This is a genomic window from Micrococcus sp. 63XJN7_6_ISO-PGPR-S23-444 (assembly GCF_058072765.1).
The window spans coordinates 338594-396001 of sequence record NZ_CM176516.1 but is presented as its reverse complement, the minus strand read 5'-3'; the positions used below and the strand labels follow the sequence as shown (position 1 = coordinate 396001).

Annotated in this window: 45 protein-coding genes, 4 tRNA genes and 3 rRNA genes (2 of these 52 only partly in view); 17 read left to right on the top strand and 35 right to left on the bottom strand. The window is 72.2% G+C overall.

Annotated features, from left to right (window positions below):
- From sucD to pcrA, 3 genes are all read right to left on the bottom strand, one after another.
- Positions 1-589, bottom strand: partial view of a succinate--CoA ligase subunit alpha gene (gene sucD, locus AC3RJ9_RS01820; RefSeq protein WP_061867723.1) — the 5' portion only. Its footprint begins 332 nt before the window's first position; the window shows 589 of its 921 coding nt (coding positions 1-589); it begins with the start codon at positions 587-589; its stop codon lies off the left edge, out of view.
- Between the two features lie 27 nt (positions 590-616).
- A complete protein-coding gene (gene sucC / locus AC3RJ9_RS01815; RefSeq protein WP_041103060.1) occupies positions 617-1786 on the bottom strand; it encodes an ADP-forming succinate--CoA ligase subunit beta in 1170 nt (389 codons plus the stop codon).
- Between the two features lie 184 nt (positions 1787-1970).
- A complete protein-coding gene (gene pcrA, locus AC3RJ9_RS01810) occupies positions 1971-4532 on the bottom strand; it encodes a DNA helicase PcrA (protein ID WP_061873223.1) in 2562 nt (853 codons plus the stop codon).
- Between the two features lie 214 nt (positions 4533-4746).
- Here pcrA and AC3RJ9_RS01805 point away from each other — a divergent pair, with 214 nt between their 5' ends.
- Complete coding sequence (locus AC3RJ9_RS01805; RefSeq protein WP_044659023.1) at positions 4747-5394, top strand: hypothetical protein; 648 nt, start codon at positions 4747-4749, stop codon at positions 5392-5394.
- A 43-nt stretch (positions 5395-5437) separates the two neighbouring features.
- Positions 5438-5511: transfer RNA gene (locus AC3RJ9_RS01800), tRNA-Arg, on the top strand.
- A 26-nt stretch (positions 5512-5537) separates the two neighbouring features.
- Here AC3RJ9_RS01800 and AC3RJ9_RS01795 read toward each other — a convergent pair.
- The 3 genes from AC3RJ9_RS01795 to AC3RJ9_RS01785 all read right to left on the bottom strand — a co-directional run bounded on the left by AC3RJ9_RS01795 (position 5538) and on the right by AC3RJ9_RS01785 (position 8859).
- The gene (locus AC3RJ9_RS01795) at positions 5538-7406 is read right to left on the bottom strand and encodes an ABC transporter ATP-binding protein (RefSeq protein WP_186319878.1); all 1869 of its coding nucleotides are present in this window, start codon (positions 7404-7406) and stop codon (positions 5538-5540) included.
- 76 nt (positions 7407-7482) lie between these two features.
- Positions 7483-7977: an HNH endonuclease gene (locus tag AC3RJ9_RS01790; protein ID WP_020628346.1), complete on the bottom strand. Its 495-nt coding sequence runs from the start codon at positions 7975-7977 to the stop codon at positions 7483-7485.
- Between the two features lie 159 nt (positions 7978-8136).
- Positions 8137-8859 (bottom strand): metal-dependent transcriptional regulator, encoded by a 723-nt coding sequence (locus AC3RJ9_RS01785; protein ID WP_020628347.1) that lies wholly within the window; start codon positions 8857-8859, stop codon positions 8137-8139.
- Positions 8860-8987: 128 nt separating this feature from the next.
- Here AC3RJ9_RS01785 and serC point away from each other — a divergent pair, with 128 nt between their 5' ends.
- Positions 8988-10115, top strand: a complete 1128-nt coding sequence (gene serC, locus AC3RJ9_RS01780; protein WP_020628348.1) for a phosphoserine transaminase — start codon at positions 8988-8990, stop codon at positions 10113-10115.
- Positions 10116-10206: 91 nt separating this feature from the next.
- On the opposite strand, the gene AC3RJ9_RS01775 is transcribed toward serC, so the two are convergent.
- Positions 10207-10692 carry a DUF3027 domain-containing protein gene (locus AC3RJ9_RS01775; RefSeq protein ID WP_101967277.1) on the bottom strand — a complete coding sequence of 162 codons (486 nt, stop codon included), beginning with the start codon at positions 10690-10692 and terminating at the stop codon, positions 10207-10209.
- Positions 10693-10695: 3 nt separating this feature from the next.
- On the bottom strand, positions 10696-11079 hold the full coding sequence (locus AC3RJ9_RS01770) for a cold-shock protein (RefSeq protein WP_010079414.1): 384 nt from the start codon (positions 11077-11079) through the stop codon (positions 10696-10698).
- 211 nt (positions 11080-11290) lie between these two features.
- Here AC3RJ9_RS01770 and AC3RJ9_RS01765 point away from each other — a divergent pair, with 211 nt between their 5' ends.
- From AC3RJ9_RS01765 to AC3RJ9_RS01745, 5 genes are all read left to right on the top strand, one after another.
- Complete coding sequence (locus AC3RJ9_RS01765) at positions 11291-11554, top strand: hypothetical protein (protein ID WP_010079416.1); 264 nt, start codon at positions 11291-11293, stop codon at positions 11552-11554.
- 78 nt (positions 11555-11632) lie between these two features.
- A complete protein-coding gene (locus tag AC3RJ9_RS01760) occupies positions 11633-12343 on the top strand; it encodes a response regulator transcription factor (RefSeq protein ID WP_489727675.1) in 711 nt (236 codons plus the stop codon).
- 1 nt (position 12344) lies between these two features.
- Positions 12345-14150, top strand: a complete 1806-nt coding sequence (locus tag AC3RJ9_RS01755) for a sensor histidine kinase (RefSeq protein ID WP_010079418.1) — start codon at positions 12345-12347, stop codon at positions 14148-14150.
- A 55-nt stretch (positions 14151-14205) separates the two neighbouring features.
- Positions 14206-14496: a WXG100 family type VII secretion target gene (locus AC3RJ9_RS01750; protein ID WP_010079419.1), complete on the top strand. Its 291-nt coding sequence runs from the start codon at positions 14206-14208 to the stop codon at positions 14494-14496.
- A gap of 67 nt (positions 14497-14563) precedes the next feature.
- Positions 14564-15496, top strand: coding sequence for a DUF4031 domain-containing protein (locus AC3RJ9_RS01745; RefSeq protein ID WP_010079420.1), 933 nt, complete (start codon positions 14564-14566; stop codon positions 15494-15496).
- Positions 15497-15606: 110 nt separating this feature from the next.
- On the opposite strand, the gene groL is transcribed toward AC3RJ9_RS01745, so the two are convergent.
- The 3 genes from groL to AC3RJ9_RS01730 form a co-directional block, all read right to left on the bottom strand.
- Positions 15607-17238: a chaperonin GroEL gene (gene groL / locus AC3RJ9_RS01740; protein ID WP_036315916.1), complete on the bottom strand. Its 1632-nt coding sequence runs from the start codon at positions 17236-17238 to the stop codon at positions 15607-15609.
- Between the two features lie 320 nt (positions 17239-17558).
- Positions 17559-18557, bottom strand: coding sequence for a LytR C-terminal domain-containing protein (locus AC3RJ9_RS01735; RefSeq protein ID WP_101967274.1), 999 nt, complete (start codon positions 18555-18557; stop codon positions 17559-17561).
- Positions 18558-18560: 3 nt separating this feature from the next.
- Positions 18561-18905 carry a DUF3263 domain-containing protein gene (locus tag AC3RJ9_RS01730; protein WP_152743975.1) on the bottom strand — a complete coding sequence of 115 codons (345 nt, stop codon included), beginning with the start codon at positions 18903-18905 and terminating at the stop codon, positions 18561-18563.
- A 36-nt stretch (positions 18906-18941) separates the two neighbouring features.
- Here AC3RJ9_RS01730 and AC3RJ9_RS01725 point away from each other — a divergent pair, with 36 nt between their 5' ends.
- On the top strand, positions 18942-19619 hold the full coding sequence (locus AC3RJ9_RS01725; RefSeq protein ID WP_101967273.1) for a uracil-DNA glycosylase: 678 nt from the start codon (positions 18942-18944) through the stop codon (positions 19617-19619).
- A gap of 13 nt (positions 19620-19632) precedes the next feature.
- Here AC3RJ9_RS01725 and AC3RJ9_RS01720 read toward each other — a convergent pair whose 3' ends face one another.
- From AC3RJ9_RS01720 to AC3RJ9_RS01700, 5 genes are all read right to left on the bottom strand, one after another.
- Positions 19633-21549, bottom strand: coding sequence for a threonine/serine exporter family protein (locus AC3RJ9_RS01720; RefSeq protein WP_206496027.1), 1917 nt, complete (start codon positions 21547-21549; stop codon positions 19633-19635).
- 168 nt (positions 21550-21717) lie between these two features.
- Positions 21718-21791: transfer RNA gene (locus AC3RJ9_RS01715), tRNA-Val, on the bottom strand.
- A 201-nt stretch (positions 21792-21992) separates the two neighbouring features.
- Positions 21993-23444, bottom strand: coding sequence for a S8 family peptidase (locus AC3RJ9_RS01710; protein ID WP_233569911.1), 1452 nt, complete (start codon positions 23442-23444; stop codon positions 21993-21995).
- 276 nt (positions 23445-23720) lie between these two features.
- Positions 23721-23797 (bottom strand) — tRNA-Thr (locus tag AC3RJ9_RS01705).
- A gap of 119 nt (positions 23798-23916) precedes the next feature.
- Complete coding sequence (locus AC3RJ9_RS01700; RefSeq protein ID WP_036315925.1) at positions 23917-24789, bottom strand: DsbA family protein; 873 nt, start codon at positions 24787-24789, stop codon at positions 23917-23919.
- 107 nt (positions 24790-24896) lie between these two features.
- Here AC3RJ9_RS01700 and AC3RJ9_RS01695 point away from each other — a divergent pair, with 107 nt between their 5' ends.
- Positions 24897-26198 carry a DUF4032 domain-containing protein gene (locus AC3RJ9_RS01695; protein WP_036315928.1) on the top strand — a complete coding sequence of 434 codons (1302 nt, stop codon included), beginning with the start codon at positions 24897-24899 and terminating at the stop codon, positions 26196-26198.
- Positions 26199-26211: 13 nt separating this feature from the next.
- Here the strand turns inward: AC3RJ9_RS01695 and treZ are convergent, their stop codons facing one another.
- The 4 genes from treZ to AC3RJ9_RS01675 form a co-directional block, all read right to left on the bottom strand.
- Positions 26212-28203 (bottom strand): malto-oligosyltrehalose trehalohydrolase, encoded by a 1992-nt coding sequence (gene treZ, locus AC3RJ9_RS01690; protein ID WP_101967271.1) that lies wholly within the window; start codon positions 28201-28203, stop codon positions 26212-26214.
- Entirely contained in the window at positions 28200-30680 is a 2481-nt protein-coding gene (gene treY, locus AC3RJ9_RS01685) for a malto-oligosyltrehalose synthase (RefSeq protein WP_489727674.1), read from the bottom strand. The genes treZ and treY overlap by 4 nt, the downstream gene beginning before the upstream one ends.
- Before the next feature lie 61 nt (positions 30681-30741).
- Positions 30742-31200: a hypothetical protein gene (locus tag AC3RJ9_RS01680; RefSeq protein ID WP_020625726.1), complete on the bottom strand. Its 459-nt coding sequence runs from the start codon at positions 31198-31200 to the stop codon at positions 30742-30744.
- Positions 31201-31258: 58 nt separating this feature from the next.
- The gene (locus AC3RJ9_RS01675) at positions 31259-32302 is read right to left on the bottom strand and encodes an aldo/keto reductase (protein WP_123244019.1); all 1044 of its coding nucleotides are present in this window, start codon (positions 32300-32302) and stop codon (positions 31259-31261) included.
- A gap of 65 nt (positions 32303-32367) precedes the next feature.
- Between AC3RJ9_RS01675 and AC3RJ9_RS01670 the strand changes: the two genes are divergently transcribed.
- The 5 genes from AC3RJ9_RS01670 (at position 32368) to AC3RJ9_RS01650 (ending at position 36620) form a co-directional block, all read left to right on the top strand.
- Positions 32368-33270 (top strand): fumarylacetoacetate hydrolase family protein, encoded by a 903-nt coding sequence (locus tag AC3RJ9_RS01670; RefSeq protein WP_123244020.1) that lies wholly within the window; start codon positions 32368-32370, stop codon positions 33268-33270.
- Positions 33257-33997: an NAD(P)-binding domain-containing protein gene (locus AC3RJ9_RS01665; RefSeq protein ID WP_123244021.1), complete on the top strand. Its 741-nt coding sequence runs from the start codon at positions 33257-33259 to the stop codon at positions 33995-33997. The genes AC3RJ9_RS01670 and AC3RJ9_RS01665 overlap by 14 nt, the downstream gene beginning before the upstream one ends.
- Positions 33998-34059: 62 nt before the next feature.
- Positions 34060-35610, top strand: a complete 1551-nt coding sequence (locus tag AC3RJ9_RS01660) for a DUF5129 domain-containing protein (protein ID WP_095695337.1) — start codon at positions 34060-34062, stop codon at positions 35608-35610.
- 92 nt (positions 35611-35702) lie between these two features.
- Positions 35703-36200, top strand: a complete 498-nt coding sequence (locus AC3RJ9_RS01655) for a carboxymuconolactone decarboxylase family protein (protein ID WP_095695336.1) — start codon at positions 35703-35705, stop codon at positions 36198-36200.
- Between the two features lie 57 nt (positions 36201-36257).
- Positions 36258-36620, top strand: a complete 363-nt coding sequence (locus AC3RJ9_RS01650) for a GNAT family N-acetyltransferase (protein ID WP_123244023.1) — start codon at positions 36258-36260, stop codon at positions 36618-36620.
- A 65-nt stretch (positions 36621-36685) separates the two neighbouring features.
- On the opposite strand, the gene AC3RJ9_RS01645 is transcribed toward AC3RJ9_RS01650, so the two are convergent.
- A tRNA-Pro gene (locus AC3RJ9_RS01645) sits at positions 36686-36762 on the bottom strand.
- Between the two features lie 131 nt (positions 36763-36893).
- On the opposite strand from AC3RJ9_RS01645, the gene AC3RJ9_RS01640 reads away from it, so the two are divergent.
- Entirely contained in the window at positions 36894-37322 is a 429-nt protein-coding gene (locus tag AC3RJ9_RS01640; protein WP_095695334.1) for a hypothetical protein, read from the top strand.
- 128 nt (positions 37323-37450) lie between these two features.
- Here AC3RJ9_RS01640 and rrf read toward each other — a convergent pair.
- The 12 genes from rrf to AC3RJ9_RS01580 form a co-directional block, all read right to left on the bottom strand.
- Positions 37451-37567: ribosomal RNA gene (gene rrf / locus AC3RJ9_RS01635) — 5S ribosomal RNA — on the bottom strand.
- A 192-nt stretch (positions 37568-37759) separates the two neighbouring features.
- Positions 37760-40851, bottom strand: a 23S ribosomal RNA gene (locus tag AC3RJ9_RS01630).
- 437 nt (positions 40852-41288) lie between these two features.
- Positions 41289-42811 (bottom strand): 16S ribosomal RNA (locus AC3RJ9_RS01625).
- The 16S, 23S and 5S rRNA genes sit together here, the layout of an rRNA operon.
- Before the next feature lie 742 nt (positions 42812-43553).
- Positions 43554-45884 (bottom strand): 1,4-alpha-glucan branching protein GlgB, encoded by a 2331-nt coding sequence (gene glgB, locus AC3RJ9_RS01620; RefSeq protein ID WP_225348290.1) that lies wholly within the window; start codon positions 45882-45884, stop codon positions 43554-43556.
- A 40-nt stretch (positions 45885-45924) separates the two neighbouring features.
- Positions 45925-48024, bottom strand: coding sequence for an alpha-1,4-glucan--maltose-1-phosphate maltosyltransferase (locus AC3RJ9_RS01615; protein WP_489727673.1), 2100 nt, complete (start codon positions 48022-48024; stop codon positions 45925-45927).
- Between the two features lie 101 nt (positions 48025-48125).
- On the bottom strand, positions 48126-48917 hold the full coding sequence (locus tag AC3RJ9_RS01610; protein ID WP_036382449.1) for an ABC transporter ATP-binding protein: 792 nt from the start codon (positions 48915-48917) through the stop codon (positions 48126-48128).
- Positions 48910-49899, bottom strand: a complete 990-nt coding sequence (locus AC3RJ9_RS01605; protein ID WP_036382447.1) for an ABC transporter permease — start codon at positions 49897-49899, stop codon at positions 48910-48912. Before AC3RJ9_RS01605 ends, AC3RJ9_RS01610 begins: the two co-directional genes overlap by 8 nt.
- Positions 49900-50029: 130 nt before the next feature.
- The gene (locus tag AC3RJ9_RS01600; RefSeq protein WP_206496005.1) at positions 50030-51040 is read right to left on the bottom strand and encodes an ABC transporter substrate-binding protein; all 1011 of its coding nucleotides are present in this window, start codon (positions 51038-51040) and stop codon (positions 50030-50032) included.
- 233 nt (positions 51041-51273) lie between these two features.
- Positions 51274-52263: a 23S rRNA (guanosine(2251)-2'-O)-methyltransferase RlmB gene (gene rlmB, locus AC3RJ9_RS01595; protein WP_002856490.1), complete on the bottom strand. Its 990-nt coding sequence runs from the start codon at positions 52261-52263 to the stop codon at positions 51274-51276.
- A 74-nt stretch (positions 52264-52337) separates the two neighbouring features.
- Positions 52338-53795 (bottom strand): cysteine--tRNA ligase, encoded by a 1458-nt coding sequence (gene cysS / locus AC3RJ9_RS01590; RefSeq protein WP_041104726.1) that lies wholly within the window; start codon positions 53793-53795, stop codon positions 52338-52340.
- Between the two features lie 73 nt (positions 53796-53868).
- A complete protein-coding gene (gene ispF, locus AC3RJ9_RS01585; RefSeq protein ID WP_225348288.1) occupies positions 53869-55167 on the bottom strand; it encodes a 2-C-methyl-D-erythritol 2,4-cyclodiphosphate synthase in 1299 nt (432 codons plus the stop codon).
- Between the two features lie 124 nt (positions 55168-55291).
- Positions 55292-55774 (bottom strand): CarD family transcriptional regulator, encoded by a 483-nt coding sequence (locus AC3RJ9_RS01580; protein ID WP_036384689.1) that lies wholly within the window; start codon positions 55772-55774, stop codon positions 55292-55294.
- Between the two features lie 201 nt (positions 55775-55975).
- Between AC3RJ9_RS01580 and AC3RJ9_RS01575 the strand changes: the two genes are divergently transcribed.
- The gene (locus AC3RJ9_RS01575; protein WP_036384688.1) at positions 55976-56527 is read left to right on the top strand and encodes a hypothetical protein; all 552 of its coding nucleotides are present in this window, start codon (positions 55976-55978) and stop codon (positions 56525-56527) included.
- 91 nt (positions 56528-56618) lie between these two features.
- On the opposite strand, the gene AC3RJ9_RS01570 is transcribed toward AC3RJ9_RS01575, so the two are convergent.
- Positions 56619-57299, bottom strand: a complete 681-nt coding sequence (locus tag AC3RJ9_RS01570) for a response regulator transcription factor (protein WP_002858071.1) — start codon at positions 57297-57299, stop codon at positions 56619-56621.
- Positions 57296-57408: the final stretch of a sensor histidine kinase gene (locus AC3RJ9_RS01565; RefSeq protein ID WP_144826599.1), read on the bottom strand. It continues 1117 nt past the right edge of the window; only the last 113 of its 1230 coding nucleotides appear in the window; the start codon falls outside the window, past its right edge; it ends in the stop codon at positions 57296-57298. Before AC3RJ9_RS01565 ends, AC3RJ9_RS01570 begins: the two co-directional genes overlap by 4 nt.

Below are 57408 nucleotides of genomic sequence, written 5' to 3'. Positions count from 1 at the left end.
CCGGGTCGCCGCCGATGCCGATGGCGGTGGAGAAGCCGAAGTCACGCAGCTCGTACATCATCTGGTAGGTCAGCGTGCCGGACTTGGACACGAGGCCGATGGGGCCGGAGCCGGTGATGGTGGCCGGGGTGATGCCGGCCAGGGCCTCGCCCGGGGTGATGATGCCGGGGCAGTTCGGGCCGATGATGCGGGTCTTCGGCTTCCCGTCCTCGCCGGTCTTCGACTGCGACAGGGCGAAGAACTCGGCGGAGTCCTGCACCGGGATGCCCTCCGTGATGACCACGAGCAGCGGGATCTCGGCCTCGATGGCCTCGATCGCGGCGTCCTTGGCGAAGGCCGGCGGCACGAAGGCCACGGACACGTCCGCGCCGGTCTTCTCCATGGCCTCCTTGACGGTGCCGAAGACGGGCAGCTCGACGGCGTTGCCGTCCTTGTCCTCGTGGGACACGGTGGTGCCGGCCTTGCGGGCGTTCACGCCGCCCACGATGTTCGTGCCGGCCTTGAGCATGAGGCGGGTGTGCTTGGTGCCCTCGCCGCCGGTGATGCCCTGGACGATGACCTTGGAGTCCTTGTTCAGGTAGATCGACATAGCTGTTTCCTCAGTCTTTCCGAACGGTCAGTTCGCGGAGTGGGCGAGCTCGGCGGCCTTGTCGGCGCCCTCGTCCATGGTGGCGGCCAGGGTGACGAGCGGGTGGTTCGCCTCCTGCAGGATGCGGCGGCCCTCCTCCACGGCATTGCCGTCCAGGCGCACGACCAGCGGCTTGGTGGCGGTGTCACCCAGGATCTCGAGGGCCTTGACGATGCCGTTCGCGACGGCGTCGCACGCGGTGATGCCGCCGAAGACGTTCACGAACACGGACTTGACCTGCTCGTCGCCCAGGATGACGTCGAGGCCGTTGGCCATGACCTCGGCGTTGGCGCCGCCGCCGATGTCCAGGAAGTTGGCCGGCTTCACGCCGCCGTGCTTCTCGCCGGCGTACGCGACGACGTCGAGGGTGGACATCACGAGGCCGGCGCCGTTGCCGATCACGCCGACCTGGCCGTCCAGCTTCACGTAGTTGAGGCCGTTGGCCTTGGCCTTGGCCTCCAGCGGGTCCTCGGTGCGCTCGTCGACGAGGGCGGCGTGGCCCTCGTGGCGGAACGCCGCGTTGTCGTCGAGGGAGACCTTGCCGTCCAGGGCGAGGATCGTGCCGTCGCCGGTCTTCACCAGCGGGTTCACCTCGACGAGGGTGGCGTCCTCCTTCTCGAAGACCTCCCAGAGCTTCTGGATGACCTCGGCGACGTCGGCGCGCAGCTCCTCGGGGAAGCCCGCCTCGGCGACGATCTTCTGGGCGGTCTCGGCGTCGATGCCGGTCAGCGCGGAGACGGGCACCTTGGCGAGGGCCTCGGGGCGCTCCTCGGCCAGCTGCTCGATCTCCATGCCGCCCTCGACCGAGCACATGGCCAGGTAGGTGCGGTTGGCGCGGTCCAGCAGCACGGAGAAGTAGTACTCCTCGGCGATGTCGGCGCCCTGGGCGATCATGACCCGGTGCACGGTGTGGCCCTTGATGTCCATCCCCAGGATGGCCTTGGCGTGCTCGTAGGCCTCGTCGGCCGTCTTGGCGACCTTCACGCCGCCGGCCTTGCCGCGGCCGCCGACCTTCACCTGCGCCTTGACGACGGTGACGCCGCCGATCTTCTCCGCGGCCGCCTTGGCCTCGTCCGGGGTCTGCGCAACGATGCCGGCCAGCACGGGGACGCCGTGCGCCTCGAACAGATCGCGCGCCTGGTACTCATACAGGTCCACGGTGGTGTGTCCTTCTTGGTCGAAGACAGGGTCTGCCGGCCTCGCCCGCGGGCGCGGCCGACGTCGACGCCCCCTCCGTGGCCGGGCCGGGCACGGGGGCACAGCAGGGCGGCGGACGGCGGCGTTCCACGGCTCACTCTAGTCCACACCCCGGAGAGACCGGGGAGTCGGCGGGCCGGTCCCGTCAGCCCTCGACCTTCGTCAGCGGGGCGTAGCGCAGCAGCAGCCGCTTCTGCGCCCCGGTGGCGTCGAAGGTGACGGTCGCGACGGTCTTGTCCCCCGCGCCCGCGACGGCGTCCACACGCCCCTCGCCGAAGGTCGCGTGGGAGACGCGGTCGCCCGGGCTGAGCGCCACGATCTCCTTCTGCGGCTGCACCCGGCTCGGCGCCTTCCCGCGCACCACACCGGAGGGCACCGTGAGGTCCGCCGGCTCGTCCCCGCGGGTGAGGCGCTGGGGCCGCGCGCCGTCGTCGTCCCGGGACCGCCAGGCCGGTCGCCCGCCGCCGAACCGCCCCGCGTAGCGCGAGGTGCCGGCGCCGGTCAGGCTCAACGACCCGGCCGAGCGCGTGGTGCCCTCCCGCTCCCAGTCGATGAGCGCCTCCGGGATCTCCCCGAGGAACTGGCTGGGCGGGTTGAACTGGTGCTGGCCCCACAGCGAGCGTGCCTCGGCGCGCGTCAGGAACAGGCGACGGCGGGCGCGCGTCAGGCCCACGTAGGCCAGACGGCGCTCCTCCGCGAGCTCCTTCTCGTCCGTCATCGAGCGGGCGTGCGGGAACACCCCGTGCTCCATGCCCGTCAGGAACACCACGGGGAACTCGAGGCCCTTGGCGGTGTGCAGCGTCATGAGCGTGACCTGGCCCTGCTGCTCGGCGAGCGCCTCGCCCTCCACGTCCGGGGCCGTGGGCAGCTGGTCCGCGTCCGCCACGAGCGCCACCTGCTCGAGGAAGTCGGACAGGGTGCCGTCCGGGTGCGTCGTCTCGAAGGAGCGGACGACGGCGACGAGCTCGCCGAGGTTGTCCGCGCGGGACTCGTCCTGCAGGTCCTCGGACTCGCGGAGGGCGGCCAGCATCCCGGACTGCTCGAGGACGGCCTCCAGGACGGTGGCCGGGCCGGCGGACTCGGCGACCTGGCCGAGGTCGTCCATCATCTGCACGAAGCCGCGGACGGCCTTGAGCGAGCGCGCGGCCATGCCGGGGGCGTTCTCGGCGTCGCGCAGGGCCGCGGAGAACGTGGAGCGGTTGCGCTCGGCCCACGCGGCGATGGCGCCCTCGGCCCGGTCCCCGATGCCCCGCTTGGGCTCGTTGAGGATGCGGCGCACGTTGACGTCGTCGTCGGGGTTGACGATCACCCGCAGGTAGGCGAGCGCGTCCTTGATCTCCTTGCGGTCGTAGAAGCGCGTGCCGCCGATGACCCGGTACGGGATGCCGCGCGTCACCAGCCGCTCCTCGAGCGCACGGGACTGCGCGTTGGTCCGGTAGAACACGGCGACGTCGGCCGGGCGGATCCCGTCCTCGTCCTGCAGCCGGTCGATGGTGGTGGCGATCCACTCCGCCTCGGCGGACTCGTTCTCCGCGGCGTAGCCGACGATCGCGGGGCCCTCCCCCTCGGCCGTCCACAGGCGCTTGGGACGGCGGTCCGGGTTGCGCTCGATCACCGCGTTGGCGGCGTCCAGGATGGTCTGCGTGGAGCGGTAGTTCTGCTCGAGCTTGATGGTGACGGCGTCCGTGAAGTCCTGCTCGAACTCGACGATGTTGCGGATGTCCGCGCCGCGGAACGCGTAGATGGACTGGTCCGAGTCGCCGACGACGGTCAGCTCGCCGCCGGGGGTCTCCACGCCCTCGGGGTCGCCCGCCGGGCCGGCGAGGAGCCGGATCAGGCGGTACTGTGCGTGGTTGGTGTCCTGGTACTCGTCCACGAGGACGTGGCGGAACCGGCGGCGGTAGTTGTCCAGCACGCGCGGGAACGCCTCGAACATGTGGACCGTCATGCCGATCAGGTCGTCGAAGTCCAGGGCGTTGGCCTGGCGCAGGCGGGCCGTGTAGTCCCGGTAGACGGCGGCGACGGCGCGGCCCCACGGGTCCCCCTCGGCCACGGTGGCGGCGTAGTCGTCCGCCTCCACGAGCTCGTTCTTCAGGGAGCTGATGCGGTTCAGCAGGGCCTTGGGCGCGAAGCGCTTCGGGTCCAGCTCGTGCTGCTTGGCGACGGTGGTGACCAGGCGCAGGCTGTCCGCCGAGTCGTAGATGGTGAACGTGGACTTCAGCCCGATGTTGGCGGCCTCGTTGCGCAGCAGCCGCACGGCGGAGGAATGGAACGTGGAGATCCACATCCGCTGGGCGGTGGGACCGATCAGACCGGCCACGCGCTCGCGCATCTCCGCGGCGGCCTTGTTCGTGAAGGTGATGGCGAGGATCTCGTGCGGCCGCGCCCGTCCGGTGGCGAGCAGCCACGCGATGCGGTGGGTCAGCACCCGGGTCTTGCCCGAGCCGGCGCCCGCCACGATCAGCAGCGGCGCCCCCGTGTGGGTCACCGCGGCTGCCTGCTGCGGGTTGAGCCCCGCCACGAGCGACTCGGGAGTGTGCGTCGGCGCGGCCGGCCGGACGTCCTCGCCCCAGGCCTCGGGGTCCGCGGCCGCGCGCGTGACGGCCGGGGGCACGAGCCCGGGCAGGGCGGTCTCCGGGTCCGCCGGGCGGCGGGTGCGGTCGAGGTTCAGGGGCGTGCGTCCGAGCGCGGAGAAGAGGTCAGCCATGGCGGACCCAGTCTAGGCGTGGCCCCGGACGCGACAGCGGGCGCCGCCGTCGTCGCCCCCCGCCCCCACCCCACCCGCACTCTCGAACGTGATGTGGGGCCTATCTCGCGTTCGAAAGTCCCCATGACCCCGATTTCACGTTCGAAAGTGAGCTGGGCGGCGCGGGACCGGACCGGCTCGGCCGGTCTGGGAGGATGGACCGCGGAGGTGCCCCGTGTCCCAGAAGTCTCGCAAGTCCCGTCCGCGCCCGTCGCGGCCCGCCGCGCGCCCGGTCGCCGAGTCCCCGCGCTCCCGTCCCACGCTGCGGGACGTCAACGTCCGTGAGGACCTCGCCGCGGCCGCTGAGCGCGAGGGCAGCCCGGCGATCCCGGTGAGCGCGCTGATCGTGACCACCCTGCTCGTGGGCGCGTACCTCCATCTGCTGGTGCTGCAGCAGATGACCCAGCTCAGCGGCGGCCTGGCGATGCCGGACTCCCTGCTGTTCTACGGGCAGGACCACATCCGCGCGCTCTCCGCGGTCATGGACGAGGACGCCCGCGGCCAGCTGAACTGGGTGCACAAGACGGCCGGCGTGATCTTCCCGATCGCCGTGGCACTGACGGTCACCGCGGTCGGCGCATGGCGCCTGCGTCCCGTCGGCGCCAAGTGGGCCGTCTTCGGGCTGGGCGTGCTGTTCGCGGTCGTGGACATCTGCGAGAACATCGCGATCGAGCAGGCGATCGCCGCCGGCGGCCCGGGCACCGGCCTGGCCGCCGCCCTGACGCTGACCCGCTGGGTCCTGCTGGCGCTGCTCGCGCTGGCGGTGGCCGTGATGCTGTGGGCCGGGCGGCGCCGTCGTGGTCGCGCCACGCGGGCGGCCTGAAGGGCTCGGCTAGACTCGCTCACCGGACCGACGCACGGTCCGCGCCCCAGTAGCTCAGTTGGATAGAGCGACCCTCTCCTAAAGGGTAGGCCGTCGGTTCGATTCCGGCCTGGGGCACCTGGGCGGCCGGTCCGGTCGCCGCCTCATTCCGCGTCGGCGAACTGCGTGGTGTAGAGCTCCGCATACCGCCCGCCCGCCGCGAGCAGCGCGGCGTGCGTGCCGCGCTCCACGATCCGCCCGGCCTCGACCACGAGGATCTCGTCCGCGCTGCGCACGGTGGAGAGCCGGTGCGCGATCACGATCGCGGTCCGCCCGGCCAGCGCCTCCCCCAGCGCCTCCTGGATGGCGCGTTCGTTGGTGGAGTCCAGCGCCGCCGTCGCCTCGTCCAGCACCACGACGCGCGGAGCCGCCAGCAGCAGCCGCGCGATCGTCATGCGCTGCCGCTCGCCGCCGGAGAGGCGGTAGCCGCGCTCGCCGACCACGGTGTCCAGCCCGTCCGGCAGCGCCTCGACCACGGGGCGCAGGCGGGCCCGCTCGACGGCGTCCCACAGCTGCTCGTCCGTCGCGTCGGGGCGGGCCAGCGTCAGGTTGGCGCGCACGGTCTCGTGGAAGAGGTGGCCGTCCTGGGTCACCATGCCCACGGCCCGCTGCAGGTCCGCGAACGCGAGGTCCCGCACGTCCACGCCGCCGATCTCGACGGCGCCGGAGGTGACGTCGTGCAGGCGCGTGACGAGCGAGGCTATGGTGGACTTGCCCGCACCCGAAGAGCCCACGAGGGCCACGGTGGCCCCGGCGGGCACGGCCACGTCGATCCCGTGCAGCACCTCCTCGCCGCCGCGCGTGTCCAGCACGGCGACCTCCTCGAGGGAGGCCAGGGACACCTGCTCCGCGGTGGGGTAGGCGAAGCGCACGTCCCGCAGCCGCACGGACAGGGGCCCCTCCGGCAGGGCCGCGGGCCGCGCGGGCTCCGTGATGAGCGGCTCCAGGTCCAGGACCTCGAACACGCGCTCGAAGCTCACGAGCGCGCTCATGATCTCCACGCGGGCGTTCGCCAGCGCGGTCAGGGGGGCGTACAGGCGGGTCAGCAGCAGGGCGAGGGTGACGACGTCGCCGGCGTCGAGGGTGCCCGCGATCGCCTGGAGCCCGCCCACGCCGTACACGGCCGCGAGCGCGAGCGCGGAGACCAGGGTGAGCAGCGTGGTGAAGACGGCCTGGCGCACGGAGATGTCCACGCCGGTGGCGCGCACGCGGTCCGCGCGGCGGGCGAACTCGGCGGACTCGGCGGCGGGGCGGCCGAAGAGCTTGATGAGTGTGGCGCCGGGAGCGGAGAACCGCTCGGTCATCTGGTCGCCCATGGCCGCGTTGTGCCCGGCCCGCTCGCGGGACAGGCCCGCCAGCTTCGAGCCGACCGCCCGGGCCGGCAGCAGGAACAGCGGCAGCATCACGAGGGACAGGACGGTGACCTGCCAGCTGGTGGCCACCATCACGCCCAGGGTCAGCGCGACGGACACCACGTTCGCGACGACGCCGGAGAGCGTCCGCGAGATCGCCGACTGCGCCCCGATCACGTCGTTGTTCAGGCGCGAGACGAGCGCGCCGGTGCGGGTGCGCTGGAAGAACGCCACCGGCATGCGCTGCACGTGGTCGAACACGGCGGTGCGCAGGTCGTAGATGACCTGTTCCCCCAGCCCGGCGGAGAGCCACTTGGTGAACACGGACAGCGCCGCGTCGAGCACCGCCACGAGGGCGATCAGCAGGGCCAGCCGCACCACGAGCCCGCGGTCCGCGCCGCCGGTGATCGCGTTGACGACGTCGCCGGCCAGCACGGGCGAGGCCACGCCGAGCACCGCGCCCACGATGGACGCCGCGACGAACACGATCAGGCGGGTGCGGTACCGGCCCGCGAACGCGATGGTCCGGCGCACCGTGCCGCGGGCGAGGCTCTGCTGGGCGTCGGACTGCCCGCGGGTCATCCGCATCATGGACATCCGTGCCGCCGACTCCATGCTCATGGGCCCCTCCGCTCTCTCGACCGTTGGAGAGTCTAGGAACCGCCGGGCACGGGCGGGCGCGATTCCGCTTCCGGCGTCAGGCCGCCAGGCGCAGGTAGTCCCGCCACGCTTCGGCGGGCCGCTCCAGCTCGCGGATCCGCCACTGGGCCCCGCGCGGGCGCACCGGCTCCACCCGCAGCCGCCAGCCCAGGGCCTCGAGCGAGCGGTCCGCCTTCGCCCCGTTGCAGCGCAGGCAGCAGGCCACGAGGTTCTCCCACGAGTTCTCGCCGCCCCGCGAGCGCGGCCGCACGTGGTCCACGGTGGTGGCGTGGGCGCCGCAGTAGGCGCAGCGGTGTCCGTCCCGGCGCAGCACGCCCTTGCGGGAGACCGGGGCCGCATCCGTGTGGGGCACCCGGATGTACTGGTGCAGCAGGATCACGAGGGGTCGGCCCCACGCGCGGGTGGGGCTGCGCATCGGGTCACCGGCGTCCTCGAGCACGCTCGCCTTGCCGGTGGCCACGAGCAGCAGCGCCCGGCGGTCGGAGACGACCGAGAGGGGTTCGTAGCCGGCGTTGAGGACGAGTGTGCGCATCGGGGGCCTCGGAAGCGTGGGGACACAGGGGCGTCGTGTCCCCACGCTAGACGCGGGTGCATCGGCGCGCCGCGTGTCGCCTGCGGCGGCGGAAGAGGTTCACCGGCCCGTCACCGGGCCATCACGCCCCCGTCACGCACGACGACGGCGCGCCGCGCCTCAGCCGTCGAGACGCTCGACCCACACGTGCGCGGCCGTGGCCTCGGCCAGCTCGAGGGCCCCGCCGTCCGCGGCCGCGCCGTCCTCCGCCTCGCCCTCGACCCGGATGTACCCGGCGTCGCGGGCGGCCTCGGCACGCACCACACGGCCGGGGGTCACGCCGGCGCCGGCCAGCTGGGCCAGCAGCTCGGGGTCGGTCTGCACGCCCTCGGCCAGCCCGCGGACGCGGAACCGGCCGGCGGTGGCGGCCTCCTCGGAGAGCCGGGCGCCCGCCAGGCCCATGTCGCGGCTCCAGTCCTCGGCGGAGGCCTGCTCGGGCCGGGGCGGGATCGGGGTGCCGTAGGGGGTCTCGGTGGGGTTCTCCAGGAGCGTGAGCAGGCGGCGCTCCACCTGGTCGCTCATCACGTGCTCCCAGCGGCAGGCCTCCTCGTGGACGAGCTCCCACTCGAGGCCGATCACGTCCGCGAGCAGGCGCTCGGCCAGGCGGTGCTTGCGCAGCACGGACACGGCCCGCTCGCGGCCCGCCACGGTCAGCTCCAGCCGACGGTCCGCGCCCACGTGCACCAGCCCGTCCCGCTCCATGCGGGCCACGGTCTGGGAGACGGTGGGGCCGGAGTGCTCCAGACGCTCGACGATGCGGGCGCGCAGCGGGGGGATGCCCTCCTCCTCGAGCTCGAGGATCGTGCGCAGGTACATCTCGGTGGTGTCGATCAGATCCGTCATGGCACGTCCTCTTCCCTCGGGCTCTTCGTCCCGGACATCCTAGCGAGGCGTGAGTCACGTGGACGGCCGGTGGTCCCGGGCGCGGGAGAATGGGCGCGACCCGCGACCCCGAAGCGTCAGGAGCACGCATGACCTCCCCCGCCGAGATCACCATCCCCCAGGACCTGCTGCCGGCCGACGGCCGCTTCGGCGCCGGCCCCTCCAAGGTCCGCCCCGAGCAGCTGAGCGCGCTCCAGGACGCAGCCGGGCTGCTCGGCACGTCGCACCGTCAGAAGCCGGTCAAGGACCTGGTGGCGAGCGTCCGGTCGGGCGTCGCCGAGCTGTTCTCGGCGCCGGAGGGCTACGAGGTGATCCTCGGCGTCGGCGGCTCCACCGCGTTCTGGGACGCGGCCGCCTTCAGCCTGGTCCGCGAGCGCGCCCAGCATCTGAGCTTCGGCGAGTTCGGCTCGAAGTTCGCCAAGGCCACCGACCAGGCGCCGTTCCTGGCGCCGTCGGACATCCGCACCTCCGAGCCGGGCACCCGCCCCGAGCCGGAGGCCGTGGCCGGGGTCGACGTGTACGCGTGGCCGCACAACGAGACCTCCACCGGCGTGATGGCGCCCGTCGTCCGCCCCGCGGGCATCGACGAGGACGCGCTGGTCGTCGTCGACGCCACCTCGGCCGCGGGCGGCCTGCCGGTGGACGTGTCCGAGGCGGACGTGTACTACTTCGCGCCGCAGAAGAACTTCGCGTCCGACGGCGGTCTGTGGCTCGCGCTGTTCTCCCCGCGGGCCCTGGCGCGGGTCGCGGAGATCAAGGAGTCCGGCCGCTGGATCCCGGCGTTCCTGGACCTGGCCACGGCCGTGGAGAACTCCCTCAAGGACCAGACCTACAACACGCCCGCGCTGGCCACGCTCGTCATGCTGGACGCGCAGCTGCGCTGGATGAACGGTCAGGGCGGGCTGGACGCGATGACCGCCCGCACCGCCGACTCCTCCTCGCGCGTGTACGCGTGGGCCGAGGCGTCGTCGTTCGCCACGCCCTTTGTGGCCCGGTCCGAGGACCGCTCCGCCGTGGTCTGCACCGTCGACTTCTCCGACGACGTCGACGCGGCGGCGGTCGCCCAGGCCCTGCGCGCGAACGGCGTGGTGGACGTGGAGCCCTATCGCAAGCTCGGCCGGAACCAGCTGCGGATCGCGACCTTCGCCGCGACCGAGCCCGAGGACGTCGCGGCGCTGCTGCGCTGCATCGACCACGTGGTCGAGCGCCTGGCCTGAGCCGTCCCCGGACGGGGACACGGGCCCGCGGGGGACTCCACCGCGGGCCCGTTGCGTGTCCGCCCCGGCGGGTCAGCCGGGGCGCGCCGTCTCAGCCGCGGTCGTCCGGCGCGGTCTCAGGCGCCGGGGCGCCGGGCACACGGCCCTCGGCCACGGCCTTGAGCCGCTCGCGCTCCTCCTCGTTCACGCGCTCGGCGTACGGCACCCACGGGGGCGCCACGAGCGCACCCTCCCCCGCCATGAGGCCGGTCTCGCACACGGTGACCTGCTTGGCGCGTGGGGCCCGGGCGATCGTCACGTACCAGAGCCAGCCCGCGTAGCCGGGCATGCGGCACGCGAAGCGGTGCGTCAGGAGCCGGTCGTCGTCCACGAGCACGTCCACGTGCTCCCCCACCTCGTCCGGGGCGGCCAGCCCGGCCAGCCCCGCGCGGGCGGCGTCCACGGCGGCGGCGAGCAGCTCGTCGCGGCGCGGGGCCCGGCGACGCGCGGGCGGCGCGGCCGTCCTCTCCTCGGCGGGCGCGGGCTCGGCGTCGGGGCTCCGGTGGTCGACGCGCGGGGCGTCGTCGTGGGTGGTCATGGCTCAGGCCTCCAGGTCGTCGGCGACACGGCGCAGCACCTGCGCCATCTTCTGCGCCTGGGCGCGCTGGGGGTAGCGGCCGCGGCGCAGGCCGTTGGAGGCCTGGTCCAGCCACGTGATGAGGTCCTCCATGAGGACGGCCATCTCGGTGGCGCCGGGTCGGTGGTTGCGGACCACCGAGGGCGCGGCGTCGAGCACGCGCAGCGAGAGCGCCTGCTTGCCGCGGCGGCCCTCGGCCACGCCGAACTCCACGCGGGTGCCTCCGCGCAGCTCGGTCACCCCGGCCGGCAGGGCCGAGGCGGGCACGTGGACCTCCTCACCCTCGTCCGTCTGGGCGAACCCGAAGCCCTTGGTCGAGTCGTAGAACTTGATGCGTCCGGTGGGCATGTGCGTCACCTGCTCCTCGTCATGTGGGTCCACCGCGTCGGGCCGGCGCCGCAGGGGCGGCCGTGCTCTCGTCTCGGGTCGGCGGGGTCCGGCACCGGCGTGGCGGTGCGCCGCGGCATCGGTGGGACCAGCCTGGCCGTGCGCCCGGAGGGGACGGCGGAGGACGTGGTCGTCAATGACCTCCCAGGATAGCCCGACTAGAGTGGCAGGCATGCCTCGGACCTCCACCCTCCCCGCCTCCGCGCCCGCCGCCGACCCCGCCGATCACCGGGGCGGTCGTGGCGTCGTCCTGGTGCTGGGCGTGGCCGTGACGGCGGTGTCCGCTCTGGCCCTGGTGGTCCTGCTGGTCGCGTACTTCCTGGCGTGGCCGGCGTCCCCGGCGCTGTTCGCGCTCGCGCTGTTCGGCCTGCCCGTCGGCTTCGGCCTGATGCTGCTGCACGTCGTGCTGGGTGCCGTCCGGCGCTCGCGCCCCTGAGCCGCCGGGCCGACGACGCCCCGCGACATCCAGCGCCCTTTCAGGGTGCTCCCAGGTCGGAGCGGTTGACTGGGTCCCATGCAGCCTCAGAACCCCGAAGCACGCCTCCTGGTGGTGGACGACGAGCCCAACATCCGCGAGCTGCTCTCCACATCCCTGCGCTACGCCGGCTTCGAGGTCACGGCCGCGGCCAACGGCCGGGAGGCCCTGGACGCCGCCGAGGAGTTCCAGCCGGACCTGGCCGTGCTGGACGTGATGCTCCCGGACATGGACGGCTTCACCCTGACCCGCCGCCTGCGCTCCGCCGGCCGTCACTTCCCCGTCGTGTTCCTCACCGCGCGGGACGGCACCGAGGACAAGATCACCGGCCTGACGGTCGGCGGCGACGACTACGTGACCAAGCCGTTCTCCCTCGACGAGGTGGTCGCCCGCATCCGCGCCGTGCTGCGCCGCACTGCCTCCCTCGACGACGACGACGCGGCGGTGCTGCGCGTGGACGATCTCGAGCTCGACGACGACGCGCACGAGGTCCGCCGCGGCGGCGAGGTCGTGGAGCTCTCCCCCACCGAGTTCAAGCTGCTGCGCTACCTCATGATGAACCCGAACCGGGTGCTCTCGAAGGCCCAGATCCTGGACCACGTGTGGGAGTACGACTTCAACGGGGACGCCTCGATCGTCGAGTCCTACATCTCCTACCTGCGCCGCAAGATCGACGTCGGCGGCCACGAGAAGATGATCCACACCAAGCGCGGCGTCGGCTACATGCTCCGCACCGCGGACAAGCGCTGACGTGCGTGCGCGGCTCGACGCCGCGGCGGCCCACGTCCGCCATCCGCGCGCCTGGCTGAGGGGCACGTGGCAGGGGCAGTCCCTGCGCACCAAGCTGGTCGTGATGATCGCGGCGCTCATGCTGGCCCTGGTCGCCGTCACCGCCGTGGCGACCGCGGTGCTGTTCCGCCAGGAGGCGGTGCGCCAGCTGGACGAGGACATGGCCGCCAACCGGGACACCGTCTCGATGTACCTGGCCAACGTCGCCCAGACCGGCGAGTACTACATGCCGCAGCTGCCCATCCTGCGCTTCTACGGCGTCGTGTGGGACAACGAGGGCGCGCGGGTCGTCCAGACCCCGGTGATGCCGGGTGCGGACGAGCCGGCCCTGCCGGACATCACCCCGGCCGAGGCCCTGGAGCGCGGCTCCGCCTCCTTCGAGGTGCCCGGCACACAGCCGGACTCGAGCGGCTGGCGCGTGCAGCTGTACGGGCTCAGCAGCGGCGACGGCACCATGGCCGTGGCCCTTCCCCTGCAGAGCGTGACCTCCTCCGTCGAGCGCGTCACCTCGATCGTCGTGACCATCGGCCTGCTCGCGACGGCGGGCACCGTGATCGTGGCCAACCTGGCGGTCCAGCGCGCGTTCCGCACCCTGAACCGCGTGGAGCGCACCGCCGCCAAGATCGCCGCCGGCGACCTGAGCCAGCGCGTGGAGAGCGCGGCGCCCGACACCGAGGTGGGCCGGCTCTCCCGCTCTCTCAACGCCATGCTCGCGCACATCGAGTCCGCGTTCCGGGACAAGGAGATCTCCGAGGACAAGATGCGCCGCTTCGTGCAGGACGCCTCCCACGAGCTGCGCACGCCCCTGGTCACCATCCGCGGGTTCTCCGAGCTGTACCGGCACGGCGGGCTGCGCGAGGAGGAGGACGTCGCCGCCGCCATGCAGCGCATCGAGTCCGAGGCCACCCGCATGACCCGCCTCGTGGAGGACCTGCTCACCCTGGCCCGTCTCGACGAGCAGCGCCCCCTCGAGCACGCCCCGGTGGACCTGCTCATCCTCGCGATGGACTCCCTGATGGACGCGTCCGTGAACGCCCCGGACCGCAAGGTCACCCTCGTGGGCCCCGACGACGACCGGGCGGCCCCGGCGCCCATCCTCGGCGACGAGAACCGGATGCGCCAGGTGGTCGTGAACCTCATGACCAACGCCCTGCGCTACACCCCCGCCGGCACCCCCATCGAGATCGCGGTCGGCACCGTCGACCACCTCGGCGGCCAGGCGGGGGCGGACGGTGCGGGCCGCAGCTCCGTGATCGAGATCCGTGACCACGGGGCGGGCGTGTCCGAGGAGGACCGTGCCCGCATCTTCGAGCGGTTCTACCGCGCGGACACCTCCCGGCACCGCGAGACGGGCGGCACGGGGCTCGGCCTGGCCATCGTCGCGGCGATCGTGGCCCAGCACGGCGGCTCCGTCCGGCTGCTGGAGACCGAGGGCGGCGGCGCCACCTTCTCCGTCCACCTGCCGTGGGCACCGTTCGAGGACGAGGCGGACGAGGACGTCGAGGACGAGCGCCTGCCCGCACGGGACACCGACGACGACGCGGCCGGTCCGCCCACCGGCCCCCTCGCCCTGGCCGCGCCGTCGGGCGCCGGCGCCAGCGCCGCGGACGCCGCCCGGAGCAGCCGCCTGCTGCGTGCGGCGGAGCGGTTCCGTCGCGCCTCGGCCGAGCGCCGCCGTCGGGCGTCTGCTCCTGCACAGGCGCCTCAGGCCGACCCCCCGTCCCCAGGCGAGGACGACCCGGCGGCGGAGCGGGACGCCCGTCCCTAGCGTGGTGCCCGGCGGCACCCGCCGCCCATCAGCACTCGTCAGAGGGGACAGTCACATGAGCATCGTGCAGATCGACGTCGAGGACCTGCGGGCCAAGAGCGGGGCGGTGGAGGGCTCCATCGGACGCCTCCAGGCGGAGGTGAGCACCATGGAGGCCAACCTGCGCCAGCTGCAGGACACCTGGCGCGGCCAGGCGGCCGCGAACTTCCAGGGCGTGCTCACCGAGTGGCGCGCCACCCAGCAGCGCGTGGAGGAGTCCCTGGCGGGCATCCGCCGCGCGATGGACGCCGCCGCCACCCAGTACCAGGACGCGGAGACCGCCAACGCCGCGATGTTCCGGTTCTGAGCGCCCGGAACGGACCGGGGCGCGGCCGGCCGGCCGCGCCCCGGTCCGTGCTTCCTAGAGTGGAGGCATGACCGTCCTGATCGACCCGCCCGCGTGGCCCGCCCACGGCACCGTGTTCTCCCACCTCGTCTCCGACGCCTCCCTCGAGGAGCTCCACGCGTTCGCGCGGGCAGCAGGGCTCTCGGAGCGGGCCTTCGACCGGGACCACTACGACGTGCCCGCGCACCGACGTGCCGAGCTCGTGGCCCGCGGGGCGGTGCCCGTCACCGGACGGGAGCTGGTGCGTCGGCTCGCCGCCTCGGGGCTGCGCGTGCCCGCCCGGAGCCGCGCCGAGAAGCGGGACGTCGTCCTCGCCCGGCGCTGGGCGCGGCTGTTCGAGGGCACGGCGGCGAGCCCGGATGCGGTGACGACGGCGGGACGCGACCTGCTGGCCCGCTGGGCGGAGCCGCATCGGCACTACCACGACCCGGCCCACCTGCTCGCGGTGCTCGAGTCCGTGGACCTGCTCGAGCGGGCGGGGGCGGAGACCGGGCCGGATCCGCGTGCGGTCCGCCTGGCCGCGTGGTTCCACGACGCCGTCTACGCCGGGGACCCCACCGCGCCCGCCGGCCAGGACGAGGCGGACTCGGCCGCCCTGGCCCGGGACGTGCTCACCGATCCGCGGCTGGCCGTGCCGGCCGACGTCGTCGACGAGGTGGCACGCCTCGTGCTGCTCACCGCCGCCCACGACCCCGCCCCGCACGACGCGGCCGGGGCGGTGCTCTCGGACGCGGACCTCGAGGTCCTCGGCCGCTCCCCCGAGGCCTACGCCCGCTACGTGGCCGCGGTGCGGCGGGACTACGCGCACGTGTGCGACGCGGACTGGGCCCGCGGTCGCGGCGCGGTGCTGGACGCCCTGCTGGACGCCGGGCCGCTGTATCGGACCGCGCCCGGCCGAGCACGGTGGGAGGCCGCCGCCCGCCGCAACCTGGCGGCGGAACGAGCCGCGCTGTCGGCCTGAGCGGGGCGCCCCGGTGCCGGCCCCGGACGCGGCGAGGCCCGCCTCCCCGGACGGGGAGACGGGCCTCGCTGGCTGGGCGCCCGAACGGGCCGGGCCGGCTCAGCGGCTGATCACATCATGCCGCCCATGCCGCCCATCGGGTCCATGCCCTCGGCGCCGGCGGCGGCCTTCTCGGGCTTGTCCGCGACGACGGCCTCGGTGGTCAGGAACAGGCCCGCGATGGACGCGGCGTTCTGCAGGGCCGAGCGGGTCACCTTCACCGGGTCGTTGATGCCGGCGGCCAGCAGGTCCTCGTACTCGCCGGTGGCGGCGTTCAGGCCGTGACCGTCGTCGAGGGTCTTGACCTTGTCCGCCACGACGCCGGGCTCCAGGCCGGCGTTGAAGGCGATCTGCTTCAGCGGGGCCTCGATGGCGACCTTCACGATGTTCGCGCCGGTGGCCTCGTCGCCCTCGAGCTGCAGGCCGCCGAACGCCTTGGCGCCGGCCTGGATCAGGGCCACGCCGCCGCCGGCGACGATGCCCTCCTCCACGGCGGCCTTGGCGTTGCGCACGGCGTCCTCGATGCGGTGCTTACGCTCCTTGAGCTCCACCTCGGTGGCCGCGCCGGCCTTGATGACGGCCACGCCGCCGGCCAGCTTGGCGAGGCGCTCCTGCAGCTTCTCGCGATCGTAGTCCGAGTCGGTGTTCTCGATCTCGGAGCGGATCTGGGCCACGCGGCCGGCGATCTGCTCGGCGTCGCCGCCACCCTCCACGATGGTGGTCTCGTCCTTGGTGACGACCACCTTGCGGGCGGTGCCCAGCAGGTCGAGGGTCGCGTTCTCCAGGGACAGGCCCACCTCGGAGGAGATGACCTGGCCGCCGGTGAGGATGGCGATGTCGGCGAGCATGGCCTTGCGGCGGTCACCGAAGCCCGGGGCCTTCACGGCCACGGACTTGAAGGTGCCGCGGATCTTGTTGACCACGAGGGTGGCCAGGGCCTCGCCCTCGACGTCTTCGGCGATGATCAGCAGCGGCTTGCCCGACTGCATGACCTTCTCGAGGATCGCCACCATGTCCTTCACGGAGGAGATCTTCGAGTTGACGATGAGGATGTAGGGATCCTCGAGGACGGCCTCCTGGCGGTCCGCGTCGGTCACGAAGTAACCGGAGATGTAGCCCTTGTCGAAGCGCATGCCCTCGGTGAGCTCGAGCTCGAGGCCGAAGGTGTTGGACTCCTCGACGGTGATGACGCCCTCCTTGCCGACCTTGTCCAGGGCCTCGGCGATGAGGGAGCCGATCTGCTTGTCCGCGGCGGAGATCGAGGCGGTGGCCGCGATCTGGTCCTTGGTCTCGATCTCGCGGGAGGCGGAGAGCAGCTCGGAGGTGACGGCCTCCACGGCCTTCTCGATGCCGCGCTTCAGGGACAGCGGGTCGGCGCCCGCGGCCACGTTGCGCAGGCCCTCGCGGACCAGCGCCTGGGCCAGCACGGTGGCGGTGGTGGTGCCGTCGCCGGCGACGTCGTCGGTCTTCTTGGCGACCTCCTTGACGAGCTCCGCGCCGATCTTCTCGTACGGGTCCTCGAGCTCGATCTCCTTGGCGATGGAGACGCCGTCGTTGGTGATGGTGGGGGCGCCCCACTTCTTCTCCAGCACCACGTTGCGGCCGCGGGGGCCGAGGGTCACCTTCACGGCGTCGGCCAGGGTGTTCAGGCCCTTCTCCAGGCCGCGGCGGGCCTCTTCGTCGAATGCGATGGTCTTGGCCATGTGCAGGTCCTTTCTGGACGTCGGCTTCCTACTTCTGGTGGCTGACCCGCGCCGATGCCCGCGACGGACGGCCCCTGGGGGCCTCATCGGTGGACAGGTCCTCCTCCACGGCGCCGGACCGACCGGGGTACGGCTGGCAGTCGCGCCTTCGGAGTGCTAACCCCATTATGAGCACTCGCACCGGGAGAGTGCAAAGGGTCCGCGGTGCGGGAGCCCGCTCTTCCGCGGACGGCGGACGGCCCCCGGCAGAACGCCTCGGGAGGCGCCCCGCCGGGGGGCCGGGAAGGGTGCGCGTCCGGCACGGCCGCACGGCGGGCGGGTCAGCCGGTGACGACCACCGCGACGCCGTTCACCTGCAGGTTCGGGGTCTGCATGACCGGGAAGCCGAGCTCCTTGCCGACCGCCTCGGCGGCGGCCTTGTTGGCCGAGCCGTTGTACAGGACGGTGGAGGACTGGATGCCGTAGCCGCTCCAGTTCTTCGCGTCCACCGAGGTGTAGCCGGCGCTCGTGAGCCGCTGCGCGTAGGAGGCGGCGAGGCCCTGGGAGCGGGTCGCGTTGTACACGGTGACGTGGGTGCCGCGCACGGCCGCGGACTGCGCGGCCGCACGAGAGCTCGACGCGGCCGCAGACTGCGCGGCCGCACGGGAGCTCGACGCGGCCGCGGACTGCGAGCGCGAGGCCTCCGCCGCGGCGGCCGAACGGGACGCGGCGGCGCGCGAGGACTCCGCCGCCTGGACGGCCGCCGCCGACCGGGACGCCTCTGCGGACTGCGCGGCGGCCTCGGAACGCGAGGCCTCCGCCGCCTGTGCCTCGGCGGCGGCACGGGACGACTCAGCGGCCTCCGCGGCGGCACGGGACGACTCGGCGGCCCGGGACGACTCGGCGGCTTCTGCGGCGGCCGCCTCCTGCGCCACCCGCGAGGACTCAGCCGCGGCCGCAGCCGCGGAACGGGACGCCTCCGCCGTGTCCTCGGACGGGGTGGCGGACTCGGTCGCGGATGCAGTCGACGCCGACGCGGAGGACGCCGAGGAGGACTCGGACGACGCCGACGTCGACGTCGACGGCGACGGCTCGACCGCCGGGGCCGTCGTCGAGCTCTCGGCGGCGACGGGCTCGGAGCGGTCGCCGGTGAGCCACGGCAGGACGACGCCCACGAACAGGCCGGCGAGCAGGACGAGGCCGGCCACCCAGAGCAGCGGGCTCAGGCGGCGACCCCCGCCCGCGGCGGTCGCGCCGGCAGCGGCGAAGGACTCGCGGTGCGCGCCGCGCTGGTCCGTGTACTCGGGGACCTCGTCGAAGCGGTCGGGCTGGTAGGCCATGGGTCAGTTCTCCTGGCGGGAAGCGGGCGTGGACGGCGCCGGATCCGCGGGTCCCCTCCGGGCCCGGCTGCGGGTGCCGCGCTTGCGCAGCAGCCGCGTGACCAGCAGGGGTCGGTAGGCCAGGGCGGCCTCACGGTCCAGCAATCCGTTCAACACCTGATAATAGGCGGTCGGAGGCAGCCCCAGACGCTCTCGGACGGCGTGGTCCTTGGCCCCGCCGTACCGCCAGGTGGCGGCCTCCAGGTCCAGGACCGCACGCTCCAGGTCCGTCAGCTCGTCCCGTCGCGCCCGCGCGCGGGCACCCTCGTCCGGGGCCGGATCGGGCGAGACGGGCGTGGGGTGGGACATGGCGGCCACTGTACCCACCCGGTCTACTCTCGGGGCATGGAGTTCATCGCGCCCCTGGATCCGGGCTGGGAGGCGGCCCTCGCCCCGCAGGCCGCCGCGTTCGAGCAGGTCGGCGAGGCCCTGCGTGCCCGCCGGGCGGCCGGAGAGCAGGTGCTGCCGGCGCCGGAGCACATCCTGCGGGCGTTCCGTCAGCCGTTCGCGGACGTCCGCGTCCTCGTGCTGGGCCAGGACCCCTACCCGACGCCGGGCCATCCGATCGGCCTGAGCTTCGCGGTGGACCGCCACGTGCGGCCGCTGCCCCGCTCCCTGGCCAACATCCACCGGGAGCTGCACGACGACCTCGGCATCACCCCGCCCGCCCACGGCGACCTCTCCGCGTGGACGGACCAGGGCGTGCTGCTGCTGAACCGCGCCCTCAGCGTGCGGGCCGGCGCACCCGGCAGCCACCGCGGCCTCGGCTGGGAGCAGATCACGGAGGCCGCGGTGCGGGCCCTCTGCGCGCGCGGCACCCCGCTCGTGGGGCTGCTGTGGGGAGCCGACGCGCGGCGCATGGCGCCGCTGCTGGCGGCGGCGGGGGCCGGCGTCGTGGAGTCCCCGCATCCCTCTCCCCTGAGCGCCCACCGCGGGTTCTTCGGCTCCCGGCCCTTCAGCCGGGTGAACCGGCTCCTCGAGGCGGCCGGCGCGGCGCCGGTGGACTGGCGCCTGCCCGACTGAGCCGAGCCGCCGGTCAGCGGCGCTGGTGCATCACGAGTTCGGTGGGCAGCAGCGTGCCCATCCGGTCGGTGATCGGCTTGACCAGGGTGTTGCCGAAGGCGACGCCGGCCGCGATCGCCACGACGATGACCGCGGCGTTGAACAGTCCCTCGACGCCCAGCAGCGTGGCCCCGGTCTCCACGGTGAACCCGTAGACGGACCGGAACATGGTGAGTCCGGGAAGCAGGAACAGCATGGACGGCAGGACGATCACGAGCGCCGGGGCTGCGAGCCGCTGGGCCACCAGGCGGCCGAGGAACCCGACCGCCGCCGCGGCGACCGCGGGCACCAGCCGGTCGCTGACCCCGATCTGCTGCGCCGCCAGGTACGCGCCGAAGCCGGCCCCGGACACGAGACCGCAGGCCAGGATCTGGGGCCACCGCGACTGCTCCACCACCGCGTCCGCCATGCCCGCGGCCATCACGAGGCCCAGCAGCAGCAGCGGCGGATAGCTCAGCGTCCCCGCCTCGGCCAGGTCCAGCTGTTCGAATCCCAGGAGATCCCCGATGCCCACGGCGATCATGATCCCGGCCATCACGCCGGCGAACACGAGCAGCGCGGAGAGGAAGCGGCCCGCGGCGGTCACCGGGAAGCCGTGGATGGCGTCCTGCACCGCGGTGACGAACCTCGCCGTGGGCAGGAGCATCATGATGCCGCCGGCGATCACCAGCGCCGGGTTGACCGGCAGGTCGAGGGCGTGGGCCATCAGCGCGATCACCGTGGCCGTGATCGCCCCGAACATCGTGGAGAAGATCTCCGGGAAGCGCGCCTTGTCCGCCTGGACCTTGAGCCAGAAGACCAGCCAGGTGGAGACCATGCCCAGGGCCGCGCTCGTCCAGGTCCCCCCGATGAACGGCACGAAGCAGGCCACGAACACGCCGGAGAAGAGGACCTCGAAGACGGCGGGGAACGGCTTGGGCTGATGCCGGATCTCCACGAGCCGGCGCTGGGCCTCGGCCCGGTCCACCTCGCCCGCGGCGATCTCCTCGACGAGCCGGTGGACGGCCACGAGCCCCTCGAAGTTCACCGAGGACGAGCGGACCACCCGCTGGAGGGTGAACGGGGTCTCACCGCGTGAGGAGTCGGGCGCGTAGTTCAGGGAGATGGACTGGTTGGTCAGGTCCACCTCGGTCTCGAGGATCCCGTAGGCCTGCGTGGCCACGATGATCGAGGTCTCCACGTCCAGCGAGGCCGCGCCGAAGCTGAACATCGTCTCGCCCAGCTTGAGCGCGAAGTCCAGGGTGGTGCGGGCCTCGAGGGCCTGCGCCTCCGCGCGGCGCTGCTGCAGCGTGGAGCGCATGCGGCGCCCGTACGGCGAGGAGTGCAGGCGGTCGGCCAGCACGAGCGCCTGCGTCGGCAGGTTCTCGACGAAGACCTCGCGGGAGCGCCGGCCGCGCCGACGCCCGCGCTTCTCGGGCGGGCCCACGGGGACCACCGGGTCCGGGACGGTGACGTCCGGCTCGGGGATCACATCCGGGGCGGGCAGGGCGCCGTCGGCCTCCGCGGGCGCCAGGACGGAGGTGGGCACCTGCTCGGACGGCGGCGGCTCGGTCAGGGGCGCGTCCGCGGCCGGCTCCGGCAGCGTCTCCGCCTCCGGCTCGGCCGATTCCTCCGGCTCCGGCGCCGGCGTCGAGACCGGATCGGCGGCGGCGGGGCGGACCACGGGCGGCAGCGGCTCCGTCGGCTCGACGGCGACCGCGGCCGGGTGGGCCGACTCCGCCGGGTCGAGGTCGAGCAGGCCGGGGTCCTCCGGGTCGAGCGTGAGGTCGCCGACAGCGGCGGCGTCCTCGGCGCCGGCCGGGCGCAGCACGGGGATGAGCGTGGGGACGGCCGGGGGCTCCGCGATGCGGGGGTCGAACCGCGCCGGCTCCTGGGTGCCCTCCTGCTCCATGCGGCTCACCCTCTCCTTCCGTGTGCGGGCGCTGGACGCGCCACGGCGGTGGGCCGAGCCCCCCGCCGACGCGTCCATCCAACCACGCCGGCACCTCCCCCGCCGGGGCCGTCGGCACCGCGGCCCGGGGACGCGAAAGGGCCCTCCCGGAGGAGGGCCCTGCTGCGGTGGATCTTACTGGACTCGAACCAGCGACCTCTCGCGTGTGAAGCGAACGCTCTAACCAACTGAGCTAAAGATCCGGGCGTCGCCCCATGGGGGTGACAACTCGAAGAACGATACCTCAGGCGGCGCCGCCTGTCCACCCGGGCGACGGCCGCCCCGCGCACGGCGGAGCGGCCGTCGAGAGCCGACGAGCACGTCAAGGCGTCGGTCAGCGTGGCGCCGGGCTCGACGCCGCCCTGGGCGACCAACGAGGTCCCGGCGCCCGGGGCGGGCTCCGGTCAGGAGCTGCCGCCGAGGGAGGAGACCGCCCTGGTGGCGTCCGCCAGGCCGGCGCCGCAGCCCGCGGAGCAGGACACGGGCATGGACCGGGCCGTGGACGTGAGGGTGGACTCGACCTGGGCCGGGGTGAGGCTCGGCCGCTCGGCCAGCAGCAGGGCGGCCAGGCCCGCGACGTGCGGGGTGGCCATCGAGGTGCCGTTGTAGGCGGCGTGGCCGGCCGTCGTCGGGGTGGTGGCGCCGTTGTTCACGGTCGAGATGATGTTCGCGCCCGGGGCGGTCACGTCCACGGCGGAGCCGTAGTTCGAGAACGAGGCGCGGGCGCCCTGCGAGGTGGAGGCGGCCACCACGATGGTGTTCCGGCAGTTGGCCGGGCGCACGTTGGCGGCGGGCTGGTTCTCGTTGCCCGCCGCCACGACGACGGGCACGCCGCGGGAGACGGCCGCGTTGATCGCGTTCTGGTAGGTGGTGCCGCACGTGCCGGAGCCGCCGAGGGACATGTTGATGACGTCCGCCGGGTTCGGGTTGGCCGGCACGCCCGCCACGGTGCCGCCGGCGGCCCACACGACCGCGTCGGCGATGTCGGACAGCGAACCGCCGCACTTGCCGAGCACGCGGATGGGCTGGATCTTCGCGTTCGGGGCCACGCCGACGACACCCTGGGAGTCGGCCACGGCCGCGACGGTGCCCGCCACGTGGGTGCCGTGCCACGAGGAGTCGGAGGCACCGGCGGTGCCGCACTCGCCAGCGGCGTACCAGTCGCCCTCGTCGCGCGGGTTGGAGTCGCGGCCCCCGCCGTCGCGCGCCGCCCTGCCGTCGGAGATGAAGTCGTAGCCGGGCACGACGTTGCGGTCGAGGTCCGGGTGGGAGGTGATGCCGGTGTCGATGACGGCCACGGTCGCACCGGAGCCCGTCGTGCGGTCCCACGCACCGGGGACCCGCATGCCGTGGGTGCCGGTGAAGCCCCACTGCTGCGAGTAGAGGGCGTCCACGGGACTCAGGCCGGTGGCGGTGAGGATGGCGTCCGGCTCCACGGCCTCGACCGCCCCGGAGGCCTTCAGGTCGGCCATGAACTTCGCGGACTCGGCCTGGTCCAGCTTGCGGTCCGCCTTGATCACGCGGGAGCCGAGCGCGGTCTCACGCAGCTCCTTCACGGAGACGCCGGCCTCCTTCGCGGCCTTGCCCCAGGCGTTGGCTCGGCCCTTCGCGTGGGCGGTGGCGGCGGTCTCCTTGTAGGTGACGATGAAGGAGTCGTAGCCGTCGGCGTTCGGGTCCTCGACCTGCGCCGCCGCCAGGGGCGAGGCGGCGGTCGGGGTGGCTGCCGGTGCGGCGGGGGCGTCGCCGGAGGGGGCCGCGAGCGCGGGGGACGAGGTCAGGGTCCCGCCGGCGAGGACGGCGCCGGCCACGAGGGCGCCGATGCGGCGGCGGGTGCTGCGGAGTGGGGAGGACTGCACGGGATCTCCTCGGAGTTCTGGGCCACCGGACGCGGGTGCCCGAGGGGCTCGGGCCGGGGTGACTGGGATCACGGTAAGGTCACGATTCCGTCACGACGAGGCCCAGGGTCGAAGTCTGGCGGATGGTCGAGGCATCTCTGGCGGATCCGCCAGCCGAGCCCGGCGGATGGCCACGGGCGCGCACAGCGGCGCCCCAGCGTCGGCCCGCGCCGGACACGACGACGGCGCCGCGCCCTCCCGGCGGAGGTGCGCGGCGCCGTCGGGCCCGCGGTGGGGTGGAGCCCCCTGCCGGATTCGAACCGGCGACCTGCTGTTTACAAGGCAGCTGCTCTGGCCAGCTGAGCTAAGGAGGCCTGCGGCCGGCGCCCGGGGCGCCGCGGCCGGCCCTTTCAGCGTACAAGGCCCGGGCGGACGGCGCGGGGCGCCCCCTGCGTGGGGACGCCCCGCGGACCTCGGCGACGGGTCAGCCGGGTCAGCCGGCGATCTTGGCGCCCGCCCAATCGGCGAAGGTCTTGTCCTCGCCGTCGAGGGCCCAGTTCTTCCCGTCCACGAACACGGTGGGGGTGCCGGCCACGCCGGCGACGCGCGCCTGGCGGGTGGTGTGCTCGACCGCGGAGCGGAACGTGCCGTCCTCGACGCAGGAGGCGATGTCCGCGCCGTGCTCCTGCGCGAGCTGCGTGATCGCCGCGTTGTCCAGGCCCTTGCCCTGGTGCTCGTCGTAGGTGGCGAACAGGGCGGCCACGAAGCCGTTGTAGGCCTCGGGCTTCTGGTCCGCCACGCAGTACGCGGCGTTGGCGGCGCGGGCCGAGTAGTTCTGGTTGTTCGGGGCGCTCAGGTAGTCCACCATCCGGTACTCGACCGTGGCCTCGCCCTGTTCGAGCCACTGCTCGATCTGGTCCGCGTTGGAGGTCTCGAAGTCCGCGCAGTGCACGCAGTTGAAGTCCGCGTAGAGCACGATCCGCGTCGGCTCGCCGTCCGCCCGGGCCTCGGTGTCCGGCAGGGTCTCGGGCTGGGAGCTCGCGGACTGCTTCGGCACCTCGATCCTCGAGGGGTCGACCTCGCGTTCTCCCGCGCCCTCCGCCAGGCCCGTGGCCGAGGTCAACTCGATGCCGCCCTGCTCGTTCGTCACGGCAGGGATGGGGCCGGCGGCCGCGGCGTCGTCGCCGTTGCGGTTGAGCACGAACGCGACGACGAGGCCGATCACGAGCACCGCCGCGAGGACCGAGCCCCAGATGACGCCGGTGCGGCGGCGGCGGTCCTTCCTGCGCTGCTCCTCCTGGATCTGGCGGGCACGCGCACGGGCGTCCTTCGCCGAGGTGTGCGAGCCTGACGTGTTCCGGGCCAAGGGTCCTCCTCGTGGGGCAGTCGGTCCGGGTCGAGCACCGGAGCCGGCGGGCAGCGGGCGCGCCGCGCCAGGCGAGCATAGCGGCCCTGTCTGGAAGGATCGTGACCATGGACACCGTCGAGACCCCCTCCCCCGTCGATCGACTGACCATCACGGGGGCCCCCTCGGGGGACGCCTCCGAGGACCCGGCGACGTCGCTGCTCGCCCTGCCCTGGGCGCTCCCCCTCGAGACGTGGCCGCGTGAGGTGCTGGCGGCCCTGCCGCGGGGCATCTCCCGTCACGTGGTGCGCTTCGCCCGCATGGGCGGGGGCATCGTGGCGGTGAAGGAGACCACGGAGGAGCTCGCGTTCCACGAGTACCGGCTGCTGCGCCGGCTCGAGCGGGGCCCCGCGCCGTCGGTGGTGCCGGTGGCCGTGGTCACCGGGCGCACCCACGACGACGGCACGCCGCTGCCCGCCGCCCTCGTCACCCGGCACCTGCGCTTCTCCCTGCCGTACCGCGCCGTGTTCTCGGAGCGCCTCGAGCGCCGCACCCTCGTGCGGCTCATGGACGCGCTGGCGACCCTGCTCGTGGAGCTGCACCTCGAGGGGTTCTTCTGGGGTGACGTCTCCCTGTCCAACGTCCTGTTCCGGCGCGACGCGGGCGGGTTCGCCGCCCACCTGGTGGACGCCGAGACCGGCGAGCTCCGGCAGCGCCTGTCCACCGGGCAGCGCGAGCACGACCTGGACGTGGCCGCCGTGAACGTGGGCGGCGAGCTGCTGGACCTGCAGGCCAGCGGGCTGCTGGACCCGGAGGTGGACCCCGTCACCACGCCGGACCTGCTCGTGGCCTCCTACCGCCGGCTGTGGGACGAGCTGACCGGGCCCCTGCTGTTCCCCCGCGCCGAGCCGTGGCGCCTGGACCGCCGCGTCCGCCGCCTGCAGGAGCTCGGCTTCGAGCTGGCCGAGTACTCGCTGCGCGCCGCCGACGCCCCCGGGATGATGATCGCCCGACCCGTCGAGATCCACGCGGGCTACCACCGCCGTCGGCTGACCCGCCTCACGGGACTCGAAGTCCAGGAGAACCAGGCCCGGCGGCTGCTCGTCGACATCGAGGCCGCCCGCCGGGAGTGGGACCCGTACATGGACATCGAGAGCGCGGCGCACCGCTGGGTGGTGGAGGTGTTCGACCCCGTGGTCCACTCGGTGCCCCTCGAGCTGCGGGCCAAGCTCGAGCCCGCCGAGGTGATGCACCAGCTCCTCGAGCACCGCTGGTACCTCTCCGAGGCCCGCGGCCAGGCCGTGCCCCTGCAGGAGGCGGTGGACTCCTACGTGGACACGGTGCTGCGGACCCGCCGCGACGAGGACGCGGTGGCGCTGCACCCCACGACCACCATGCTGCGCGCCGTCCCACCCGCGGACGCGGACTGACGCCGGCCGCGGCTCAGCGGCGCAGGAGCAGGAAGCCGGGGGCCGGGACCGCCGCCGGCACCGCGCCGGGGCCGAGGGGGCCGTCGTCGCCGTGGCCGGCGAGGAGCTCGGCCCGCGTCAGGTCCGCGGGCACGGGCAGCGGCTCCGCGCCGAGGGCGACGAGCAGGATGACGTCGGCGTCCTCGCCGGCGCGGGTGAGGCGCACGTGGCGCCGGGCCGCGTCCACCTCGGCCCGGACGCGGTCGCGGCGAGGGTCGGTGAGCTGGGGCAGCGTGCGGCGCAGGCCGATCAGGGTGCGGTAGGCGGCGAGCACGCGCGCCCCGCGGCCGTGGCCGTCCGCGCCGCCCGCGGCCTCCGCCCAGTCCAGCACCGCCGCGTCCCGCGTGGCGGAGTCCTGCGGGTCGGGGACGTCGGCCGGGTCCCAGCCGTGGGCAGCGAACTCGCGGCGACGTCCCTGCCGGACGGCGTCCCCGAGCTCGGGCTCGCGGAACGAGGTGAAGAACGGCCACGGCGTCGAGGCCGCGAACTCCTCCCCCATGAAGAGCATCGGCACGTGCGGGCCGGTCAGCAGCAGGGCGGCCTCGGCCGCGAGCGCGCCCTCGGACAGGGCGGCCGCGGTGCGGTCGCCGCCGGCGCGGTTGCCCACCTGGTCATGGTTCTGGATGCTGGCCACCCACGCATGGTTGGGGAGGGCGTCCGGCACGGGGCGCCCGTGGTCGCGGCCGCGGAAGGTGGAGCGGGTGCCGTCGTGGAAGTAGGTGCGCTCCATGACCTTGGCCACCGCCTCCAGCGGGGCGAAGTCCGCGTAGTAGCCGTGGGTCTCCCCCGTCGCGGCCACGTGCAGGGCGTGGTGGACGTCGTCGTTCCAGGCCGCGGCGAGGCCGAGCCCACCGGCCTCGCGGGGCAGCACCAGACGCGGGTCGTTGAGGTCGGACTCGGCCACGAGGGGCACGGGTCGGCCGGCACGGGCCGCGATCCCGTCCGCGAGCGCGGCCATCTCCTCGAGCAGGTGCACGGCGCGGGCGTCCCGCAGGGCGTGCACCGCGTCGAGGCGCAGCCCGTCCACGCGCATCTCCTCGAGCCAGAAGCGGACGTTGTCCAGGACGAGCCGGCGCACCTCGTCCGAGTCGGCGCCGTCCAGGTTCAGGCCGTCGCCCCAGCCGGTGCCGCCCTGACCCAGATACGGCCCGAACACCTGCAGGTAGTTGCCGGAGGGGCCCAGGTGGTTGTGCACGACGTCCTGGACCACGCCGAGGCCGGCGGCGTGGGCGGCGGCCACGAAGCGGCGGTAGGCGGCGGGGCCGCCGTAGGACTCGTCGACGGCGAACCACGCCACCCCGTCGTAGCCCCAGTTCCGAGGGCCGGAGAAGGAGTTCACGGGCAGCAGCTCGACGTGGGTGACCCCGAGGTCCCTCAGGTGCGGCAGGCGGGCGATGGCGGCGTCGAGGGTCCCCTCCGCCGTGAAGGTCCCCACGTGCAGCTCGTAGAGGACGGCGCCGCGCAGGCCGCCGCCCTGGGGCGCGGCCGGATCGGACTCCACCCCGGGCGGCCCGGCCCAGCCCTCGTCCGGCCACGCGAAGACGCGGCCGGCGACGTCGCGGCGGGAGGGCCCGTGGACCGTGTCGGGCTGGCGGCGGGAGCGGGGGTCCGGCACGGGGTCCGCCCCGTCCACGCGGTAGCCGTAGCCGGGGTCGGCCGGCGGCTGGGCGGCGTCGAGGCCAAGGGCGGCCAGCGGGTCCTCCGTGGGCGTCCACCAGCCTCCGGCGGCGGGGGCCATGGCCACGACGGCGGCGACGGGCCAGCGGTCCTCGGCGTCGTGCAGGGCGCCGGGCTCGGTGTCGACGAGGACGAGGTCGACGCTCTCGGCGTGCGGCGCCCAGACGGCGTAGGGGATGGCGCGCGCGGCGTCGACGGCGGCCCGCTCGGCCGCGGCGGGGTCCACGGGGTCGGAGCCGATCGGGTGCAGGCCCGGGGCGGGGGCGTCGGCCGGACGGGGCTCGGTCACGGGGCGGTCCTCTCTCGGCGGTCGGACGGGGCGTGCGCCGGGACGAGCAGCGCGACGGGCAGGGTGCTGAGCAGTTCGTCGAGGCGCACGGCGCCGCGCGCGTCCGGGTGGACGGGGTGGCCGGTGACGGCGTCCTCCCACCGCCCAGCCGGCACGGTCACGACGGTCTGGCCCCAGCCACCCGCGGCCGCGAGGCGGACGGGCCAGCGCGTGGCCACGGCGAGCGCCCCGCCCCGGTCGAACGCGATCGCGTGTTCGGCGGCGGGGCCGGAGACGTCGAGCGGGCGGTGGCCGGTGAACAGCTCGGGCCGGTCGCGGCGGGCGCGCAGCACGCCGGCCACGACGGCCAGCTTGGCGGCGGCGGGGTCGTCGAGGCCGGGCGTGTGGCCGGCGTCGAGGCGGTCCAGCAGGTCGGCCCGGGCCGCGAAGTCCACGGGGCGGCGGTTGTCCGGGTCCACGAGGGTGGGGAAGGGCACCTCCGTGCCCTGGTAGACGTCGGGGACGCCGGGGGCGGCGAGCTGGACGAGCTTGTGGCCGAGCTGGACCACCAGGCCGGGCTCGGCGATGCGGTCCGCGACGGCCTGGAGCACGCCCCGGGCAGGCCCCTCGGGGGAGGTGACGGCGGCGGCGAGTGCGGCGAGCCGGGCCTCGAACTCGGGGTCCTGGTCCGTCCAGGTGGTGGCCAGGGCCGCCTCGCGGGAGGCCTTCTGCAAGAAGCCGAGGATCCGCTCCTCCTCCGGCGTGGTGCCGTCCGTGGGCCAGACCCCCACGATGGACTCCCAGAGCAGCCGCTCCGCGTCGGGGTGGCCGAGCGGGTGGAGGCGCCTCAGCTCCGCGAGCTCGGCGGCCCAGCGGTCGGGCTCCTCGGCGAGCACGGCGATGCGGGCGCGCACGTCCTCGCCGCGCTTGGTGTCGTGGGTGCTCAGGGTGGTCATGGCCGTCGGCCAGGCGGCCTGGCGCGCCTGCTGGGCGGCGTGGAAGTCGGCCAGGGACAGGGCGACGTGGGAGGGGTCTCCGCCGACCTCGTTCAGATTGGCCCACCGGGTGTACCGGTAGAAGGACCGGTCCTCGACGCCCTTGGCCATCACCATGCCGGAGGTCTGCTGGAACCGGCGGGCCACGGGCGAGTCCGGGTCGGTCAGCTCGGGCCGCAGGTCGCCGAGCACGTCGGCGAGGCCCGGCTCCGCCGCGGCCGCGTCCGCCAGCGCGCCCTCGAGCACGGCCAGGCCCACGGGCAGGTAGGTGCGGTACACGGGCAGCCGGGCCAGCACAGCGGCGAACGCGGCGGCCACGTCCTCGTCCGGGTGGGCACCGAGGGCGTGCACGGCGCGGACCTCCCGGACCAGCCGGGCGGTCTCGGCCGCGAGGGGGCCGGTGGCCACGTCGTGCTTGGCCCGCACCACGGCCTCGTCCCACTCCCGACGACGGCGCGCGTCCTCGGCCGCATCGCCGGCGGCCTCGGGGTGCATGAAGACGCGTTCGACCTCGCCGAGCGCGTCGTAGCCGGTGGTCCCGTCCACGGGCCAGTCCGCGGGCAGCGCCTCACCGGGCTCGAGGATCTTCTCCACCACGAGGTAGCCCTCCGGGAGCACGTGGGAGCGCAGGCGCCGCGCGTAGCCAGCCGGGTCCGCCAGGCCGTCCGGGTGGTCCACGCGCAGCCCGTCCACGAGCCCTTCGCGGATCCAGCGGGCGGGTTCGGCATGGACGGCGTCGAAGACCTCGGGCTCCTCCACCCGGACGCCCGCGAGCGTGGTGACGGTGAAGAACCGGCGGTAGTTCAGCTCGGCGTCACCGCGGCGCCAGCCGACCAGCCGGTAGTGCTGGCGGTCGTGCACGGCGCGGGCCAGGCGGGCCTGCTCCGCGGTCGGCTCCTTCGCCGGGTCCGCCGCCGCGAAGACCTCCGCGGCGCGCAGCCCGGTCTCCGCCTCGGCCGCCTCGAGCGATCCGGGGGCGAGGGGGTAGACGTTGTCCCAGTAGCGCAGACGGCCGCCCTCGGCGTCGACGACGAGACGGTCCAGTTCCGCGTCCGCGTCCCCGTCAGGGCCGTCTCCCAGCACGGGGATGAGCAGGGACCCGCCGCCGGCCGCCCAGTCCACGTCGAACCACGCCGCATGCGCCGCCTCGGGACCGTGGGTGAGCACGTCCCACCACGCCGGATTGGCCTGGGGCGTGGCCACGCCCACGTGGTTCGGCACGATGTCCACGAGCACGCCCATGCCCGCCTCGTGCGCGGCGCGCGCGACCATGTCCAGCCCCTCGGCCCCGCCGCGGGCGGCGTCCAGCCGGGTGGGGTCCACGACGTCGTACCCGTGGTCGGAGCCGGGCTCGGCCTCGAGCAGCGGCGAGAGGTAGAGCCAGTCCACGCCCAGGCGCCGCAGATAGGGCACGAGCCCGGCCACGGACTCCAGCGGCAGATCCGGGCTGACCTGGAGCCGGTAGGTGGACGCGGGGGCGGAACGGACGGTCGAGGTGCTCACGCGGCGACGCTAACAGAGGCCCCCGACGCGGCATCAGGCCCGACGGGCCGGGGCGGGAAGGTCAACGCGTCTCGACCGGACGGGCGAAGATGTCCTCCCCGACGACGGGCTCGCCCGAGGACTCCAGCAGGACCATCTCGTCGCGCAGCACGGTGCCGTCGGCCTGGGTCAGATCGGCCACGAAGCCGGGGCCGGACTGGCGGATGCGGTCCACCGCGGTGTAGCCGTACTTCGCCTCGAGGTTGCCGCGGAACGCGTCCAGACCCTGGACGTGCAGGACGGCGCCCGTCGCGCCGAGGGCGACGGCGGCCGCGAGCGCGACAGCCCCGACCCCGCGCTGGGTGCGGGTGTCCTCGAGGAGTCCGATCTCCGGGTTGCGGCCGTGGGTCGCGGCGAAGCGCCGGTGCCGCCGGGCACGCCACAGGCCGACGACCACGAGCGTGCCGCCGACCACGAGGGTCAGTGAGGCCAGCCAGTAGAGGATCCAGGGGGTCACGAGGTCGACGTTCGCAAAGTCCATGTCCCAGTGTGACACAGGCCTCACTCCGGCGGGAGGGCACGCGGCCGGTCGCGCCTCGTCAAGGCAGCGGCCGGCCCCGCGCCGCGGTCCACAGGCGGTGCCACTGCGCGGAGTCCATCGCCTCGGCCGCGGCGGCCGCCTCGGCGCACGCGGCGACGCGCTCCGGGTCCTGGGTGCCGATCACGGGCCGCACGCCCCACGGCAGGCGCAGCAGCCACGCGAGCACCACGGCCTCCCGACTGACGCCCAGCTCCGCTGCGACCTCGCCGACGACGCCGGCCGCGCCGTCGTCGCCGGAGCTGAACCGGCCCTGGCCCAGCGGCCCCCAGGCCTGCAGCTCGATCCCCTCGGCGGCGCACACCGGGCCGAGGCGCCCGGCGTCGGCGTCCGCGGGGGCGTCCGGGTGGTTGGCGAGCACGACCGCCTCCACGAGGGTGCGGTGGTGCAGGCCGAGCTCGACCTGGACGCACGCCAGCCCGGTCCCGTCCGCCGCCTGGCTCTCGAGCTCGCGCTGGAACTCGAGGACGCGGCCCACGCCGAGGTTGGAGACGCCCAGCTTGCCGACCAGGCCCGCCTCTCGCGCGTCGAGGAAGGCGCGCACGGTGTCGGCCACGGGCGTGAGGACGTCGGGCCGGTGGATGATCAGGGTGTCTACGCGCTGCTCGCCGAGGCGGGCCAGCGAGCCCTCCAGCGAGGCGCGCACGTGCTCGGGCGAGGAGTCGTAGCGGGTCAGGCGCCGCCCGGCCGGGTCCGTCTCGTGCAGGACGATCCCGCACTTGGTCTGCACCTTCAGGGCGGAGCGCTCCTCATAGGGCAGCTCGTGCAGCAGCCGGCCGACGGTCTCCTCGGAGCGGCCGGCCCCGTAGATGTCCGCGGTGTCCAGCAGATCGACGCCGGCCTCGATCCCGGCGCGCAGGGCGCGGCGGGCACGCTCCACGGCCGCCTCGGCCTGCGCTGCGCCCGCGGGCCCCTCCGGCCCCGCCCCCGGATCGGCGCCCGGGGGCGGCGGGGGAACGGACCCCCAGGCCATGGTCCCGAGGACGATCGGGGTGGCCGGGGTCGGGTCGGGGTCGAGCGGCGGATGCGTGGGGGCTGTGCTCATGGCCTCACCGTCTCACGTCCGCCCGCCCCGGGTCCGGACCCGCCGCCCTGTGATGGGATGGGTCCATGAAGCTCGCCACGTTCCGCCAGCCCGACTCCGACGCCGCCTACCCCGGCGCCACGTTCGCCGCGGTCATCACCTCCGTGCACCCCGAGGACCCCGAGGTCGCCGTGCGCGCCGTCGCCCTGCCGGACTGTCGCGACGTGGGCGAGTACCTCACCGCCACGCCGCAGGAGCAGCGGGAGATGGTGGAGGGCGCCCTCCGCGCGGCGCAGGCCGACCGGTCCCTCCTGCTGGACACCTCCGGCCTCGTCTACGACACGCTCGTGCCCTTCCCCACCAAGGTGTTCTGCGTGGGCCTGAACTACACGAACCACATCGACGAGACGGGCCTGGAGCGCCCTGAGCATCCGACGCTGTTCGCGAAGTTCCCGCAGTCCCTCACGGGTGCACTGGACCCGATCGAGGTCCCCGAGGAGGACCACCGGGTCGACTACGAGGGCGAGCTGTGCATCGTGGTCGGGGAGCCGGGCCGACGCATCGCCGTCGAGGACGCCCCGGAGCACATCGCGGGCTACGCGGTGGCCAACGACATCTCCATGCGCGGCTTCCAGGGCCGCACCTCCGAGTGGCTGCAGGGCAAGGTGTGGGAGGCCTCGACGCCCGTGGGTCCGTGGCTGGTCACCCCGGACGAGTTCCCGGCGGACGCGCGCGTCCTCACGCACGTCAACGGCGAGCTGCGTCAGGAGGACCGGGTCGCCGACGTCGTCTTCTCCCCCGCCGAGCTGGTCTCCTACGCCTCGCAGCTGATCACCCTGAACCCGGGCGACCTGATCCTGACCGGCACGCCCGCGGGGGTCGCCCTGGCCCGCCGTGACGCCGAGGGCCGCCGCCCGTGGCTGCGTCCGGACGACGTCGTCGAGGTGGAGATCACCGGGCTGGGACGCCAGCGCAATGAACTCGTCTGAGGCGGCGCCGGCGGACGCCCTGCCCCGCGTCGTCGGCATCCTCGGTGCGGGGCGGGCGGGCACCGCGCTGGCACGGGCGATCGCGCGCATCCCCCGCCTCTCCCCGGGCACGGCCGCCCCGCGGGTGATGGTCGCGGGCACGCGGCGCCCCGCGGCGGTCCAGCGCCACCTGACGATCTACGCGCCCGAGGCCGTCGCCGTGTCGGCCGAGGACCTGGCGGCGGAGGCGGAGCTCGTCGTCGTGGCCGTGCCGCGCGAGGCGCTCGACGACGTCGACCCGCTCGCCCTCGCCGGGCCGGCCACGCGCGCCGTGGTGGACCTGACGAACACGTGGGGGGACGAGCCGGTCCCGGCGTGGCTCGACGACGACGGGTCGCCGGGCACAGCCCGGATCGCCGCGCGCTGGGCCGCCGCGGGGCTGCGCGTGCCCATCGTGCGCGCGTTCTCGGAGATCTCGCACCACGACCTGGAGGACGCCGGGCGCGCCACGGCCCCGCGTCGCGCCCTCGCGGTGGGCACCGAGCCGGCCGACACGGCGCCCGAGCCGGCCGCGGTCGCCGCCGCGCGCGACACGGTGGTCGCCCTCGTCACCGCGATGGGCTTCGACGCGGTCCCCTACACGGGCCTCGACCGGGCCGGGGTCCTCGAGCCGGGGGCGGCGGGATTCGGCACCGCGCACGACGCCGGCCGGCTCGCCGCGCTGCTCGCCGACGCGCCCACCGGCTGAGGCGCGCCACCGGCCGCGGTGCCTACGCTGGGCGGGACCGCCGACCCTCCCAGGAGGCCCCCGTGACCCGTCCGACGCACCGCACCGCCCGCCGCACGCTCACCGCGGTCGCCCTGTCCGCCGCCGCCCTCACCGGACCGGCGGCGTCCGCCACCGTCGTCGCCCTGCCGGTCACGGCGGGGGTCACGGGCGCCGCCGCGCCGCAGGCCCACGCCGTGGCCTGGGACCAGGTGGAGCTCGTGGATGACGCGGGCGTGATCGACCTCGCCCAGCTGCGCCGTGACCTGGCGGGGATCGAGTTCCGGGAGCCGACCCGCGTCGCCGTGGTCACCGAGCGCGGCCCGGACCTGTCCGCACTGGACGACGACCGCGCGTCTCAGGCGTTCAACGGGCGGGTGCTCGAGCGGGCTCGCGCGGAGCACCCGGACTGGCTCAGCGCGGACGGCCAGAAATGGGCCGACGGCCTCGTGATCGTGGCGCTCGACCCGGACAACCGGTTGATCGGGGTGTACGTGGGCGAGGACCGGATGCTCAGCACGGACCGGCTGCGGGAGGTGCGCGAGGCCGGACACGAGGCGGCCCGTGCGGCCCGGTGGACGGACACGGTCGTGGAGGTGACGGACGCCGCCGCAGAGCTGATCGGGCGCCCCTGGTGGCAGGCTCCCGAGCTGTGGTTCGGCGCGGGGATCGTCGGTGTGGCGGGCGGTGGCGCCGCGGCCGCGGCACTCGCGAGCCGACGGCGTCGCCGCCGCCGGACGGCCGACCTGCTGGCCGAGGCCCGCACCCACCTGACCCCCGTCACCCTGGAGATGGACACCACCGAGGTGAACGCGTCCACGGTGCCCGAGGACTCGCCCCACGCGGCCGCGCTGATGGAGCGCTTCCGCAACTTCCGGCGCCAGGCGCTCGATGCGTCGGCGGAACTGGACCGCCTCGAGGCCCTGCCGGAGCGCAGCCTGCATCGCACAGAGCACGCCCGGGCCGCGGAGGACGTCCGGGACCGCGCCCGTGAGCTCGACCGCCTCGACGACGCCGTGGCCGCGGCGAACACCTTCCTCAACCGCCACGCGGGGTGGCCGTCGGCGTGGGACCAGCAGACCGCCCCGCTGCGGGCCGACCTGGACGCCGTCGGCACGCTGGCCTCCTCCGTCGGCTCCGCCGGAGCCGTCCGGTCCGCCGTCGCGGCGCTGGAGTCCTTCCGCGCCGAGGCCCAGGACCGGCTCGAGGCGCTGGGTGCGGACCTGCAGGACGACCGCCTGACCCCGGCCGCGGCGTTGGACGAGCTGGACGCGCTGCGGCGTCGCCTGACCGGGCTCGTCTCCGCCCTCGCCGACGCCGAGGTGGCGGCGTTCGGCAAGGACGAGGCCGAGCGTGAGCTGCTGCGCGACGAGCTGCGCTCGCACCGTGGCCCGGCCCGGTCCGCGCGCGGCTCGATCCTGGACTCCGCACTGCCGGCGGATGCCTACTGGACGGTGGTGGCCTTCACCACGGGCCACCAGGCCGGCGAGCGGTCCGTCCAGGACCATCGCCAGGCGCAGTCCAGCTCCTCCGGGACCGGCTACGGATCCTCGGGCGGCTCGTTCTCCGGGGCGGGCTCGTCCGGCCGATTCTGAGCCGATCGGGGCCGGATCTGAGCCGGAAGCTCGTCCGGGCCGGGCACCCGGTCCCTGGCCCACCGTTCCGTTCTGCGAGACATTGAAGGACCATGACCGCCGCTGACACCCCCGAACCCCGCCAGAACCCCCTCGCGTTCTTCCTCGACAAGGCCGTGCCCGAGGCGTGGCACGCGGTCGGGCCGCTGGTCTCGGCCGCGCGCGCCGCCGCCGAGCAGGCCGGGCTGGACCGGCAGCTCGTGGAGCTCGTGAACCTCCGGGTCTCCCAGCTCAACGGCTGCGTGTTCTGCCTGGACCGGCACACCCGCCAGGGCGCCGACGCCGGTCTGAGCGTGCAGCGCATGGGGCTGCTGCCGGCGTGGCGTGAGGCAGGGGCCGTGTACTCGGAGCAGGAGCGCGCCGCGCTCGAGCTCGCCGAGGCGGTCACGGACCTCCCCGAGCAGGAGCAGCTGAACTACGTGCAGGCCTCCACGGCCGCCGTGCTCACGGACGCCCAGTACGCGGCCGTGCAGTGGGTCGCGATCGTGATGAACCTGACGAACCGCATCTCGATCCTGTCCCATCACCCCGTGCGGCGCCGGGACGGCTGACCCCTTCCCCGTCGTCGGCCCGGCGGCGGGGTCCACCCAGGAACGAGAGGATCGACCATGTCCGAGCAGACCCCCAGCCTGGAGCACCCGCAGGTCCGCAAGAACGGGGAGAGGTACGAGATCGTCGTCGATGACGCGGGCACGGTGGCCGGCTTCACGGTGGCGATCGACGACGACGCCGCCGACGGCCCGGCCCAGCGGATCTTCCCGCACACCAAGGTCGACCACCAGTACGAGGGCCGGGGTCTGGCCTCGACCCTCGTGCGCGAGGCGCTGAAGGACACCGTGGCCGCGGGCCGCCGGATCGTCCCCGTGTGCCCGTACGTGAAGGACTGGGTGGACGAACACGACGACGTGGCCGGCGAAGTGGACCCGGCGGGCCCCGAGCATCTGCGGTTCCTGGAGTCCCGCCAGGACTGACGCACCGCACCCGGTGAGCACCCGGAGACGAGAAGAGCCCCCGCCGATCCGGCGGGGGCTCTTGCTGGTCGGGGTGACAGGATTTGAACCTGCGGCCTCGTCGTCCCGAACGACGCGCGCTACCAAGCTGCGCCACACCCCGTTGGAGGTCTCAGACCTGAATCCAACAGAGACCGACTATACCAGCCACACCGGGTGCCGCCAAACCGAGATGCGGGGCAGAATCGCACGCGTGAGACCTCTGCACACCCGACGAGTCCGAGGGAGGGCGACATGAGCTGGTGGCCGTTCCCGCGTTCCTCCGCGGGCCCCTCCCCCGACGACGACGGCGCCCCGGCCGCCGCCGAGCTCGAGGAGGCCGTGGCGGCCCTGCGACAGCTGTTGCGCGCGGAGCGGCACCGACTGCGCCCGGACAGCTGGGCCCTCGCGTGGGAGATGGTCGAGCACGCCGCCGAGTACGCGCCGGCCTGGACTCGCCTGCAGCGCACACGGCCCGTGGAGACCCAGGAGCTCGTGCTCGCCCTCACCGGGCGCTTGGAGCCGCTGCTGCGCGACTTCCTCGCACTCCCCGACTCGGAGAAGCCGGCCCATGCCGACGCCGTGCACGCGCGCCTTCGGGAGCAGGGCACGGAGCACGGCCGGCTGCGCCGCCGACTCACCCGCGCGCTCACGGCACGACTGCGGGCCGGCGAGGAGCTCTGAGCGCCGCGGGCGAATGCACCCGGGAACGCAGAAGGCCCCGTGCAGATCGCACGGGCCCGCCCGATGAATCCTCCCGGGAATGCGGGAAGGCCTCGCACCCAACGGTGCGAGGCCCTCCCTCAAAGAATGTCCGGCGGCGACCTACTCTCCCACAACCTCCCGGCTGCAGTACCATCGGCGCTGTGGGCCTTAGCTTCCGGGTTCGGAATGGAACCGGGCGTTTCCCCCACGCTATGACCGCCGTAACCCTAACCCCACACCACCACCCTCAACACGGGCAACAGCAGGGAAACCTACGGGTCACACAACAGTGACACTATTCAACTCAAAACACCTCAACCACCCACCAACAAGCAGACAGCCGGTTGCAATCAGACAACCGCACAGTGGACGCGAACACCCACCCATCACCTTGAAGCAAGCAATGGGATAAGAGTGTGTGTAAGTCATCGGCCTATTAGTACTGGTCAGCTTCACGAGTCTTCAGTCCTCGCTTCCACATCCAGCCTATCAACCCAGTGTTCTAGCTGGGGGCCTCACACCCTCAAAGGGGCAAGGAAATCTCATCTCGAAGCCGGCTTCCCGCTTAGATGCTTTCAGCGGTTATCCATCCCGAACGTAGCTAATCAGCCATGCACCTGGCGGTACAACTGACATACCAGAGGTTCGTCCGTCCCGGTCCTCTCGTACTAAGGACAGACCTTCTCAAATTTCCAACGCGCGCAGAGGATAGGGACCGAACTGTCTCACGACGTTCTGAACCCAGCTCGCGTACCGCTTTAATGGGCGAACAGCCCAACCCTTGGGACCTACTCCAGCCCCAGGATGCGACGAGCCGACATCGAGGTGCCAAACCATGCCGTCGATATGGACTCTTGGGCAAGATCAGCCTGTTATCCCCGAGGTACCTTTTATCCGTTGAGCGACGGCCGTTCCACAACGAGCCGCCGGATCACTAGTCCCGACTTTCGTCCCTGCTCGAGCTGCCACTCTCACAGTCAAGCTCCCTTGTGCACTTGCACTCGACACCTGATTGCCAACCAGGCTGAGGGAACCTTTGGGCGCCTCCGTTACATTTTGGGAGGCAACCGCCCCAGTTAAACTACCCATCAGGCACTGTCCCTGACCCGGATCACGGGCCGAAGTTAGATATCCAGAGTGACCAGAGTGGTATTTCAACGGCGACTCCACGAACACTGGCGTGCCCGCTTCACAGTCTCCCACCTATCCTACACAAGTCACACCGAATACCAATACCAAACTATAGTAAAGGTCACGGGGTCTTTCCGTCCTTCTGCGCGTAACGAGCATCTTTACTCGTAATGCAATTTCGCCGAGTTCATGGTTGAGACAGCGGGGAAGTCGTTACTCCATTCGTGCAGGTCGGAACTTACCCGACAAGGAATTTCGCTACCTTAGGATGGTTATAGTTACCACCGCCGTTTACTGGGGCTTAAGTTCTCCGCTTCGCCGAAGCTAACGGGTCCCCTTAACCTTCCAGCACCGGGCAGGAGTCAGTCCATATACATCGTCTTACGACTTCGCATGGACCTGTGTTTTTGATAAACAGTCGCTTCCCCCTGGTCTCTGCGGCCCCGATCCCCTCACACCAGCACGTGGTGCTCAAGGTTGGGGCCCCCCTTCTCCCGAAGTTACGGGGGCATTTTGCCGAGTTCCTTAACCATGATTCTCTCGATCGCCTTAGTATTCTCTACCTGACCACCTGTGTCGGTTTAGGGTACGGGCAGTTTGAACCTCGCGCCGATGCTTTTCTAGGCAGCATAGGATCACCGGATCACCCACCATGTGGGCGCCCATCAGGTCTCAGGCATACAGCCGGCGGATTTACCTACCGGCAGCCCTACACCCTTAGACCAGGTCATTTCCATTGCCCGGCCCGGCTACCTTCCTGCGTCACACCTGTTAATGCGCTTGCCTCCCCGGTTCAGGTCCCGCGCTCCCCATCACCGACCCCGTCAAAGACGGGGTTCGGGATGGTTCGGGCGGTTAGTATCACCGGCTCAGCATGGGCGGTTCTTCACTGGTACGGGAATATCAACCCGTTGTCCATCGACTACGCCTGTCGGCCTCGCCTTAGGTCCCGACTTACCCAGGGCAGATTAGCTTGACCCTGGAACCCTTAGTCATCCGGCGGACGGGTTTCTCACCCGTCTTTCGCTACTCATGCCTGCATTCTCACTCGTCCACAATCCACCAGAAGTCACCCGCTGGCTTCACCTCGTGAACGACGCTCCCCTACCCATCCAGCAAAACTGAATGCCACGGTTTCGGCGGTGTACTTGAGCCCCGCTACATTGTCGGCGCGGAATCACTTGACCAGTGAGCTATTACGCACTCTTTCAAGGGTGGCTGCTTCTAAGCCAACCTCCTGGTTGTCTCAGCAACTCCACATCCTTTCCCACTTAGCACACGCTTAGGGGCCTTAACCGGTGGTCTGGGCTGTTTCCCTCTCGACTATGAAGCTTATCCCCCACAGTCTCACTGCCACGCTCTCACTTCCCGGCATTCGGAGTTTGGCTGAAGTCAGTAACCTTGTAGGGCCCATCGTCCATCCAGTAGCTCTACCTCCGGGAAGAAACACGTGACGCTGCACCTAAATGCATTTCGGGGAGAACCAGCTATCACGGAGTTTGATTGGCCTTTCACCCCTACCCACAGCTCATCCCCTCCATTTTCAACTGAAGTGGGTTCGGTCCTCCACGCGCTCTTACACGCGCTTCAACCTGGCCATGGGTAGATCACTCCGCTTCGGGTCTAGGACACGCGACTCAATCGCCCTATTCAGACTCGCTTTCGCTACGGCTTCCCCACACGGGTTAACCTCGCCACGTATCACTAACTCGCAGGCTCATTCTTCAAAAGGCACGCTGTCACCCCACAAGGAGGCTCCAACGGTTTGTAGGCACATGGTTTCAGGTACTATTTCACTCCCCTCCCGGGGTACTTTTCACCATTCCCTCACGGTACTGATCCGCTATCGGTCAACAGGTAGTATTCAGGCTTACCAGGTGGTCCTGGCAGATTCACACGGGATTCCTCGGGCCCCGTGCTACTCGGGCAACCCTCCAACAGCGGCGGAACACATTTCGACTACGGGACTCTCACCCTCTACGGTCCAGCATCCACACTGGTTCGTCTATATGCCCGCACCTCACTGCGCCATGCCGGCAGACATGACAAGGAGGGGCCCACAACACCGCACATGCAACCCCTGCCGGGTATCACACACATACGGTTTAGCCCCATCCGCGTTCGCTCGCCACTACTAACGGAATCACTTTTGTTTTCTCTTCCTGTGGGTACTGAGATGTTTCACTTCCCCACGTTCCCTCCACCCGGTCTATGTGTTCAACCGGGGGTCACACGACACGTCGTGCGGGGTTTCCCCATTCGGAAATCCTGGTCTCAACGTCCGGTTATCGACTCCACCAGGCTTATCGCAGATTCCCACGTCCTTCTTCGGCTCCTGTTGCCAAGGCATCCACCATGCGCCCTTGGAAACTTTCACACACAATGAAAGTCCTCAAATGAGCAATATCTAACTAAGATGTCATTCTCGGCATCACCACACCTCACACACCACCCCAGGGGGAACAGTGCGATCAACGATGCAGCAACAAAAAATAAGATGCTCGCGTCCACTATGCAGTTCTCAAACAACAACCCACACCCCATCCACCAACCCTCAAGGCCAGCTTCACAAGATACGGACACCAGAAACAACAACCCCAACCCTCACAGGTCAGGGCACCTGCTGTTCCAGGACCCAACAGTGTGCCAACACCAGCCCGCAGCCACCAACACCACCCATTCCAACCACACCCTCACAGGCATGACGTACTCGAGCACTGCCGGCACCACCACTGGCACCATTCATTGATGTTCCACCCATGAGCAACCCGCCATCACACACGCGGTGATGCAACGGGCACTAATGCTCCTTAGAAAGGAGGTGATCCAGCCGCACCTTCCGGTACGGCTACCTTGTTACGACTTAGTCCCAATCGCTGGTCCCACCTTCGACAGCTCCCCCCACAAGGGTTAGGCCACCGGCTTCGGGTGTTACCAACTTTCGTGACTTGACGGGCGGTGTGTACAAGGCCCGGGAACGTATTCACCGCAGCGTTGCTGATCTGCGATTACTAGCGACTCCGACTTCATGGGGTCGAGTTGCAGACCCCAATCCGAACTGAGACCGGCTTTTTGGGATTAGCTCCACCTCACAGTATCGCAACCCATTGTACCGGCCATTGTAGCATGCGTGAAGCCCAAGACATAAGGGGCATGATGATTTGACGTCGTCCTCACCTTCCTCCGAGTTGACCCCGGCAGTCTCCCATGAGTCCCCACCACGACGTGCTGGCAACATGGAACGAGGGTTGCGCTCGTTGCGGGACTTAACCCAACATCTCACGACACGAGCTGACGACAACCATGCACCACCTGTGAACCCACCCCAAAGGGGAAACCGTATCTCTACGGCGATCGAGAACATGTCAAGCCTTGGTAAGGTTCTTCGCGTTGCATCGAATTAATCCGCATGCTCCGCCGCTTGTGCGGGCCCCCGTCAATTCCTTTGAGTTTTAGCCTTGCGGCCGTACTCCCCAGGCGGGGCACTTAATGCGTTAGCTGCGGCGCGGAAACCGTGGAATGGTCCCCACACCTAGTGCCCAACGTTTACGGCATGGACTACCAGGGTATCTAATCCTGTTCGCTCCCCATGCTTTCGCTCCTCAGCGTCAGTTACAGCCCAGAGACCTGCCTTCGCCATCGGTGTTCCTCCTGATATCTGCGCATTCCACCGCTACACCAGGAATTCCAGTCTCCCCTACTGCACTCTAGTCTGCCCGTACCCACCGCAGATCCGGGGTTAAGCCCCGGACTTTCACGACAGACGCGACAAACCGCCTACGAGCTCTTTACGCCCAATAATTCCGGATAACGCTCGCACCCTACGTATTACCGCGGCTGCTGGCACGTAGTTAGCCGGTGCTTCTTCTGTAGGTACCGTCACTTTCGCTTCTTCCCTACTGAAAGAGGTTTACAACCCGAAGGCCGTCATCCCTCACGCGGCGTCGCTGCATCAGGCTTTCGCCCATTGTGCAATATTCCCCACTGCTGCCTCCCGTAGGAGTCTGGGCCGTGTCTCAGTCCCAGTGTGGCCGGTCACCCTCTCAGGCCGGCTACCCGTCGTCGCCTTGGTGAGCCATTACCTCACCAACAAGCTGATAGGCCGCGAGTCCATCCAAAACCGATAAATCTTTCCAACACCCACCATGCGGTGGACGCTCCTATCCGGTATTAGACCCAGTTTCCCAGGCTTATCCCAGAGTTAAGGGCAGGTTACTCACGTGTTACTCACCCGTTCGCCACTAATCCACCCAGCAAGCTGGGCTTCATCGTTCGACTTGCATGTGTTAAGCACGCCGCCAGCGTTCATCCTGAGCCAGGATCAAACTCTCCGTAAAAAAATTACAGAACAACACCGTGGCAGCCGGAAATAACCACCACGACATCCATTCAATACCTAGCAGACCATCACCACACCACGGGGGTGGCAGGCGATGATCAACCAATATGTGTTAAAACAATTGGCATCAACAAACTTGGCACACTATTGAGTTCTCAAACAACAGGCGCTTCCAGCTTCAGCGACCCGCTCCGCGGGCCGTTTCGCTCTGGAGCAACTTCTCCATCCTAGACCATCCGTTTCGACCGTGTCAACTCCGTGTCCGAAGCATTCACCGTCCGTTCACATGGCCGGGCTAGAAAACCTTACCACGCGATCCGACCATGTCAACTCCGCTTCCGCGGGGTCAGACACTCACCGGACCATCCACGTGGAAGGCCTCGAAAAGCTTACCACATGATCCCCGGCTGTCAAACCAGATCATCTTCTTCAGGAATCCCGACCCGCATCACTGCCGGCCGCGCACCCGGTGAGCACCACCCGCCCTGGACCTGCCATTCTCGGCATGAATCCGCGGATTCTGTGTTCTTCACCCCGCCTCCCTGTCACCCGGTCGGCGTCTTGAGCACGAGATGGAACTCTACACACGAATCCCACCGAACACAAAATCAGGGGCGGCACCCGGCGTGCGGTCAAGGGTGGGCGGCCGGTTTCCGCCTGTTCTCGCGGATTCCTTCGGCCTGGCCCGCCCCGTTCGACGCTCCAGCGCCGTCACCCCCGGCCGTGACGTGCACCACTCCTCAGGGCGTGGCCGTCGTGTCCAGGGTCGGCTGGAGCCACAGGGTGGTCAGCGCCGGCACGTTCACCGTGACGTGGGCCGGCTGGCCCTGCCACTGGCCCTCGTGTGCCGCGATCACCTCGGACTGGCCGGTCTGCTCCCGCCAGCCGTCACCGTGGAAGTCGGTTGAGTCCGTGTCCAGCACCACCGTCCACTCCCCCGCGGACGGCACCCCCACGCGCAACCCCTGACGCGGCGACCCCGAGAGGTTGGTGATGCACAGCAGCGGGGCGCCGCCCGGTTCAGCGGCCGGGACCGCGGCGCCGTCGTCGTCGATCCGTGTCTCCGGCACCACCTGCGCCGCGGGCATGCGGAGGAACACGAGCGTGTTGCCGTCGGCGTCGCCGCCGTCCACCCACGCAAATCCCTCCGGGCTGTGGTCCAGCGACCACAGCGCCGGCTTGCTGCGGTAGAGCGCGTTGAGCTCCCGGATCGTCAGCTGGACCCCGCGGTGCGCCTCATCCCACGAGACGGGCCAGTCCAGGCCCTCGCCCTCGGACCACTCGCTCGGCTGCGCGTACTCCCCGCCCATGAACAGCAGCTGCTTGCCGGGGTGCGCCCACATGTACCCGTAGTAGGCGCGCAGGGTCGCCAGCTGCTGCCGTCGGTCGCCCGGGATGCGGCCCAGCAGGGAGCCCTTGCCGTGGACGACCTCATCGTGGGACAGCGGCAGCACGTAGTTCTCCGAGTAGGCGTACACCAGGGAGAACGTCCACTGCTCGTGGTGCCACCGGCGGTTGACCGGGTCCTGGGACAGGTAGGCCAGGGTGTCGTGCATCCAGCCCATGTTCCACTTCTTGCCGAAGCCGAGACCGCCCGCGTCCACGGGAGCGCTCACCCCGGAGAAGGCCGTGGACTCCTCCGCGATCATGTGGACGCCGGGGTGCAGGCGGTACACGGTCGCGTTGACCTCGCGCAGGAAGTCGATGGCCTCGAGGTTGTGGTTGCCGCCGTGCACGTTGGGCTCCCACTGCCCGTCCTCGCGCGAGTAGTCCAGGTAGAGCATCGAGGCGACGGCGTCCACGCGCAGCCCGTCGATGTGGAACTCGCCGAGCCAGTAGAGCGCGTTGGCCACGAGGAAGTTGCGGACCTCGGTGCGGCCGAAGTCGAACACGAGGGTGCCCCAGTCGGGATGTTCGCCCCGCCGCGGGTCCGGGTGCTCGTACAGGGCGGTCCCGTCGAAGCGCGCGAGCGCCCACTCGTCCTTCGGGAAGTGCGCCGGCACCCAGTCCACGATGACGCCGATCCCCGCCCGGTGGAGCGCGTCCACCAGGTGCTTGAACTCGTCCGGGGAGCCGAACCGGGAGGTGGGGGCGTAGTAGCCGGTCACCTGGTAGCCCCAGGACCCGCCGAACGGATGCTCCGCGACCGGCAGGAACTCCACGTGCGTGAACCCGAGCCACTGCACGTACTCCACGAGCTGCTCGGCCAGCTCGCGGTAGTCCAGCCCGGGCCGCCACGAGCCCAGGTGCACCTCGTAGATGCTCAGCGGGCGCTCGTGCGGGTCCGTGAGACGGCGGCGCTCCATCCAGGTGCGGTCCCCGAAGGCGTAGTCGGACTCGAGCACACGCGAGGCCGTGGCCGGCGGGACCTCCGTCCAGCGGGCCATCGGGTCCGCCTTCTGCCGCCAGAGCCCGTCCCGGCCGAGGATCTCGAACTTGTAGCGGTCGCCGTGACCGACGCCGGGCGCCAGCAGCTCCCACACGCCGGAGGAGCCGAGGGACCGCATGGCGTGGGTCCGGCCGTCCCAGCCGTTGTGGTCGCCCACCACGCGCACGGCCCGCGCGTTCGGCGCCCAGACCGCGAAGGCCGTGCCGACGGCCTCGTCGGCGGAGGTGCGGACCACGCGGGCGCCGAGCACCTCCCACAGCCGTTCGTGCCGGCCCTCCCCGATCAGGTGCAGGTCCAGCTCGCCGAGCGTGGGCAGGTGCCGGTACGCGTCGTCCTGCTCCTGGACGGGGCCGGTCGTGCCGTCCTCGGTCTCGTACGCCACCTCGACGCGGTAGTCGCCCGCGGCGGCCCCGGCCACCCGGGGCGTCGGGGCCACGCCCGCGAACACGCCGTCGTGCTCGTGCGTCAGCTCCACCCGCTGCCCGTCGCCGGCGCGGACCACCGTGACCGTGCGCGCCAGCGGGCGCAGCACGCGGTAGGTGACCGCGGCGCCGTCGGGATGCGGGTGGGCGCCCAGCACGGTGTGCGGATCGTGGTGCCGGCCCTGCGCGACGGCGGCCAGCACCTCCGGGTCCACGGCGAGCGGGGCGACGGCGGGGCGGGGGGCGGCGGACGGGGTCATGGCGATTCCTGTTCTGGGGACGGCGGGCGTCGGGAGCGGCTCAGCCGTTCCGGACGATCCGCAGGACGTGGGCGGGCTCGACGTGGGGGTCCAGGCGGACGTACGGGGTGCGGCCCCACTGCCAGCGCTGGCCGGTGAGCAGGTCCTCCACCTCGACGGCCCCGGACGCGTCGCGGTCCTCGGGGCGCAGACGCAGCGCCTCGAGGTCCAGGTCCAGGGTCGCCTCGACGACGTCGTGCGGGTTCGTGGTGACGACGACGATCAGGGTGTCCTCCGCGGGACCGGCGTCGGTGACCGCCTCGGCGTCCCGGTGCGCACCCTCGGGCCGGGCCGAGCGCGTCTTCGAGAACACGAGCAGGTCAGGGTGCGTCGAGGCGTGCAGGGTCAGGTTCTGCAGGTCGCCCAGCGCCGGGTGCGCCGCGCGGATCTCATTGAGCCGGGTGAGGTACGGGGCGAGCGAGGCGCCCGCGGCCTCCGCGCCCTCCCAGTCCCGGGGGCGGTACTCGTACTTCTCGTTGTCGATGTACTCCTCCGCGCCGGGCCGGGCCACGTGCTCGAACAGCTCGAACCCGGCGTAGACGCCCCACAGCGGGCTGGCCGTGGCGGCGACGACGGCGCGGATCCGGAACGCGCCCGGGCCGCCGTGCTGCAGGTACTCCGTGAGGATGTCCGGCGTGTTGACGAAGAGGTTGGGGCGATAGAACGCCGGCGTCTCGTGCGAGATCTCCTGGAGGTACTCCGCGAGCTCCTCGGCCGTGTTCCGCCAGGTGTAGTACCCGTAGGACTGCTGGAACCCGACCTTGCCCAGGGCGTGCATCATCGCGGGACGGGTGAAGGCCTCGGCGAGGAACACGACGCGCGGCTCCTCGGCGCGGACCTTCGCGATCAGCCACTCCCAGAACCACAGGGGCTTGGTGTGCGGGTTGTCCACGCGGAAGATGTGCACGCCGCGGGCCACCCAGCCCCGCACCACGTCCAGCACCGCCTGGGCGAGGCCGCCCGGGTCGTTGTCGAAGTTCAGCGGGTAGATGTCCTGGTACTTCTTCGGCGGGTTCTCCGCGTACGCGATGGTGCCGTCCACGCGGGTGGTGAACCACTCCGGGTGCGCGGCGACCCACGGGTGGTCCGGGGAGCACTGCAGGGCCAGGTCCAGGGCCACTTCGAGGCCCTCGTCCGCGGCCGCGGCCACGAACGCCTCGAAGTCCTCGACGGTGCCCAGGTCCGGGTGCACGGCGTCGTGTCCGCCCTCGGGCGCGCCGATCGCCCACGGCGAGCCCGGGTCCTGCGGCCCGGCCGTCAGCGTGTTGTTCGGGCCCTTGCGGTGCGAGGTGCCGATCGGGTGGATCGGCGGCAGGTAGGCCACCTGGAAGCCCATCCGGGCGACCGCCGGGAGCCGGCGGGCCGCCGTCGCGAAGGTGCCGGAGGACCACGTGCCGGAGGCCTCGTCGAAGCGGGCGCCCTCGGAGCGGGGGAAGAACTCGTACCAGGCGCCGCGGCCGGCGAGCTCACGCTGCACGTCCAGCGGGTAGAGCTCGGAGCTCGTGAGGTGCTCCCGCACGGGGCGGGCGTGGAGGACGGCGGACACCTCCGCCGACTCGGCGGAGGCCAGGCGCTGGGCCGGGATGAGCGACTCGTCCTCGAGGCCGCGAACGACCTCCTCGAACATGGCGCGGTCCTCGGCCGAGCGCTCCGCGTCCTCGGCGGCCCGGCGGAACAGGGCGGCGCCCTCGGCGAGCATCAGCTCCACGTCGACGCCGGCGGCGATCTTGACGGTGGCCGCGTGCTTCCACGTGCCCACCGGATCGTCCCAGCCCTCGACCACGAACTGGTGCAGGCCCGGCTCGGCGGGCCGCAGCGTGGCCACGACCTCGTCCAGGCCGGGCCGGCCCGGACGCATCTGCACGCGCTGCACCTCGGCGCCGGCCGGGTCGAGCAGGCGGACGGTGGCGCGCACGGAGTCGTGGCCCTCGCGGAACACGGTCGCGCGGACGGGGATGTCCTCGCCGACCACGGCCTTCGCCGGGAACCGGCCGTCCAGCACCACGGGCTGCACGTCCGTCACCGGGATGCGCCCCGTGACGGTCTGGAGGCGGACATCGGCTGCGGTGGCGCTCTGGGTGTCGGGCTTCACGGTGCTCACGCCACGACGCTACCCCGCGGCCGCGCCGGTGAGAACGGCCGGCCTGCCCGCCCGCCGTGGGGCGGAGGGGCGGGCCGGGGACGGGGCGCCGGACGGGACGCTCAGGACAGCATGGTCTTGTCGTCCACGACGGCGCCCTTGATCTTGCCGAACTCGGCCAGCAGGTCCGCCGGGGTGCGCCCGGCCTTCTCCTGCTCGTCCAGCTCGAGGATGATCCGGCCGTCGTGCATCATGATCAGCCGGTTGCCGACCTCGAGGGCCTGGGACATGTTGTGCGTGACCATCAGCGTGGTGAGCCGGTGCTCGGCCACCACCTGCCGGGTCAGGCGGGTCACCAGCTCCGCCCGGGACGGGTCCAGGGCGGCGGTGTGCTCGTCCAGCAGCAGGATCTTCGGTCCGGAGAACGTGGCCATGAGCAGGCTGAGCGCCTGACGCTGGCCACCGGAGAGCAGCCCGACCTTGGCGGTGAGGCGGTTCTCCAGGCCGAGTTCGAGCTTCGTGAGCTCGTCGCGGAACATCGCGCGCCGGGCGCGGGAGACGCCCCGCGAGAGCCCGCGGGCGTGCCCGCGTCGCCAGGCCAGGGCCATGTTCTCCTCGATCGTGAGATTCGGGGCCGTGCCCGCCGTCGGGTCCTGGAACACCCGGCCGATCGAGGCCGCGCGGCGGTGGTCCGGCATGCGGGTGACGTCCTTGCCGCCCACGGCCACGGTGCCGGTGTCCGGGAGCAGCTTGCCGGCGATCGTGTTCAGGATCGTGGACTTGCCGGCGCCGTTGGAGCCGATCACGGTGACGAAGTCGCCCTCGGCCAGGTGCAGGTCGATGCCCTGCAGGGCGCGCCGCTCGTTGACGGTGTTCGGGAAGAAGGTCTTGGAGACCTGTGAGATCTCAAGCACGGGGGGCCTCCTCGGAGACGGATGCGGCGGGGGTGGCGCCGCCCGGCTCGCCAGTCAGGGGCATGCCGGCGGTGGCCGGAGCGGCGGCGGCCGGCGCCGGGGTCGCGGCCGTGCCCCGCGTGCGCAGGCTCAGGCGCCTGGCGAAGCCGAAGCGCGGCAGCAGCAGGGCCACGACGACGAGGGCCGCGGAGATCAGCTTCATGTCGTTCGGGCTCAGGCCCGCGTTGAGGGCGAACTGGATGATCAGGCGGTAGAGCACGGCGCCGACGATCACGGCGAGCGTCGCCCAGAAGACCGTGCGCTGGCCGAACACGGCCTGGCCCACGATCACGGACGCCAGGCCCACGAGGATGAGGCCGATGCCCATGGAGATGTCCGCGAAGCCCTGGTACATGGCCAGCAGGGAGCCGCCGAGGGCCACGAGGCCGTTGGAGATCATCAGGCCGAGGATCTTCATCCGGTCCGTGGAGACGCCGTACGAGCGGATCATCTCCTCGTTGTCACCGGTCGCCTGCAGGGCGAGGCCCAGGTCCGTGTGCAGGAACCAGTCGAGGATCAGCTTCACCACGAACACACCGAGGAAGAGCACGAGGATCGAGCCCCAGTTCCGGGCCAGTCCCAGGTCGCCGAGCCACGTGAACAGGGTGTCCTGGCCGAGCAGGGGGATGTTGGCCTTGCCCATGATCCGCAGGTTGATCGAGTAGAGCGCGATCATCGTGAGGATGCCGGCGAGCAGGCCGTCGATCCGGCCCTTGGTGTGCAGCAGGCCGGTGACGAGGCCCGCGAGCGCGCCCGCCACGAAGGCGGCGAGCATGGCCAGGGGCACCGGCGTGCCGCCCGTGATGAGCACGGCGGCCGTGGCGGCGCCGGTGGTGAACGAGCCGTCCACCGTGAGGTCGGGGAAGTCGAGGATGCGGAAGGTCAGGTACACGCCGAGCGCGACGACGGCGTAGATCAGACCCAGTTCCACTGCGGTCAGCATGGGGTGGGTGCCTTTCGGGCGGTGCGAGGGGGACGGACGACGGCGGGACGGGATGGGCCGGCCGCCGACGTGCTCCGCGGCGGCTCGGACCCCGTGGTCCGGGCCGCCGCGGAGGCGGGCAGGCGCGGGATCAGCCCTCGACGAGCTGGTCGGCCCTGTCCTTGAGCTCGGCGGGGATCTCGACGCCGTAGGCCTCGGCGGCCTGCGGGTTCAGCACGAGCTGCAGGTTGGCCGGGTCGGCGTAGCCCACGGGCAGCTCGGCCGGCTTCGCGCCGTCCTTGAGGATCTTCACGGCCATCTCGCCGGCCTGCTTGCCGTGCGCCGTGTAGTCGATGCCGTACGTGCCCAGGGCACCGCGCTCCACGGAGTCGATGTCCGCCGAGATGACGGGGATGCGCTGCTCCTTGCCGTAGCCCACCACGGTCTCCAGCGCCGAGACGACGGCGTTGTCCGTGGGCACGTAGATGCCGTCCACGCCGGACAGGGACTGCACGCCCTGCTGGACCTCGGACGAGTTGGTGATGGTGGCCTCCTTGACCTCGAGGCCCAGCTCCTTGCCGGCCTCCTTGGCCTGGTCCACCTGGACCTTGGAGTTGGCCTCGCCGGAGTTGTAGACGATGCCGACGGTCGTGGCGTCCGGCTTCACGTCCTTGAGCAGCTGCAGCTGCTCCTTGACCGGGTTGCGGTCCGAGACGCCGGTGACGTTGCCGCCCGGGGCCTCGTCCGAGGCCACGAGCTCAGCGCCCTTCGGATCGGTGACCGCCATGAACACGACCGGCTTGTCCTTCACGGCCGAGACGGTGCCCTGTGCGGCGGGGGTCGCGATCGCGGCCACGAGGTCCACGTCCCCGTCGTTGGCGAAGGTGGAGGCGATCGAGGTGACGGTGGCCTGCTCGCCCTGGGCGTTCTGCTCCTCGAACGTCACGTCCAGGCCGGCGTCCGTGAACGCCTCCTTGAAGCCCTCGGCCGCGCCGTCGAGCGCCGGGTGGGAGACGAGCTGGTTGATGCCCACGGTGTAGGAGCCGTCGCCGCCGGCGGCGGAGGACGAGCCGGAGCCGCCGGAGCCGGAGTCACCGCACGCCGTGAGCCCGAGGGCGGCGACGGCGAGGGCGGCGGTGAGGGAGAGGGAGCGGTGCTTCATGAGACGGACCTCGTTCTGATGGTGCGGTGCGGGATGCGCTCGCCGACGGGGGCCCGTCGGACACAGTGCAGACACTGTGCGCGGTGACACGCATCACAGGCAAGACGTGCGCGCATCCACGCGACATCCTGCCATGTGATCGGCGTCACTGTGGACACTCTGCCCGCGACGGCGCCGCGCGCGACACCCGCGTCCCCGCCCGGCCGTCATCCCGGGCGGGGGCGCCGTGGGGGTCAGCGCCCGCCGGCGCGCTGCACCGAGATCTCGTACAGGGAGATGCCCACCGCCATCGAGGCGTTGAGGGACTCCATCGTCGAGTCGATCGGGATGGACACGATCTGCTGGCAGTGCTCCCGCACCATGCGGGACAGACCCTTGCCCTCGGCCCCCACCACGAGCACGAGCGGCTCCGTGGCCAGGGCGAGCCCGGGCAGCGAGACGTCCCCTCCGCCGTCGAGGCCCAGCACGAAGTAGCCGGCCTTGTGCAGGTCGACGAGGGTGGTGTTCAGGTTGCCGGCCTGGGCCACGGGCACCCGCGCGGCCGCGCCGGCCGAGGTGCGCCAGGCGGTGGCGGTCACGCCGACGGAGCGGCGCTCGGGCACGATCACGCCGTCCGCGTCGAACGCGGAGCCGGCCCGGATGATGGCGCCGAGGTTGCGGGGGTCGGTGATGCCGTCGAGCGCGATCAGCAGCGGCGGGGTCCGCAGGTGCCCCTTCTCGTGCTTCGCGAGCGCGTCGAGGGCCAGGGCCGTGGCGTCCGCGTACTCATAGGGCGGGATCTGCAGCACGATGCCCTGGTGCACGGCCTCGCCGGAGAGGCGGTCCAGCTCCGGCTTGGTGTTCTCCAGGACCGGCACGCCCTGCTCGAGGCAGAGGCGCAGGGCCTCCTTGACGCGGTCGTCCATCTCGATGCGCACGGCCACGTGCAGCGCCTTGGCCGGGATGCCCGCGCGCAGCGCCTCGAGCACGGGATTGCGACCGGAGACCGTCTCATCCGTGAGCTTCACGCGGCCGCGGACCTGGTCCGTCACGGGACCGCGCTTGGCGGCCGAGCGCTCGGCCAGCTGCTTGGCGCGGTGCGCCTTGTGGTAGACCCGGTCCTCGGCCTTGGGGGTGGGGCCGCGGCCCTCGAGCGCCTTGCGACCGTGGCCGCCGGTGCCCTTCATGGGGCCCTTCTTGCCCTTGGGCTTGCGGGATCCGCCGGAGCGGGGGGCGGTGGACATGGCGGGACTCCTGCGTGCCGGGGACGGGGGCGGCGGCACGCGGGGCGCCGCCGGATCGCCCTCCAGTCTAGGTGTCAGTCCGCCAGGCGCCATGTGGCGCCGTCGGCGCCGTCCTCCACCACGACGCCGGCCGCGGCCAGCGCATCGCGGATGCGGTCCGCGGTGGCCCAGTCCTTGTCCGCGCGGGCCTGTGCCCGCGCCTCGATCTGCGACCGGACGAGCGAGTCGAGGGCGTCCGACACCGGGCCGGCCGCGGCGTCGTCGCCCTCGGGCACGTCGTCCAGGCCCAGCACCGCGGTCATGGCCTCCACCTCGGCCAGGCGGGCGGCCGCGGCGTCGAGGTCCTGCCCGGCCAGCGCCGAGTTGCCGGCGCGCACGGCCTCGTGCAGGGCCGCGAGCGCCTGGGGCACGTTGAGGTCGTCCTCCATGGCGGTGCGGAAGGCCGCGGGCACGCGGTCCGCGAGCGCCCCGTCGGGGGCGGGCGGGACGGCGCCGGCGGCGCGGGCGCGGGCCGTGAAGCCCTCGATGCGCTCGACGGCGGCCTCGGCCTCGTCGAGGGCGCCGGGCCGGTAGTCGAGCTGGGAGCGGTAGTGGGCCTGCCCCAAGAAATAGCGCACCGCCGTCGGGCGGGCCATGCCGAGCATCTCCTCGGGGGAGATCGTGTTGCCCACGGACTTGGACATCTTCTCGCCGCCGTAGGTGACGAGCCCGTTGTGCAGCCAGAAGCGGGCGAAGCCGTCACCGGCGGCCGCCGACTGGGCCAGCTCGTTCTCGTGGTGCGGGAACCGCAGGTCCAGGCCGCCGCCGTGGATGTCGAACTCGGCGCCGAGGTACTTCGTGGACATGGCCGAGCACTCCAGGTGCCATCCGGGGCGGCCGGCGCCCCAGGGCGACTCCCACACGGCGGTGGCGGGCTCGCCGGGCTTGGCGCCCTTCCACAGGGCGAAGTCGCGGGGGTCGCGCTTGCCGCGCGGGTCGGCGTCGGGGGCGTCCTGCATGTCCTCGACGCGCTGGCGGGTGAGCTCGCCGTAGCGCTCCCAGGACCGGACGTCGAAGTAGACGTCGCCCGAGCCGTCCTGCGCGGGGTAGGCGTGGCCGCGCTCCATCAGGCGCTCGATGAGCGCGAACATCTCGGGCACGTGGCCGGTGGCGCGCGGCTCATAGGTGGGACGGCGGACGCCGAGGGCGAGGTAGGCGGCGTCGAACGCCTTCTCGAACCGGTAGGCCAGGGCCCACCACGGCTCGCGGGCCGGGTAGAGGTCCGAGGCCTCGAAGCCGGCCTCGTGGGAGGCGGCCGAGCGGTCGAGGATCTTGTCGTCGATGTCCGTCACGTTCCGCACCGAGGTGACGCGCAGCCCGGTGGCCTCGAGCCAGCGGATGAGGATGTCGAACACGATCGCGCTGCGCACGTGGCCCACGTGCGGCATGCCCTGCACCGTGGCCCCGCAGTAGTACACCGACGCCTCGCCGGGCACGAGGGGCTCGAAGTCCCGGATCTGCGCGGTGCGGGTGTCGTAGAAGCGCTGGGCCATGGGGGCGCGGTCCTTCCGGAGGGGCGGGGTCCTGACGGGGCTCTGCCAGCCTAGTCGGTGCGCCGACGCGGGCTCAGGCCGCGGGGACGACGAGCGCGGTCGCGATCCCGACCAGCCCCTCCCTGCGCCCGATGAACCCCAGCCGGTCCGTGGTGGCGGCGGAGACGGACACGGGGGCCCCGCCGAGGGCGGCGGAGAGGGCGGCCTCCATCTCCGCGCGGCGCGTGCCCACCTTGGGCCGGGGTGCGACCACCTGGACCGCCACGTTCCCGACGGCGAGGCCCGCCTCCGTCAGCAGGCGCAGCACCTCGCGGAGCATGTCCGCGCCGGAGGCGTCCGCCATCTCGGGCCGGTCGACGCCGAACACGGCCCCGAGGTCGCCGAGGCCGGCGGCGGAGAGCAGGGCGTTGCACGCCGCGTGGGCGGCCACGTCCCCGTCCGAGGTCGCGGCCACGCCACGCTCGCCGGGCCAGTGGATGCCGCCGAGCCACAGGGGCCGGGGGGCATCCTCGGGTGCCCACGCGTGCACGTCGGTGCCGATCCCCACGCGCGGCAGGGGGGCGGCCGCGGCGGGGCGGGCGGGCTGGTCCATGGGAGTCTCCTCCTGGGGGATGCGGCGGGCGAGTTCGAGGCGGGCGAGGTCGAGGTCGGCGGGGGCGGTGACCTTGAACGCGGCCGGGTCGCCGGGCACCACCACCACCTCATGCCCCGCAGCCTCCATGACCATCGCGTCGTCGGTGAGCACCGCGGCGTCGAGCGTGGGGTCCGTGCGCACGGCCTCGTGGGCCGCCAGCAGGGTGTCCAGATCGAAGCCCTGCGGCGTCTGGATCGCGCGCAGTTCGGCGCGGGCCGGTGTGGCCGCGACGACGTCGACGCCGCCCCGTCCGGGGGTGACCTGCTTGACGGTGTCCGTCAGCGGCAGGCCCGGGACCGCGGCGACCACGCCGGTCTCGAGCGCCGCCGTGACGGCCCCGAACACGCTCGGCGGGGTCAGCGCGCGGGCGGCGTCGTGGACGAGGACGCGGCGGGGCGCCCCCGCCGGGGCGAGGTCGGCCAGAGCGCGGGAGGCCGCGGTGAGTCCGGCGCGGACCGAGTCCGCGCGCTCGGCGCCGCCCGGCACGCAGTGCACGGGCACGTCCAGGTGCGGGCCGGCGTCGACCTCGGCGGCCACGCGGCCGGCGTCGGCCCCCGCCGGCGGGGTGAGCACCACGACGGCGTCGAGGGCGAGCCCGGCGGCGCGTGCGGCGGCGACGGACGCCAGGCAGTGGTGCAGGAGGGTGCGGCCGTCCGCGAGGGGGGCGAGGGCCTTGGGCAGCCCGGCGCCGAGGCGGGTGCCGGCGCCGGCGGCGGCGATCACGAGGGCGGTGGGCATGGCCTCATCCTAGGGAGCGCGCCGGTGTCCGTGGCCCGGGACCCCCGGCGGCGACGGCCGGGGACGAAACAGGGGAGGGGCCCGCGTCGTGGACGCGGGCCCCTCCTCTGTCGTGTGCTGCTCGTCAACCCTCGAGCACCTTGTCCAGGCGACCCTCGGCCTCCTCCTCGGTGACCTTCTTGGCCAGCGCCAGCTCGGACACGAGCACCTGGCGGGCCTTCGCGAGCATGCGCTTCTCGCCGGCGGACAGGCCGCGGTCCTGGTCGCGGCGCCACAGGTCGCGGACGACCTCGGCCACCTTGTTGACGTCGCCGCTGGCGAGCTTCTCCAGGTTCGCCTTGTAGCGGCGGGACCAGTTGGTCGGCTCCTCCACGTGCTCGGCGCGCAGGACCTCCATGACGTGCTCGAGCCCCTCCGCATCCACGACGTCACGCACGCCGACGAGGTCGACGTTCTCCGCAGGGACCTCGATGGTCAGGTCTCCCTGCGCCACCTTGAGCTTGAGATACATCTTCTCCTCCCCCTTGATGGTGCGCATCTTGATCTCCTCGATCCGCGCAGCACCGTGGTGGGGGTAGACGACGGTCTCTCCGACCTCAAAAACCATGTTGTTGTGCCCCTTTCAGTCGTCTCATTCTATCATGCGGCCCCGTCATGCCGCGCGTGCCGTCACATCGTCGGCCTCCGGATGTGATAGTGGACGACCCCGCACCACAAGCCTGCCGGCGTCCCTGGATGCGGTAGCCTGACCTGGCAGGGCCCCTGCCTCGGGGCTCCTGAGCACGTCATCGCACCTGAGGAGACCTCTGTGAAGAACGCATCCCGGCCCGCCCGGCGCCACCTCGCCGCAGGTGCGCTGGCCGCGGTCGCCCTGCTGGGCGCCACCGGCTGCTCCGCCGTGAGCCCGATCGCCACCGCCATCCAGTACTCCCCCTCGGACGGCATCAACGGCCAGGAGCAGGACTTCCTGAGCTACCGCAACCTCGCCCTCGTCGGCGACGGCGAGTCGGGCCCCGCCCGCCTGATCGGCACCGTGGAGAACACCTCCGGCCAGGATCAGACCTACACCTTCCAGGCCGAGGGCGGCGGCTCCGCGACCCTGAAGGTCCCCGCCGGCGAGAGCCGCAAGCTCGAGGACGAGGCGAACACGACCGTCCTGGAGCGCGAGGGCGTGTGGGTCGGCGAGAACCTGCCCGTGACCGTCTCCGGCAACGGCGGCACCGCCGACCTGGCCGTCCCGCTGCTGAGCGCCACCCAGGAGCAGTACCGTGACCTGCTCCCCGAGGGAGTCGAGCCCTCGGAGGAGGATCTCGTCGGGCACCTCCACGAGGAGACCCACCACTACGGCGAGGAGCACTGACCTCCGCCGGGCCTGCGCCCGGCACGCCACGGCCCCGGCCCCACCGTGAGGTGGAGCCGGGGCCGTCGTCGTCCCGGGCGGAGCGCCCCGGTCAGGCCTCGAACTTGTAGCCCAGGCCGCGCACCGTGACGAGGTAGCGGGGGCTCGAGGGATCGGGCTCGATCTTGGAGCGCAGGCGCTTCACGTGCACGTCGAGGGTCTTGGTGTCCCCCACGTAGTCGGAGCCCCACACGCGGTCGATCAGCTGGCCGCGGGTGAGCACGCGCCCGGCGTTGCGCAGCAGCATCTCCAGCAGCTCGAACTCCTTGAGCGGCAGGGACACCTGCTCGCCGTCCACGGAGACGACGTGCCGCTCGACGTCCATGCGCACGGGGCCGGCGCTGATGGTCGCCGACATCGGCTCCTCCTGCTCCCCCTGACGGCGCAGCACGGCGCGGACGCGGGCCACCAGCTCACGCGAGGAGTACGGCTTGGTCACGTAGTCGTCCGCCCCGAGCTCGAGGCCGACGACCTTGTCGATCTCCGAGTCCTTCGCGGTCAGCATGATCACGGGGACGTTGGAGCGCTGGCGCACCTGACGGCACACCTCGGTGCCGGACATCCCCGGGAGCATCAGGTCCAGGAGGATCAGGTCCGCGCTGTCGCGCTCGAAGACGCTCAGCGCCTCGTTGCCGTCGGCGGCGACGGTGACCTCGAACCCCTCCTTCTCCAGGAGGTAGGACAGGGGGTCGCTGAACGACTCCTCGTCCTCCACGATCAGAATGCGGCTCATGCGCTCGTCTCCTTCCGGGTCGGGGGTGCGGCCGAGGCGGTCACCCGGTGACCGCGCCGCTCGGTGACGTGGGCGGCACCCGGCGCGCCGTCGACGGCGACACCGTCCC

What these genes read in the sequence shown, in the direction of transcription:
- pcrA (WP_061873223.1), bottom strand. Translation starts at nt 4,532, where the DNA reads ATGGCTGACCTCTTCTCCGCGCTCGGACGCACGCCCCTGAACCTCGAC.
- AC3RJ9_RS01795 (WP_186319878.1), bottom strand. Translation starts at nt 7,406, where the DNA reads ATGAGCATGGAGTCGGCGGCACGGATGTCCATGATGCGGATGACCCGC.
- AC3RJ9_RS01790 (WP_020628346.1), bottom strand. Translation starts at nt 7,977, where the DNA reads ATGCGCACACTCGTCCTCAACGCCGGCTACGAACCCCTCTCGGTCGTC.
- AC3RJ9_RS01785 (WP_020628347.1), bottom strand. Translation starts at nt 8,859, where the DNA reads ATGACGGATCTGATCGACACCACCGAGATGTACCTGCGCACGATCCTC.
- serC (WP_020628348.1), top strand. Translation starts at nt 8,988, where the DNA reads ATGACCTCCCCCGCCGAGATCACCATCCCCCAGGACCTGCTGCCGGCC.
- AC3RJ9_RS01775 (WP_101967277.1), bottom strand. Translation starts at nt 10,692, where the DNA reads ATGACCACCCACGACGACGCCCCGCGCGTCGACCACCGGAGCCCCGAC.
- AC3RJ9_RS01770 (WP_010079414.1), bottom strand. Translation starts at nt 11,079, where the DNA reads ATGCCCACCGGACGCATCAAGTTCTACGACTCGACCAAGGGCTTCGGG.
- AC3RJ9_RS01765 (WP_010079416.1), top strand. Translation starts at nt 11,291, where the DNA reads ATGCCTCGGACCTCCACCCTCCCCGCCTCCGCGCCCGCCGCCGACCCC.
- AC3RJ9_RS01760 (WP_489727675.1), top strand. Translation starts at nt 11,633, where the DNA reads ATGCAGCCTCAGAACCCCGAAGCACGCCTCCTGGTGGTGGACGACGAG.
- AC3RJ9_RS01750 (WP_010079419.1), top strand. Translation starts at nt 14,206, where the DNA reads ATGAGCATCGTGCAGATCGACGTCGAGGACCTGCGGGCCAAGAGCGGG.
- AC3RJ9_RS01745 (WP_010079420.1), top strand. Translation starts at nt 14,564, where the DNA reads ATGACCGTCCTGATCGACCCGCCCGCGTGGCCCGCCCACGGCACCGTG.
- groL (WP_036315916.1), bottom strand. Translation starts at nt 17,238, where the DNA reads ATGGCCAAGACCATCGCATTCGACGAAGAGGCCCGCCGCGGCCTGGAG.
- AC3RJ9_RS01735 (WP_101967274.1), bottom strand. Translation starts at nt 18,557, where the DNA reads ATGGCCTACCAGCCCGACCGCTTCGACGAGGTCCCCGAGTACACGGAC.
- AC3RJ9_RS01730 (WP_152743975.1), bottom strand. Translation starts at nt 18,905, where the DNA reads ATGTCCCACCCCACGCCCGTCTCGCCCGATCCGGCCCCGGACGAGGGT.
- AC3RJ9_RS01725 (WP_101967273.1), top strand. Translation starts at nt 18,942, where the DNA reads ATGGAGTTCATCGCGCCCCTGGATCCGGGCTGGGAGGCGGCCCTCGCC.
- AC3RJ9_RS01720 (WP_206496027.1), bottom strand. Translation starts at nt 21,549, where the DNA reads ATGGAGCAGGAGGGCACCCAGGAGCCGGCGCGGTTCGACCCCCGCATC.
- AC3RJ9_RS01695 (WP_036315928.1), top strand. Translation starts at nt 24,897, where the DNA reads ATGGACACCGTCGAGACCCCCTCCCCCGTCGATCGACTGACCATCACG.
- AC3RJ9_RS01680 (WP_020625726.1), bottom strand. Translation starts at nt 31,200, where the DNA reads ATGGACTTTGCGAACGTCGACCTCGTGACCCCCTGGATCCTCTACTGG.
- AC3RJ9_RS01675 (WP_123244019.1), bottom strand. Translation starts at nt 32,302, where the DNA reads ATGAGCACAGCCCCCACGCATCCGCCGCTCGACCCCGACCCGACCCCG.
- AC3RJ9_RS01670 (WP_123244020.1), top strand. Translation starts at nt 32,368, where the DNA reads ATGAAGCTCGCCACGTTCCGCCAGCCCGACTCCGACGCCGCCTACCCC.
- AC3RJ9_RS01665 (WP_123244021.1), top strand. Translation starts at nt 33,257, where the DNA reads ATGAACTCGTCTGAGGCGGCGCCGGCGGACGCCCTGCCCCGCGTCGTC.
- AC3RJ9_RS01655 (WP_095695336.1), top strand. Translation starts at nt 35,703, where the DNA reads ATGACCGCCGCTGACACCCCCGAACCCCGCCAGAACCCCCTCGCGTTC.
- AC3RJ9_RS01650 (WP_123244023.1), top strand. Translation starts at nt 36,258, where the DNA reads ATGTCCGAGCAGACCCCCAGCCTGGAGCACCCGCAGGTCCGCAAGAAC.
- AC3RJ9_RS01640 (WP_095695334.1), top strand. Translation starts at nt 36,894, where the DNA reads ATGAGCTGGTGGCCGTTCCCGCGTTCCTCCGCGGGCCCCTCCCCCGAC.
- glgB (WP_225348290.1), bottom strand. Translation starts at nt 45,884, where the DNA reads ATGACCCCGTCCGCCGCCCCCCGCCCCGCCGTCGCCCCGCTCGCCGTG.
- AC3RJ9_RS01605 (WP_036382447.1), bottom strand. Translation starts at nt 49,899, where the DNA reads ATGCTGACCGCAGTGGAACTGGGTCTGATCTACGCCGTCGTCGCGCTC.
- AC3RJ9_RS01600 (WP_206496005.1), bottom strand. Translation starts at nt 51,040, where the DNA reads ATGAAGCACCGCTCCCTCTCCCTCACCGCCGCCCTCGCCGTCGCCGCC.
- rlmB (WP_002856490.1), bottom strand. Translation starts at nt 52,263, where the DNA reads ATGTCCACCGCCCCCCGCTCCGGCGGATCCCGCAAGCCCAAGGGCAAG.
- cysS (WP_041104726.1), bottom strand. Translation starts at nt 53,795, where the DNA reads ATGGCCCAGCGCTTCTACGACACCCGCACCGCGCAGATCCGGGACTTC.
- ispF (WP_225348288.1), bottom strand. Translation starts at nt 55,167, where the DNA reads ATGCCCACCGCCCTCGTGATCGCCGCCGCCGGCGCCGGCACCCGCCTC.
- AC3RJ9_RS01580 (WP_036384689.1), bottom strand. Translation starts at nt 55,774, where the DNA reads ATGGTTTTTGAGGTCGGAGAGACCGTCGTCTACCCCCACCACGGTGCT.
- AC3RJ9_RS01570 (WP_002858071.1), bottom strand. Translation starts at nt 57,299, where the DNA reads ATGAGCCGCATTCTGATCGTGGAGGACGAGGAGTCGTTCAGCGACCCC.